General features: G+C 72.2%; 48 protein-coding genes, 2 pseudogenes and 1 riboswitch (1 of these 51 running past the window's edge). Of the genes and pseudogenes, 29 read left to right on the top strand and 21 right to left on the bottom strand.

All coding sequences use genetic code 11. The annotated features are described in order from the left end of the window. Together M1E25_RS12655 and M1E25_RS12660 are read left to right on the top strand one after the other, a co-directional pair. Positions 1 to 437, top strand: a 437-nt coding sequence (locus tag M1E25_RS12655) for an SGNH/GDSL hydrolase family protein (RefSeq protein WP_505016601.1), incomplete at its 5' end; no start/stop codon positions are given. A 244-nt stretch (positions 438 to 681) separates the two neighbouring features. Further along, positions 682 to 951 (top strand): hypothetical protein, encoded by a 270-nt coding sequence (locus M1E25_RS12660; RefSeq protein ID WP_251414339.1) that lies wholly within the window; start codon positions 682 to 684, stop codon positions 949 to 951. 48 nt (positions 952 to 999) lie between these two features. On the opposite strand, the gene M1E25_RS12665 is transcribed toward M1E25_RS12660, so the two are convergent. Both M1E25_RS12665 and M1E25_RS12670 read right to left on the bottom strand, forming a co-directional pair. Further along, positions 1000 to 2208: a CaiB/BaiF CoA transferase family protein gene (locus M1E25_RS12665; RefSeq protein WP_251414341.1), complete on the bottom strand. Its 1209-nt coding sequence runs from the start codon at positions 2206 to 2208 to the stop codon at positions 1000 to 1002. A gap of 145 nt (positions 2209 to 2353) precedes the next feature. Further along, positions 2354 to 2716 (bottom strand): annotated as a pseudogene (locus M1E25_RS12670) (TetR/AcrR family transcriptional regulator C-terminal domain-containing protein); the annotation flags it as partial. Between M1E25_RS12670 and M1E25_RS12675 the strand changes: the two are divergent. Then, positions 2707 to 3010 (top strand): annotated as a pseudogene (locus M1E25_RS12675) (zinc ribbon domain-containing protein); the annotation flags it as partial. The pseudogenes M1E25_RS12670 and M1E25_RS12675 sit on opposite strands and share 10 nt — an antisense overlap. A 176-nt stretch (positions 3011 to 3186) precedes the next feature. Here the strand turns inward: M1E25_RS12675 and M1E25_RS12680 are convergent. The 3 genes from M1E25_RS12680 to hmgA form a co-directional block, all read right to left on the bottom strand. Then, positions 3187 to 4467 (bottom strand): type ISP restriction/modification enzyme, encoded by a 1281-nt coding sequence (locus M1E25_RS12680; protein WP_308290421.1) that lies wholly within the window; start codon positions 4465 to 4467, stop codon positions 3187 to 3189. A 100-nt stretch (positions 4468 to 4567) separates the two neighbouring features. Beyond that, positions 4568 to 5317: a GntR family transcriptional regulator gene (locus M1E25_RS12685; protein WP_251414343.1), complete on the bottom strand. Its 750-nt coding sequence runs from the start codon at positions 5315 to 5317 to the stop codon at positions 4568 to 4570. A 58-nt stretch (positions 5318 to 5375) separates the two neighbouring features. Next, positions 5376 to 6719 carry a homogentisate 1,2-dioxygenase gene (gene hmgA / locus M1E25_RS12690; RefSeq protein WP_251414345.1) on the bottom strand — a complete coding sequence of 448 codons (1344 nt, stop codon included), beginning with the start codon at positions 6717 to 6719 and terminating at the stop codon, positions 5376 to 5378. A gap of 141 nt (positions 6720 to 6860) precedes the next feature. On the opposite strand from hmgA, the gene M1E25_RS12695 reads away from it, so the two are divergent. The 5 genes from M1E25_RS12695 (at position 6861) to M1E25_RS12715 (ending at position 14031) form a co-directional block, all read left to right on the top strand. Beyond that, positions 6861 to 7493 (top strand): TetR/AcrR family transcriptional regulator, encoded by a 633-nt coding sequence (locus tag M1E25_RS12695; protein WP_251414495.1) that lies wholly within the window; start codon positions 6861 to 6863, stop codon positions 7491 to 7493. Positions 7494 to 7631: 138 nt separating this feature from the next. Continuing rightward, positions 7632 to 9857, top strand: coding sequence for a molybdopterin oxidoreductase family protein (locus M1E25_RS12700; RefSeq protein WP_251414347.1), 2226 nt, complete (start codon positions 7632 to 7634; stop codon positions 9855 to 9857). Between the two features lie 113 nt (positions 9858 to 9970). Beyond that, positions 9971 to 11389, top strand: a complete 1419-nt coding sequence (locus tag M1E25_RS12705) for an aldehyde dehydrogenase family protein (protein WP_251414349.1) — start codon at positions 9971 to 9973, stop codon at positions 11387 to 11389. Between the two features lie 18 nt (positions 11390 to 11407). Next, the gene (locus M1E25_RS12710; protein ID WP_251414351.1) at positions 11408 to 12487 is read left to right on the top strand and encodes a Zn-dependent alcohol dehydrogenase; all 1080 of its coding nucleotides are present in this window, start codon (positions 11408 to 11410) and stop codon (positions 12485 to 12487) included. Positions 12488 to 12681: 194 nt separating this feature from the next. After that, positions 12682 to 14031, top strand: a complete 1350-nt coding sequence (locus M1E25_RS12715) for an MFS transporter (RefSeq protein WP_251414353.1) — start codon at positions 12682 to 12684, stop codon at positions 14029 to 14031. A 12-nt stretch (positions 14032 to 14043) separates the two neighbouring features. Here the strand turns inward: M1E25_RS12715 and M1E25_RS12720 are convergent, their stop codons facing one another. Further along, on the bottom strand, positions 14044 to 14691 hold the full coding sequence (locus M1E25_RS12720) for a TetR/AcrR family transcriptional regulator (protein ID WP_251414355.1): 648 nt from the start codon (positions 14689 to 14691) through the stop codon (positions 14044 to 14046). A gap of 61 nt (positions 14692 to 14752) precedes the next feature. Between M1E25_RS12720 and M1E25_RS12725 the strand changes: the two genes are divergently transcribed. The 3 genes from M1E25_RS12725 (at position 14753) to M1E25_RS12735 (ending at position 17148) form a co-directional block, all read left to right on the top strand. Further along, positions 14753 to 15904: an acyl-CoA dehydrogenase family protein gene (locus M1E25_RS12725; RefSeq protein WP_251414357.1), complete on the top strand. Its 1152-nt coding sequence runs from the start codon at positions 14753 to 14755 to the stop codon at positions 15902 to 15904. Positions 15905 to 16013: 109 nt separating this feature from the next. After that, positions 16014 to 16640, top strand: coding sequence for a TetR/AcrR family transcriptional regulator (locus M1E25_RS12730; protein ID WP_251414498.1), 627 nt, complete (start codon positions 16014 to 16016; stop codon positions 16638 to 16640). 97 nt (positions 16641 to 16737) lie between these two features. Then, complete coding sequence (locus M1E25_RS12735; RefSeq protein WP_251414359.1) at positions 16738 to 17148, top strand: RidA family protein; 411 nt, start codon at positions 16738 to 16740, stop codon at positions 17146 to 17148. Positions 17149 to 17207: 59 nt separating this feature from the next. Here M1E25_RS12735 and M1E25_RS12740 read toward each other — a convergent pair whose 3' ends face one another. The 4 genes from M1E25_RS12740 to M1E25_RS12755 form a co-directional block, all read right to left on the bottom strand. After that, positions 17208 to 17669, bottom strand: coding sequence for a MaoC family dehydratase (locus tag M1E25_RS12740; RefSeq protein WP_251414361.1), 462 nt, complete (start codon positions 17667 to 17669; stop codon positions 17208 to 17210). A 104-nt stretch (positions 17670 to 17773) separates the two neighbouring features. Further along, the gene (locus M1E25_RS12745) at positions 17774 to 17920 is read right to left on the bottom strand and encodes an MFS transporter small subunit (protein WP_251414511.1); all 147 of its coding nucleotides are present in this window, start codon (positions 17918 to 17920) and stop codon (positions 17774 to 17776) included. Next, on the bottom strand, positions 17917 to 19296 hold the full coding sequence (locus M1E25_RS12750) for an L-lactate MFS transporter (protein ID WP_251414363.1): 1380 nt from the start codon (positions 19294 to 19296) through the stop codon (positions 17917 to 17919). The genes M1E25_RS12745 and M1E25_RS12750 overlap by 4 nt, the downstream gene beginning before the upstream one ends. A gap of 168 nt (positions 19297 to 19464) precedes the next feature. Further along, the gene (locus tag M1E25_RS12755; protein WP_251414366.1) at positions 19465 to 20076 is read right to left on the bottom strand and encodes a hypothetical protein; all 612 of its coding nucleotides are present in this window, start codon (positions 20074 to 20076) and stop codon (positions 19465 to 19467) included. 256 nt (positions 20077 to 20332) lie between these two features. Between M1E25_RS12755 and M1E25_RS12760 the strand changes: the two genes are divergently transcribed. Next, positions 20333 to 23161 (top strand): penicillin acylase family protein, encoded by a 2829-nt coding sequence (locus M1E25_RS12760; protein WP_251414370.1) that lies wholly within the window; start codon positions 20333 to 20335, stop codon positions 23159 to 23161. Positions 23162 to 23278: 117 nt separating this feature from the next. Continuing rightward, positions 23279 to 23340: riboswitch (guanidine-III (ykkC-III) riboswitch) on the top strand. A 32-nt stretch (positions 23341 to 23372) separates the two neighbouring features. After that, entirely contained in the window at positions 23373 to 23687 is a 315-nt protein-coding gene (locus tag M1E25_RS12765; RefSeq protein ID WP_251414373.1) for a DMT family transporter, read from the top strand. Positions 23688 to 23789: 102 nt separating this feature from the next. On the opposite strand, the gene M1E25_RS12770 is transcribed toward M1E25_RS12765, so the two are convergent. Then, positions 23790 to 25064 (bottom strand): exo-beta-N-acetylmuramidase NamZ family protein, encoded by a 1275-nt coding sequence (locus tag M1E25_RS12770; RefSeq protein ID WP_251414382.1) that lies wholly within the window; start codon positions 25062 to 25064, stop codon positions 23790 to 23792. 259 nt (positions 25065 to 25323) lie between these two features. Between M1E25_RS12770 and M1E25_RS12775 the strand changes: the two genes are divergently transcribed. From M1E25_RS12775 to M1E25_RS12785, 3 genes are read left to right on the top strand one after another with little or no spacing between them, the layout of a single operon-like run. Further along, the gene (locus M1E25_RS12775) at positions 25324 to 26064 is read left to right on the top strand and encodes an SDR family oxidoreductase (RefSeq protein WP_251414500.1); all 741 of its coding nucleotides are present in this window, start codon (positions 25324 to 25326) and stop codon (positions 26062 to 26064) included. After that, positions 26061 to 27728 (top strand): AMP-binding protein, encoded by a 1668-nt coding sequence (locus M1E25_RS12780; RefSeq protein WP_251414385.1) that lies wholly within the window; start codon positions 26061 to 26063, stop codon positions 27726 to 27728. Before M1E25_RS12775 ends, M1E25_RS12780 begins: the two co-directional genes overlap by 4 nt. A 37-nt stretch (positions 27729 to 27765) precedes the next feature. Then, positions 27766 to 28359: a TetR/AcrR family transcriptional regulator gene (locus tag M1E25_RS12785; RefSeq protein WP_251414388.1), complete on the top strand. Its 594-nt coding sequence runs from the start codon at positions 27766 to 27768 to the stop codon at positions 28357 to 28359. A 39-nt stretch (positions 28360 to 28398) separates the two neighbouring features. Here M1E25_RS12785 and M1E25_RS12790 read toward each other — a convergent pair whose 3' ends face one another. The 6 genes from M1E25_RS12790 to M1E25_RS12815 form a co-directional block, all read right to left on the bottom strand. Continuing rightward, the gene (locus M1E25_RS12790; RefSeq protein ID WP_251414390.1) at positions 28399 to 29553 is read right to left on the bottom strand and encodes a P1 family peptidase; all 1155 of its coding nucleotides are present in this window, start codon (positions 29551 to 29553) and stop codon (positions 28399 to 28401) included. A 214-nt stretch (positions 29554 to 29767) separates the two neighbouring features. Beyond that, the gene (locus M1E25_RS12795; RefSeq protein WP_251414392.1) at positions 29768 to 30982 is read right to left on the bottom strand and encodes an acyl-CoA dehydrogenase family protein; all 1215 of its coding nucleotides are present in this window, start codon (positions 30980 to 30982) and stop codon (positions 29768 to 29770) included. Positions 30983 to 30988: 6 nt separating this feature from the next. Beyond that, positions 30989 to 32011 carry a phosphotransferase family protein gene (locus M1E25_RS12800; protein WP_251414394.1) on the bottom strand — a complete coding sequence of 341 codons (1023 nt, stop codon included), beginning with the start codon at positions 32009 to 32011 and terminating at the stop codon, positions 30989 to 30991. Between the two features lie 175 nt (positions 32012 to 32186). Then, complete coding sequence (locus M1E25_RS12805; protein ID WP_251414395.1) at positions 32187 to 32495, bottom strand: DUF202 domain-containing protein; 309 nt, start codon at positions 32493 to 32495, stop codon at positions 32187 to 32189. A 3-nt stretch (positions 32496 to 32498) separates the two neighbouring features. After that, on the bottom strand, positions 32499 to 32924 hold the full coding sequence (locus M1E25_RS12810; protein WP_251414396.1) for a YidH family protein: 426 nt from the start codon (positions 32922 to 32924) through the stop codon (positions 32499 to 32501). Between the two features lie 10 nt (positions 32925 to 32934). Continuing rightward, positions 32935 to 33423, bottom strand: coding sequence for an NUDIX hydrolase (locus M1E25_RS12815; RefSeq protein ID WP_251414397.1), 489 nt, complete (start codon positions 33421 to 33423; stop codon positions 32935 to 32937). 276 nt (positions 33424 to 33699) lie between these two features. Here M1E25_RS12815 and M1E25_RS12820 point away from each other — a divergent pair, with 276 nt between their 5' ends. The 3 genes from M1E25_RS12820 to M1E25_RS12830 are packed head-to-tail and all read left to right on the top strand — an operon-like array spanning position 33700 to position 38182. Next, entirely contained in the window at positions 33700 to 34650 is a 951-nt protein-coding gene (locus M1E25_RS12820; protein WP_251414399.1) for a hypothetical protein, read from the top strand. A 56-nt stretch (positions 34651 to 34706) separates the two neighbouring features. Next, complete coding sequence (locus tag M1E25_RS12825) at positions 34707 to 36245, top strand: APC family permease (RefSeq protein ID WP_251414400.1); 1539 nt, start codon at positions 34707 to 34709, stop codon at positions 36243 to 36245. After that, complete coding sequence (locus tag M1E25_RS12830) at positions 36242 to 38182, top strand: primary-amine oxidase (protein WP_251414402.1); 1941 nt, start codon at positions 36242 to 36244, stop codon at positions 38180 to 38182. The genes M1E25_RS12825 and M1E25_RS12830 overlap by 4 nt, the downstream gene beginning before the upstream one ends. A gap of 24 nt (positions 38183 to 38206) precedes the next feature. Here M1E25_RS12830 and M1E25_RS12835 read toward each other — a convergent pair whose 3' ends face one another. After that, the gene (locus M1E25_RS12835) at positions 38207 to 40600 is read right to left on the bottom strand and encodes a phosphoketolase family protein (RefSeq protein WP_251414404.1); all 2394 of its coding nucleotides are present in this window, start codon (positions 40598 to 40600) and stop codon (positions 38207 to 38209) included. Positions 40601 to 40841: 241 nt separating this feature from the next. On the opposite strand from M1E25_RS12835, the gene M1E25_RS12840 reads away from it, so the two are divergent. Continuing rightward, entirely contained in the window at positions 40842 to 41918 is a 1077-nt protein-coding gene (locus M1E25_RS12840; RefSeq protein WP_285830707.1) for a glycoside hydrolase family 6 protein, read from the top strand. A gap of 54 nt (positions 41919 to 41972) precedes the next feature. Here M1E25_RS12840 and glxA read toward each other — a convergent pair whose 3' ends face one another. Continuing rightward, positions 41973 to 43853, bottom strand: coding sequence for a radical copper oxidase GlxA (gene glxA, locus M1E25_RS12845; protein ID WP_251414505.1), 1881 nt, complete (start codon positions 43851 to 43853; stop codon positions 41973 to 41975). A 41-nt stretch (positions 43854 to 43894) separates the two neighbouring features. Next, entirely contained in the window at positions 43895 to 45724 is a 1830-nt protein-coding gene (locus M1E25_RS12850; RefSeq protein WP_251414407.1) for a glycosyltransferase family 2 protein, read from the bottom strand. A 260-nt stretch (positions 45725 to 45984) separates the two neighbouring features. On the opposite strand from M1E25_RS12850, the gene M1E25_RS12855 reads away from it, so the two are divergent. The 9 genes from M1E25_RS12855 to M1E25_RS12895 all read left to right on the top strand — a co-directional run bounded on the left by M1E25_RS12855 (position 45985) and on the right by M1E25_RS12895 (position 56906). After that, positions 45985 to 47163 (top strand): DUF3344 domain-containing protein, encoded by a 1179-nt coding sequence (locus M1E25_RS12855; protein WP_251414409.1) that lies wholly within the window; start codon positions 45985 to 45987, stop codon positions 47161 to 47163. 76 nt (positions 47164 to 47239) lie between these two features. Next, positions 47240 to 48490 carry a glycosyltransferase gene (locus M1E25_RS12860; protein ID WP_251414411.1) on the top strand — a complete coding sequence of 417 codons (1251 nt, stop codon included), beginning with the start codon at positions 47240 to 47242 and terminating at the stop codon, positions 48488 to 48490. After that, positions 48487 to 49965 carry a sugar transferase gene (locus tag M1E25_RS12865; protein WP_251414414.1) on the top strand — a complete coding sequence of 493 codons (1479 nt, stop codon included), beginning with the start codon at positions 48487 to 48489 and terminating at the stop codon, positions 49963 to 49965. Before M1E25_RS12860 ends, M1E25_RS12865 begins: the two co-directional genes overlap by 4 nt. A 2-nt stretch (positions 49966 to 49967) precedes the next feature. Beyond that, on the top strand, positions 49968 to 51365 hold the full coding sequence (locus M1E25_RS12870) for an O-antigen ligase family protein (RefSeq protein ID WP_251414417.1): 1398 nt from the start codon (positions 49968 to 49970) through the stop codon (positions 51363 to 51365). Then, a complete protein-coding gene (locus tag M1E25_RS12875; protein ID WP_251414420.1) occupies positions 51362 to 53059 on the top strand; it encodes a lipid II flippase MurJ in 1698 nt (565 codons plus the stop codon). Before M1E25_RS12870 ends, M1E25_RS12875 begins: the two co-directional genes overlap by 4 nt. Continuing rightward, on the top strand, positions 53049 to 53798 hold the full coding sequence (locus M1E25_RS12880) for a polysaccharide deacetylase family protein (protein ID WP_251414423.1): 750 nt from the start codon (positions 53049 to 53051) through the stop codon (positions 53796 to 53798). The genes M1E25_RS12875 and M1E25_RS12880 overlap by 11 nt, the downstream gene beginning before the upstream one ends. Next, positions 53795 to 54991, top strand: coding sequence for a glycosyltransferase (locus M1E25_RS12885; RefSeq protein WP_251414425.1), 1197 nt, complete (start codon positions 53795 to 53797; stop codon positions 54989 to 54991). The genes M1E25_RS12880 and M1E25_RS12885 overlap by 4 nt, the downstream gene beginning before the upstream one ends. Before the next feature lie 8 nt (positions 54992 to 54999). Continuing rightward, positions 55000 to 55764 (top strand): YveK family protein, encoded by a 765-nt coding sequence (locus M1E25_RS12890; protein WP_251414427.1) that lies wholly within the window; start codon positions 55000 to 55002, stop codon positions 55762 to 55764. Next, complete coding sequence (locus tag M1E25_RS12895) at positions 55761 to 56906, top strand: GNAT family N-acetyltransferase (RefSeq protein ID WP_251414429.1); 1146 nt, start codon at positions 55761 to 55763, stop codon at positions 56904 to 56906. Before M1E25_RS12890 ends, M1E25_RS12895 begins: the two co-directional genes overlap by 4 nt. Before the next feature lie 14 nt (positions 56907 to 56920). On the opposite strand, the gene M1E25_RS12900 is transcribed toward M1E25_RS12895, so the two are convergent. Beyond that, positions 56921 to 57410 carry the end of a glycoside hydrolase family 26 protein gene (locus tag M1E25_RS12900; protein WP_251414431.1) on the bottom strand. 641 nt of this gene lie beyond the right edge of the window, so the window shows 490 of its 1131 coding nt (coding positions 642-1131); the start codon falls outside the window, past its right edge; it ends in the stop codon at positions 56921 to 56923.

Below are 57410 nucleotides of genomic sequence, written 5' to 3' on the forward strand. Positions count from 1 at the left end.
TGACGACCTGTGTGCTGTACAGCGAGAGCACCTGCCTGGCCCGGGTGGAAGAGGCCAAGGCCTACATGCGGAACGTCCTTCCCGGGAAGCTCGACAACGTCTACAACGCCATCGACGGCAGGGCGCCCTCCGCCAAGGTCGTCATCCTCGGCTACCCGCGCCTGTACAAGCTGAACGGCTCCTGCATCGCCGGCCTGAGCGAGAACGAGCGCTCGGCGCTCAACGGCGCCTCGGACCTGCTCAACAGCGAGACCTCCAAGCGGGCGGCGGCCCACGGCTTCGTCTTCGGTGACGTCGCGCCCGCCTTCACCGGCCACGAGATCTGCTCCGGCGACTCCTGGCTCCACAGTGTCAGCTGGCCCATCGGCGAGTCCTACCACCCGACCGCGGCCGGACAGTCCGGCGGCTACCTGCCCGTCTTCGCCTCCCGGGCCTGACCGGACAGTGCGCACAGCCGAGGAGCCTTCGCCCCGTGGAGTCTTCTCGTCCTGGGCCGGTGCCGGGCCGCACGGCTCGTCACCGGCCGCTCCCGGTGTCCGTCCTGTCGGGTGTCCGGATTCGATCGCATCTTCAACCCCCTTGCCGGGAAGGTGAATCGGGGAATGCCGATGCACAGCCGAGGTGGCGGGGCGGTAGGGTTGGCGTGGCCGGGCCGGGGCCCTCGTACGGGTGGGGAGTGTCATGGAACAGATAGCAGTGCGCAGGGCGCGAGTCCCTGCCATCACGTGCGGATCCAGCGCCACCAGTGCACGTCTCGACCGACATCTCGCGGTGCTGTCCGGTCCTGCCCTCTCCCGGGACGAGACCGAGGAAGCGACCCTGCTCATGCGGGAGGTCGCCTCGCGCGGCGGGTGCCGCACCACCACGAGCCGTGGTGCCCGGGTCTCCCGCGTCTCCCTGTTCGCCCCGCTGCGACGACTGCGCCGCTCGCTCTTCGGCAACCGCGGCTGACCTCCCCCCGCTGCGCGCGGCGGTTCCTCCTCACTCCGCCGATCCGCCTCAGGCAACGACCCTGTCCCGGCGCAGCGCTGCGGCCTGCGCCTCCGTCATCCCCGCAGCCTCCAGGATGCTGTCCGTGTGCTCCCCGAGCGCCGGAACGGCCCCCATCCGCGGCTCCTCCCCGCCCGGCAGTGTGACGGGCGGCAGCAGCGAAGGCACCGGACCGGCCGGCGTACCGATCTCGCGCCAGCGGTCGCGGGCCTCCAGCTGGGGATGACCAGCCAGTTCGGCGACGCCGTTCAGGCGGGCGCAGGCAATCCCCGCACGCTCCAGCCGCTCGATCGCCTCGTCCGTGCCGAGGCCGGCGAGAGCCCCGGCCACGACGGCGTCCGTCTTCTCGCGGTTCCGGGTGCGCGCCACATTGGTGGCGAACCCGGGATCGTCCGCCAACTCCGGTTGCTCCAGGACCTGTTCCGCGAGCCGCCGCCACTCCCTGTCGTTCTGCACCGACAGCAGCACCTTCCGGCCGTCGGCCGTGGAGTAGGCGTCGTAAGGAGCGATCACACTGTGCCCCAGCGCAGTCCGGGCCGGGGGCGTTCCCGTGCACATCCCGACGTACAGCGGATGCCCCATCCACTCGGCCAAGGCGTCGAGCATCGAGACCTCCACCGGCCCGCCGCGCCCGGTCGTACCCCGGCGCAGCAGTGCGGCGAGCACCCCGGAGTACGCGTACATCCCGGCACCGATGTCGGCCGCCGGAATGCCGGCCTTGGCGGGCTGCTCGGGCGTTCCGGTCACCGAGGCGAGTCCCGCTTCGCACTGGACGAGCATGTCGTACGCCCGCTTGTGCGCGTACGGGCCCTCGGGTCCGTACCCGGAGACGTCGACGGCGATCAACTGCGGATACCTGGCGCACAGCGCAGCGGAGTCCAGGCCGAGGCGGGCGGCCGCGCCGTGTGCGAGGTTCTGGACGAACACGTCGGCGTTCCGGATCAGCCGGTGCAGTACGTCGAGTCCGCGCGGGTCCTTCAGGTCGAGGGCGATCGACTCCTTGCCCCGGTTCGTCCACACGAAGTGCGAGGCAAGCCCGTTCACGGCCGTGTCGTAGCCGCGGGCGAAGTCGCCGCCGTCCGGACGTTCGACCTTGATCACCCGCGCTCCCAGGTCGGCGAGTTGCCGGGTGGCGAAGGGCGCGGCAACGGCCTGTTCGACGGAGACGACGGTGATGCCGTCGAGGGGCAGCGGTTGCGGCGGTGCGGGGTGGTTCATGGGCACCGTCCTATCCCGCGCGGGGCCGGTCGCGCCAGCGGCGCCCGGCCGGCGGCGTCTGCAAGGGACGGACATCCCGGGGCCGGTGGCGGGACCCGGCCGCGACGGGTCCGGGGTTGCGGTGGCGGCGGCGGACGGCGCGGATTCAATCGGCGTCGAGTCCCTCGATCAGGCGGTTGAGGAAGCGGGTGAACGTGGCTTCGGGGGTCAGGGGACGTCCGGGGGCTGCGAGGGCTTCGGCGAGCTCCGGGTGACGGCCGTCCGCGGCCACGGCGGCGAGGTAGCGGGCTTCGGCTGTGGCGCGGGCGGCGGAGCTCCCGGTTTCGGTCTGCGTGATCTCGTGGGCGACGTGCCAGGCCACGAATCCGGTGAGCTGGGCGAAGACCTCCAGTCTTGCCCCGCCGTCCAGCCCGATGGGCCGCAAGGCGGCCAGTGCGCGTTCCAGGAAGGCCAGGGTGTTCGGGCCGGGCGTTCGGCGCGTGGCCAGGGCGGCGGGCAGCCAGGGGTGCGGCCGACGCGGCGATCGGTGCCACCAAGACGGCCCTGATCGAGATGGGCCGCAAGCACGCACGGGATATCCGTCTCGTGCACCCCGCACACCACCATGGACTGCGCGGCGTGCGGTGCGAGAACCAAGCACGCACTTCCTCTTTCGGAGCGTACCTACACCTGCACCGCGTGCGGAGTCGTATCCTCCAGGGACAAGAACTCCGCCCGCGTGATGCTGGTCCGGGCTGGTCTCAACCCGGCTGGTGCCGAGGGTGTAAGACCTGCGGGAGCGCTGCTCCCACAGGCAGCCTGAGCCAGGAATCCCCTCCCTTCAGGGAAGGGAGGATGTCAAGCTCCACACGGACTCGGCGCTGGTGCTCCCCGGGGGATCGCGGTCCGCGTAGCCCATCGGCGCGGAGAACCCGGCACCGGGCAACAGGATTCCGTGCACGGCCCTTCCTGCCTCGTGCACCGAAGGGCTCCTGGGGCTCAGAGCAGGGTGAACTGCCCGCCCGGGCCTTCCTCGGGGTGGTCCAGGACCGACGCGGGCAGCCGGGACGCGCGGGACACCGGCAGCACGCCGGCCTTCCGTAGCGCGGAGGCCGGCAGCGCCGGGCCCCGGGCGACCCGGTCGGCCAGTTCCCGCTGTTGGGGACGCAGCTCGTCCAACAGGGCCAGGACGGTGATGAGTTCGAGGAGTTCGGACGTCCACTCCCGCCGCCAGCCGTGTAGGCCCGTCGCATCCAGCGGGCCGGTCGCCTGCGGCGCGATGCGCCGGGCGATCCACTGCTCGACCACGGGAACGCCGCCCGTCCGGAACTCCCAGGCTCCTGCGGGCACGGGCGCGACCCGTCCGTCGCCGACGGCCAGTCCCGGCTCCTGCGGGTCGAACATCGCCGACCCCAGCGGGACGGCGCGCCCCTCGTGCAGGGGCGCGCGCACGTACGGGCGTCTGCCGCCCGGCAGCTTCGGCCGCTCGTCCGGCCCCGATCCGTACCGGCTTCCGAAGGTCTGAATCCACAGCAGACGCCGGCCGAGCGCGGTGCCCGTCTCCCAGATGTCCGGCTCCAGCGGCAGCGGAACGGCCACCGTCCCGTCGGTACGGCGGACCGCCGCGGCGGCCACCCAGGCGAGGAAGTCCGCGGAGCCGATGCCGAGTCCCAGCAGCCGGGACAGCTCGGCCGTCAGGCCGGGCGCCACATTGGGCTCCGCGCCACCGGGCCTGCGGTACAGCGGCCGGATCCGGCCGGGCCTCCGCCCGTCCGCGGACCGGCCGTCGGGCAGCAGCGCCGAGAAGACCACCGGAGGGCCGGCGTCGGGCGAACTCCCGGGAAGCCTGGCCTGTTCGACGGCGAACACCTGGTGATCGTCGTGGACGCGCCACAGTTCGGGCCGGGCTGCGTCGATGAGCCGGTGGTCCGGGATCAGCCACTGACGGTCGAAGGGGCCGCGCAGGATGCGGACGGGATCCGGGCAGTCGCCCGTCTCCGCCGCGAGTTCCACGGTGGCGCCGCCGTGCCCGGGGAGCTGTGCGACGGCGGTGTGCAGTCCGCGGGCCCGGGTGGGCTCCAGCAGGGTCTCCCGGGCAGGCCCCTCCGCCGCCGTGAACTGCCGCCACCGGGCCGTGAGCGCGGCCCGGTCCGGTGCCGTCACCCAGCCGCGTCCGATGCGCAGCGCCGGTGCCGACCAGGGCATGAGGTCTGCCAGTGCGGGTGCCTCGTCCGGTGCCGCGGCGGCTCCGGCCGTCGCGGAGGACTGCTTCGCCGTCACGCAGCGGCCCTCCCCAGCCCGATGTCCGTCGCCGGGCTCCCTCTCGGCCCTCTCTCGGTCCGCCCGCATGGTACCGATTCCGGGTCGGTGGGCTCGGCCCTCACGGTGCGTCCAGCGTCACGGAGAAGCTGAACCGGTCGCCCCGGTAGCGGATCCGCGCGACGTCTACGACCCGCCCCGTCTCGTCGTAGCTGATCCCCGTGTAGTGCAGGATTGGGCTGAGCAGGGGCACGTCCAGCAGCCGGGCGGTCTCGGGATCGGCGAGCCGGGCCTCGACGGTGTCGGTGATCCGGCTGATGCGCACGCCGACCGTGTCCCGCAGTACTTTGGTCATCGGCCGCCGTTCCAGTTCCGACGGGTCGAAGGCGTCCGCGAGTTCGGGCAGGACCAGGTTCTCGGCCCAGTTGGTGGGCTCGTCGCCGGCCTCGTCGCAGCGCAGCCGGCGGAACCGCGCGATCTCCTCCACGCGGGGGAAGTGCTCCGCCAGCTCCGGTGGCACCGGAGCGCGCTCGTGACCCAGCACGGTGGTCCGCTCGCCGGACTGCTGGGCCACGATCGCGTCCACCGAGCCGAGGAGCCGCATCGGGGCGCCGCGCAGCGCCGTCGGCTCGATGAACGTCCCGTGCCGGCGATGCCGGCTGATCAGTCCCTCGGCCTCCAGCTCCTTGAGCGCCTGCCGCATGGTCAGGACGCTCACCCCGTAGTGCCCGGCGAGCTGGTCCTCGGTCGGCAGCCGCAGCGGATCGTCGGGACGGCGCCCGAGTATGGAGGCACGCAGCGACTGCGAGACCTGGTACCACAGTGGCAGCTTGCGGTTCAGGACGAGTGAGTCAGGGGTGAAGGCGGTCACGGGAGGTGCTCCGGTCGGGGGAGGTGCTCCGGTCGGGGGTACCGGCCTCCCGGTCGGCTCACACCCCGGGAGACCAATGGCGCTCCAGACCCTGCCACACGTCGTCGTAGCGCTTCTGCAGCTGGGGGCCGGTCAGAGCCTGCGGGGTGGCGGTCACCGGCCACCGCGTCTCGAACATGAACGCCAGGCCGTCGTCCAGCTTCTGCGGCTTCAGCTCGGCGCTGCTGGCCTTCTCGAAGGTGTCACGGTCCGGGCCGTGCGCGGACATCATGTTGTGCAGGGACCCGCCGCCGGGCACGAAACCGCCGGGGCCGGAGGCCTTGGCGTCGTACGCGCCCTCGATCAGGCCCATGTACTCGCTCATCACATTGCGGTGGAAGTACGGCGGCCGGAAGGTGTCCTCCCCGACCAGCCACCGCGGTGCGAAGACGACGAAGTCGACACCGGCCAGCCCGGGGGTGTCGGACGGCGAGGTCAGGACGGTGAAGACCGACGGGTCCGGGTGGTCGTAGCTGATGCTGCCGATGACGTTGAAGCGGCGCAGGTCGTAGACGTACGGCAGGTGGTTGCCGTGCCACGCCACGACGTCGAGCGGCGAGTGGTCGTAGGTCGCGGACCAGAGGTTGCCACCGAACTTGTTGATCACTTCGACCGGACTCTCGCGGTGCTCGAACGCGGCCGTCGGAGCGAGGAAGTCCCTCGGGTTCGCCAGTCCGTTGGCGCCGATCGGCCCCAGTTCCGGGAGCTCGAACGGCTGCCCGTAGTTCTCGCAGACGTAGCCCCGCACGGACTCGTCGAGCAGTTCGACCCGGAAGCGGACTCCGCGCGGGATGAGCGCGACGTGGCCCGGCTCCGCGCGCAGCATCCCCATCTCGGTGCGCAGCAGCAGGCCGCCGCGCTCGGGGACGATCAGCAATTCGCCGTCGGAGTCGGAGAACACCCGGTCGGTCATGGAGGCGTTCGCGGTGTAGAGGTGGACGGCCATTCCGGTGCGTTGCAGGACGTCGCCGTTGCCGCCGAGCGTCCACAGGCCGTCGACGAAGTCCGTGCCGTCCGGCGGTTCCGGCAGCGGGTTCCATCGCAGCCGGTTGGGGTCCGGGACGCACTCGGCGAACGGCGCGCTGCGCAGGGAGCCGTTGTCGCGGCGGACGAACGCGGGATGAGCGGCGGAGGGGCGGATGCGGTACAGCCAGGTGCGCCGGTTGCGATGGCGGGGTTCGGTGAATGCGGTGCCGCTGAGCTGTTCCGCGTACAGGCCGAGCGGGGCGCGCTGGGGTGAGTTGCGGCCCTCCGGCAGGGCTCCGGGAACGGACTCCGAGCTGTGCTCGTTGCCGAATCCCGTCGCGTAGGAAAGTGCCTCAGCAGTCTTTCTCGACTGCTCGATGTCCGTGCCGCCGCCCATGTGCGCTCCCTGGCCCTCACTCGATTCCTATGCATGACCATAGAAATCACGTGGGGCGGCGTCAATGACGCAGGGCGACCGGGGGATGACCGACGGGGAGCCGGGCCGCTGCGGGGCCGGTGAGGCGCTCCGGACGGCATGATGGGACCCGTGAACACCTCCAGCGACGAACCGCATCCGCCGACGCTGCGGCGCGTCCCGGTCCAGCGGCGCAGCGCCGAGCGCCTCGGCCGGATCCTCGACGCCTGCGCCGAGGTCCTGGACGAGACCGGCTACGAGACCCTCTCCACGCGCGCCGTCGCGGCGCGCGCGGGAGTCCCCATCGGGTCGGTCTACCGCTTCTTCGGCAACAAGCGGGCGATGGCCGACGCGCTGGCACGCCGCAACCTCGACACGTACGTCGAGCGGGTCTCCGACGGCCTCGCGGACGCCGAGCCGCTCGCGTGGCACCGGGCCATCGACGTGGTCGTCGACGCCTACATCGCCATGAAGCGGGACACTCCGGGGTTCGCGCTGCTGGACTTCCAGGGCTCCGCTCCGGCCGACGCTCCGGAGTCGGCCAACCGGATGGTCGCCGACCGGCTCGGCCTGCTGCTCGCCGGACATCTGGGCCGGGAGGCGGATGCGACCTGGCACCGGACGGTCCTGGTCGGCGTGGAGGCGGCGGATGCCCTGCTCCAACTGGCTTTCCGCACGGACCCGTCGGGCGACCCCGAGATCGTCGCCGAGACCAAGGCGCTGCTGCGCGCCTATCTGGCTCGCGTGCTCGGCTGACGGCCGCCGCGGGGGTGCGCCTGACGCGGGCCCGGAAAAGGCGTGCGCGGGGGCAGCGCACGTGCGTACCGGTCGGTATGGTCGGTGGGGACCGCCGCCCCGGAGCCGGCCGGGGCCGCAGCAGCCCGGGAGTGACCGTTGAGCCGAACCGCCCTGCGTATCTGCCCGCTCTGCGAGGCCACCTGCGGCCTCACCCTCACCATCGAGGGCGACCGTGTCACCGGCGCGCGCGGCGACGGCGAGGATGTGTTCAGCGCCGGATTCATCTGTCCCAAGGGGGCCGCGTTTCCCGAACTCGACGGCGACCCGGACCGGTTGAGGCATCCGATGGTCCGGCGGAACGGTGAGCTCAGGGAGTGCGGCTGGGACGAGGCCTTCACCGCGGTCGCCGACGGTCTGCGCCCGCTGATCGGGGAGCACGGCCCGGACGCCGTCGCGGTCGTCCTCGGCAATCCCAACGTGCACACCGTCGCCGGAGCCCTCTACCCGCCGGTGCTGCTGCGTGCCCTCGGTACCCGAAACCTCTACACGGCCAGCACCGTCGACCAGATGCCCAAGCACGTCTCCAGCGGCCTGATGTTCGGCGACCCGTTCGCGATCCCCGTCCCCGACCTGGACCGCACGGACCATCTGCTGCTGATCGGCGCCAACCCACTGGACTCCAACGGCAGTCTGTGCACGGCGCCGGACTTCCCGGGCCGGCTGAAGGCGCTGCGCCGCCGGGGCGGCCGGCTCACCGTCGTCGATCCCCGGCGGACGAGGACTGCGAAACTCGCCGACCGGCACGTGGCGATCCGGCCCGGAACCGACGCGCTGATGCTCGCGGCCGTCGCCCAGGTCCTGTTCGAGGAGAAGCTGACGGATCCGGGCCGGCTGGACGGCCTGGTCGACGGGGTTCCCGACGTGCGCTCCCTGCTCGCCGAGTTCACCCCCGAGGCGGTGGCCGGACCGTGCGACGTTCCCGCCGCGGAGGTCCGGGAGATCGCCCGCGAGCTGGCGGCGGCCCCCACCGCCGCCGTCTACGGCCGGGTCGGCAGCTCCACCGTCGAGTTCGGAACGCTGGCCGGCTGGCTGGTGGACGTGCTCAACACGATCACGGGGAACCTCGACCGGCCCGGCGGCGCCATGTTCCCCCTCGCCGCCACCGCCCGCGCGCCGCGTGCGGCGCGGCCCGGCAAGGGTTTCGTGCTGGGCCGCTGGCGGAGCCGGGTGAGCGGACACCCCGAGATCAAGGGGGAGTTCCCGCTGGCGGCACTGGCCGAGGAGATCGACACCCCGGGCGAGGGCCGCGTCCGGGCCGTGATCTCGCTGGCCGCCAACCCGGTGCTCTCCGCCCCCGACGGAGAGCGACTCGACCGGGCCCTGGCCGGGGCGGACTTCGTGGTGAGCGTCGATCCCTACCTCAACGAGACGTCCCGCCACGCCGATGTCCTGCTGCCGCCGCCACCGCCCTCCCGGAGCCCCCACCACGACTTCGCCTTCAACAACTTCGCCGTCCGCAACCAGGTCCGCTACACCCGGGCGCCCCTCCCCCCGGAGGCGGGCCGGCCGGACGAGAGCGAGATCCTCGCCCGGCTGATCCTCGCGGTGGGCGGCGACCCGCTCGGTGACCCGGGGACGGTCGACCGCACGGTCGTCGACGTGACGCTGACCGCGGCTGTGGCGGACCCGGAGTCCCCGGTGCACGGCCGTGACGCGGCCGCGCTGGCGGCGGACCTGGCCGGCCGCGACGGGGCCGAACGCCGGCTCGACCTGATGCTGCGCCTCGGCCCGTACGGCGACGGCTTCGGTGCCGAGCCCGGCGGTCTCGCCCTGGAACGGCTGCTGGCGAACCCGCACGGCATCGATCTCGGCCCGCTCGTGCCGCGCATCCCGAAAGTCCTGCGCACCCGAAGCGGCCGGGTCGAGCTGTGCCCCGAGCCGGTGGCCGCGGACGTGCGCCGGCTGCGCCGGGCGCTCGGGACGCGTCCGGACGGGCTGGTCCTCGTCGGGCGCCGCCATCTGCGCTCCAACAACAGCTGGATGCACAACCTGCCCGCGCTGACCGGGGGATCGAACCGCTGCACCCTCCAGGTCCATCCGCAGGACGCCGACCGGCTGGGCCTGGCCGACGGCGCCACCGCGCGGGTCACCGGGGACGGCGGCGAGCTGCAGGTGGCCGTCGAGGTGACCGACGCGGTGCGGACCGGAGTGGTCAGCCTGCCGCACGGTTGGGGCCACGACCGGCCGGGCACCCGTCTGACCGTCGCCTCCGCCGAGCCCGGGGTGAACGTGAACCAGCTGCTGGACGGCAGCCGGCTCGATCCGCTCTCCGGCACCGCCGTCCTCAACGGCTTCCCGGTGCGGGTGGCGCCGCTGGACTGAGTGCACGGCGCCGGCGGGCAGCGGGAGAGCAGTCCGTCGAGGCCGCTCCTGGCGGATGAAAACTATCGCCGCTAGTTTAGATCGGGTACGAGCTTCGCTGCGGGAGGAACACGATGAAGGCCCACGACGCGCTGTACATCGACGGACAGTGGCGGCCCGCACTCGGCCGCGATGCCATCGAGGTCGTCAACCCGGCCGACGAGCAGGTCATCGCCGTGGTGCCGGCCGGCTCGGCGGAGGATGTGGACGCAGCGGTGCACGCCGCCCGCACCGCGTTCCCCGGCTGGGCCGCGACGCCTCCGGCACAGCGAGCCGAGCGGATCGCCGCCCTGCGCGACGAACTCGCCGCCCGGCGTGAGGAGATCGCCGAGACGGTCACCGCCGAACTGGGCGCGCCACTCGGCTTCTCCCGCAAGGTCCACGCCGACCTGCCGATCGCCGTCGCCGGCACCTACGCCGAACTCGCCGCGAGTCACCCCTTCGAGGAACGGATCGGCAACTCCACCGTTCTGCACGAACCGGTGGGGGTGGTCGGCGCCATCACCCCCTGGAACTATCCGCTCCACCAGATCGTCGCCAAGGCCGCGCCCGCGCTCGCCGCCGGCTGCACGGTCGTGCTGAAGCCCGCCGAGGACACCCCGCTGGTGGCCCAGCTGTTCGCCGAGGCGGTGCACGCGGCCGGATTCCCTGCCGGGGTCCTCAACCTCGTCACCGGAACCGGGCCGGTCGCCGGGCAGGCCCTCGCCGAGCACGAGGGCGTGGACCTCGTCTCCTTCACCGGCTCCACCGCCGTGGGGCGGCAGGTGGGGGCCGCCGCCGGAGCGGCCGTCAAGCGGGTCGCACTCGAACTCGGCGGGAAGTCGGCCAATGTGATTCTGCCCGGTGCGGACCTTGCCCGGGCCGTCAACGTGGGCGTCGCCAACGTGTTCGCCAATTCCGGCCAGACGTGCAGCGCGTGGACACGCATGCTGGTCGACTCCGCCCGCTACGAGGAGGCCGTGGAGCTCGCCGCCGCGGCCGCCGCCAAGTACGCACCCTCCGATCCGCAGGAGGACGGCGGCAGACTGGGTCCGGTCGTCAACGCCCGCCAGCGGGACCGTGTCCGCGGCTACATCGAGAGCGGCATCGCGGAGGGCGCGCGGCTGGTGGCGGGCGGCCCCCAGCCGCCCGAGGGACGGGAGACCGGCTACTACGTCCGCCCCACGGTGCTCGCCGACGTCACCCCCGGGATGACCGTTGCGCAGGAGGAAATCTTCGGTCCCGTCATCTGCCTGATGCCGTACGAGGACGAGGCGGACGCGCTGCGGATCGCCAACGGCACCGTCTACGGCCTCGCCGGAGCGGTCTGGGCGGCCGACGACGCCGAAGCCGTCGCCTTCGCCCGCGGACTGCTCACCGGGCAGGTCGACATCAACGGCGGACGCTTCAACCCGCTGGCGCCCTTCGGCGGTTACAAGCAGTCCGGTATCGGCCGCGAGCTGGGCCCGCACGGCCTCTCCGAGTACCTCCAGACCAAGTCGCTGCAGTTCTGACCCAGGAGAGAGAAACCCATGACCCGAGCCGCCGTACTGCCCGCCGTGGGTGCCCCGCTGGAGCTCACCGGCATCGAGCTTCCCGAACCCGGCCGCGGGCAGGTGCGCATCCGTCTCGCTGCCGCCGGGGTGTGCCACTCCGACCTGTCCCTGTCGAACGGAACGTTGCGGCAGCCGGTGCCCGCCGTGCTCGGGCACGAGGGGGCCGGCACCGTGACCGCGGTGGGGGAGGGCGTCACTGCCGTCGCGCCCGGTGACCCCATCGTCCTCAACTGGGCGCCGTCCTGCGGGAGCTGTCACTACTGTGGCCTCGGCGAGCCCTGGCTGTGCGCCGACGCCATGGCCGGCGCCGCCGCTCCGTACGCCCGGGCCCAGGACGGCCGGGATCTGTACCCGGGGTTGGGGACCGCGGCGTTCGCCGAGGAGACGGTGGTCGCCGCCCACGCGGTGCTGCCGCTCCCCGACGGGGTGCCGCTCGCGGACGCCGCGCTGCTGGGCTGCGCGGTGCTCACCGGGTACGGGGCCGTCCACCACTCGGCGAAGGTGCGCGCGGGCGAGTCCGTTGCCGTGTTCGGGGTCGGCGGGGTCGGGCTCTCCGTGATCCAGTCGGCACGGATCGCCGGGGCCGGGGAGATCATCGCGGTCGACGTCTCCGAGGAGAAGGAGGAGCTGGCGCGCAAGGCCGGCGCCACCGCGTACGTCGCCGCCGGTGACGACACCGCCAAGCGCATCCGCAAGCTCACCGGCGGGCACGGGGCCGATGTCGCCGTCGAGTGCGTCGGCCGCGCGGAGACCATCCGGACGGCCTGGGACTGCACCCGCCGCGGCGGACGCACCACGGTGGTGGGCATCGGCGGCAAGGAGCAGCAGGTCTCCTTCTCCGCCCTGGAGATCTTCCACTTCGGCCGCACCCTTCGCGGCTGTGTCTACGGCGACTGCGACCCGGTGCAGGACCTGCCGGTACTCGCCGGACACGTCAGGGCGGGCCGGCTTGACCTCGGCGCGATGGTCACCGAGCGGATCGGCCTGGACGGTATCCCGGACGCCTTCCACGCGATGGTCGCGGGCCGCGGCGGACGGGCGCTCGTGGTGTTCTGACCGGGCCGCGGGCCCGGCCGGGACGGGGGCCGGCGGCGTGCTGCGGCGTCGGCGGCGCAGGAACCCGACCGTCCGACGAGCCCGTGACATCGCCTCTGTGCGGGCTGTTGACGACATACCACCCGGTCGGTACGTTCCTCGGCAATCACGGCGCCGCCCACCCGTCCCCGCAACTCCACCGGAGCGTGCACACCATGGACACGGCCCCCGCTTCCGCCCCGTCCCCACCGCCCGTCGACCCCCGCCGGCGCAGGGTCGCCACGGCAGCCGCGCTCGCCTCGGCCGTCGAGTGGTACGACTACTTCGTCTTCGGGATCGCCGCCGCCCTCGTCCTCGGCGACAAGTTCTTCCCGGCGAGCAATCCCGTCGCGGGTGTCCTCGCCTCTTTCGCCACCTTCGCCGTCGGTTTCCTGGCCCGCCCCGTCGGCGGTGTCATCGCCGGCCATCTCGGCGACAGACGAGGCCGCAAGCCGATGCTGGTGCTGGCCCTGACCCTGATGGGCACCGCCACCACTTGTATCGGGCTGCTGCCCTCCTACGAGACGATCGGCGTCGCCGCGCCCGTGCTGCTGGTCGCCCTGCGCGTCGTCCAGGGACTGGCCGTCGGTGCGCAGTGGGGTGGCGCCATGCTCATGGCCACCGAGTACGCGCCCCCGGGGAAGCGCGGGCTGTACGGCAGCCTTGTCCAACTCGGCGTCCCCATAGGCGTGGTGACGGCCAACTCGGTCTTCCTGCTCGTCGAGGCAGGCACGGGGGATCACGCCTTCGCGGCCTGGGGCTGGCGCGTTCCGTTCGTCGTCGGGCTGCTGGTACTCGTCCTCGCCTGGTACATCCACACCCGCGTCGAGGAGACCCCGGAGTTCAAGGAGGCGGAACGCAAGCTCGCCGAGGGCGAGAAGAACCGGCCGCGTTCGCCCCTGGGCACGGTCCTGCGCAGCCACCTCGGAACCGTGCTGCTCGCCGGGGGTTCGTTCGCCGTCAACACCGCGGTGTTCTACATCATCATCACCGGCGTGCTCGACTACGCAACCCGCGACCTGCACATGGACCGCGGGGCAGTGCTCATGGTCTCGCTGCTGGTCAGCCTGACGCAGCTGGCGCTGATCCCTGCCGCGGCCTCGCTGTCGGACCGGGTGGGGCGGCTGCGCATCTACACCTTCGGGGCCGTCGGGCTGCTGGTGTGGGCGGTGCCGATGTTCCTGCTCATCGACACCCGCTCGCTGCTGCTGCTGGGTGTGGGCACCTTCGTCACCAGCTGCTTCCTGAGCATCATGTACGGACCGCAGGCGGCGCTCTTCGCCGAGCTGTTCACCGCGGAAATGCGCTACACCGGGGCCTCGCTCGGCTACCAGATCGCCGCGGTGTTCGGCGGCGGGCTCGCCCCGTTCGTCATGGTGCTGCTGCTGGAGGCCACCGGGACCTCCATGGCGGTCGCCGGCTACATCATGGCGCTGGCCGTGGTCGCTCTGGTCTCCATCGCCGTCCTCGCCCGGCGCAGTGCCAGGCGGACGACCGGCGAACCGGCTGAGCAGCCGGCGGGCTGAGCCCACCGCGGCTCAGCCCCGGTGGACGGACTCCTGTTGCCGGTACTGCAGCTCGAGTCCGTCCACCAGCGCCTGCAGCCCCGTCTCGAAAGCGCCCTCGTCGACCTGCTCCCGGTGTTCGGCCAGCAGATGGGCCTGGCCCAGGTGGGGGTAGTCGGCCGGGTCGTAGGCGCCGGCGTCGTCGACGAAGCCGCGGGCGAACGAGCCGAGCGCCGACCCTGCGACGAAGTACCGCATCATGGCACCGATCCGGGTGGCCTGCGCAGGCGGCCATCCCGCCGCGACCATGCCGCCGAAGACCGCGTCGGCCATGCGGAGGCCGGCCGGGCGGCGCCCGGGGCCCTGGGCGAGAAACGGCACGATGCTGGGGTGCGCGGTGAGCGCCGCGCGGTAGGAGCGGCCCCAGCGCAGCAGCGCCGTCCGCCAGTCGGTGCCGTCCTCGAACATCGAAAGGTCGACCTGGGCGACCACGGTGTCCGCCACCGCGTCGAGGATCTCGTCCTTGACCTTGAAGTGGTTGTACAGCGACGGTCCGCTGACGCCGAGTTCGGCCGCCAGTCGCCGCGTCGACACCGCGGAGAGCCCTTCCTCGTCCACGAGCGCGAGAGCCGTGGCGACGATGCGCTCCCGGCTCAGGAGGGGCTTGCGGGGACGGGCCATGCGGCACATAGTAGAGCGCGCACCAAAAACTAGCACTGCTAATTAAGGGGAGGTGGGAGCCGTGGATCTGGAGCTCTCGGAGGAGCAGGCCGCCGTCCGCCGGCTGGCCAGGGACTTCGTCGACCGCGAGATCACCCCGCACGTCGTCGACTGGGACCGGGCCGAGGCCGTCGACCGGGGCGTCGTCAAGCAACTGGGAGACCTCGGCTTCCTCGGCCTGACCATCCCCGAGGAGCACGGCGGCAGCGGCGGCGACCACCTCGCGTACTGCCTGGTCACCGAGGAACTGGGCCGGGGCGACTCCTCGGTGCGCGGCATCCTGTCCGTGTCCCTCGGGCTCGTCGGCAAGTCCCTCGCCGCGTGGGGCAGTGCCGAGCAGCAGGCCGAGTGGCTTCCCCGGCTCTGCTCCGGTGAGGCGATCGGCTGCTTCGGCCTCACCGAACCCGGCACCGGTTCCGACGCCGCCAACCTCACCACCCGTGCCGTCCGTGACGGCGGCGACTGGGTGATCAACGGCGCCAAGATGTTCATCACCAACGGCACGTGGGCCGACGTGGTCCTCCTCTTCGCCCGTACCGGTGACGAGCCCGGCCACCGCGGCATCAGCGCCTTCCTCGTTCCGGCCGGCACCCCCGGCCTGGAGCGCCGGCCCGTCCACGGCAAGCTCGGACTGCGCGGCCAGGCCACAGCGGAGTTGGTGTTCGACGACGTACGGGTCCCGGCGTCCGCCATGATCGCCCCCGAGGGCAAGGGGTTCTCCGTCGCCATGTCGGCCCTGGCCAAGGGCCGGATGTCCGTCGCCGCCGGCTGCGTCGGCATCGCCCAGGCAAGCCTGGAGGCCGCCCTCTCCCACGCCGCGCAGCGCGAGCAGTTCGGCAAGCCGATAGCCGGACACCAGCTCGTCCAGGAACTGATCGCCGACATCGCGGTGGACGTCGACACCGCACGGCTGCTGACCTGGCGCGTCGCCGACCACATCGACCGCGGGCTGCCCTTCGCCACCGAGGCATCGGTCGCCAAGCTGCATGCGAGCGAGGCCGCCGTGCGCTGCGCCAACAACGCCCTGCAGGTCTTCGGCGGCTACGGCTACATCGACGAGTACCCGGTGGGCAAGCTGCTGCGCGACGCCCGGGTGATGACCCTCTACGAGGGCACCAGCCAGATCCAGAAGCTGCTCATCGGACGGGCGCTGACCGGAGTGGCCGCGTTCTGAGCCGCCGCCGGGCCCACCCGCAGGCGACTAAGCGGTTGCTCATACCCGGAGGTAAGGTGAACGCCTCACCGGTGGAGGGCCCGCCGGGATGCGACGAGCGGGGCGTTCCATGGATGCGGAGGCGAAGCGGACCGAGGAGTGGGCCGAGGTCACCCCGGACGCGGCTCGGAGGCTCGTCACGGCCGCCGTGCACGCCTTCGCCGAGCGCGGCTATCACGCGACCACCACCCGGGACATCGCCGGCCGGGCGGGGATGAGCCCCGCCGCCCTCTACATCCACTACAAGACCAAGGAAGAGCTGCTCTTCCAGATCAGCAGCGTCGGCCACCGGCTGGCCCTCGGGATCCTCGAGGACGCGGTCGACGCGGACGGCACCCCCGCCGAACGCCTCGCGAACGCCGTGCGCTCGTTCGTCCGCTGGCACGCCGAGCACCACACCACGGCCCGTGTCGTGCAGTACGAACTGGGCGCGCTCAGCGAGGAGCACTACGCCGAGATCGTCGGACTGCGCCGGGACGTGGACGGCGCGGTCCGCTCCATCCTCCAGGACGGCGTCGACGCGGCTGACTTCGACGTGCCCGACCTGCCGGGGACGACCCTCGCCGTCCTGTCGCTGTGCATCGACGTGGCCCGCTGGTTCAGCGCCGACGGCCGCCGCTCGCCCGACGAGGTGGGTCTGCTCTACGCCGACCTGGTGCTGCGCATGGTCGGCGCTGCCCCGCGGCCGGCAGGCTGAACCGGCGCGCGGACGGGGCGTCGGGGTCGGCCCCAGGCCCGGACGCGCGCCGGGCAATCCGGGTGCGGCGCCCCGGCCGGGTTGCGAGACTCCGCGCATGACCCGTGAGATCAGCCGCGTCAATCCCCGGCAGCTCCATCCGACCCCGGGCTACCACCACATCACCGTGGTGGAGGCGGGCAGGACCGCGTACCTGGCCGGACAGTGTCCGCTCGATCGCTCCGGCGCGCTGGTCGGCCAGGGTGACCTCGATGCACAGATCGACCAGGTGGCCGTCAACGCCCTCACCGCGCTGGACGCCGTGGGCGCCCGACCGGAGGACGTCGTCCGTTCGGTGATCTACGTGGCCGACGGTGAAGTCGCCGACCTGGGAACCGCCTGGCACCGCCTGACCGGATCGGTCATCGGATCGGCGTTCACCACGGCGAGCACCCTGCTGGGAGTGACGCGACTCGGCTTCTCCGGGCAGCTGATCGAGGTCGACCTGACGGCTGCGCTGCCCGGCTGACCACCGACGGCGAACCCCACCGTCGGCCGAGGCCGCGACCGCCGACGGTGGGCGAGGACTTACAGGTGGAACCGGCTGACGCTCTCCGCCACGCACACCGGCTTCTCGCCGCCCTCGCGCTCGACGGTGACGGTCAGGGTCAGCTGGAAGCCGCCCGTGACCTCGGTGACGTCCGAGACGGTTCCCGTGGCCCGCAGCCGGGAGCCCACCGGCACGGGGGCGGGGAAACGGACCTTGTTGGTCCCGTAGTTGATGCCCATCCGGACACCTTCGACGATCATCAGCTGGGGCACCAGGACCGGGAGCAGCGAGAGCGTGAGGTACCCGTGGGCGATGGTCGTGCCGAACGGGCCCGCGGCGGCCTTCTCCGGGTCGACGTGGATCCACTGGTGGTCCCCGGTGGCCTCGGCGAAGAGGTCGATCCGCTTCTGGTCCACCTCGAGCCAGTCACTGGTGCCCAACTGCTCGCCGATGGCGCCCTTCAGCTCGTCGAGCGACGCGAAGACCCGTGGTTCCGCCATCTCCAAACCTCCCTGCTGCGACCATACTGAGCAGTTGCTCAGCATGGTTCCGGGCCGGGCCTCTGTCAACGCCCGGCCCGGTCTCCGGCGGTTCGGCGCGGCGGTCAGCCGGTGAGCAGCAGCTTCAGCTTGAGCGCGAGTTCGTAGAGGCCGTACGCGAACGGCGCCCCCACCCAGACCCAGCCGAGCAGCAGCAGGACGCGGCGGGAACCTCCCGCGGTGCCTGGCGTGTTCGATGCGGATTCGGTCACTTGGCGGCCTCCTCGGGTGCGGTTCCCGTCTCGTGGATCGCGGTTCCGCCGGCGGGTTCGTGGAACCTGGAGTGCACCGGGCGTATCAGTTCGTTGGCCAGGAAGCCGACGACGAGCAGGCTGATCATGACGTAGAAGGACGTGGTGTACAGGTCCGTGCCGCTGTGGCCGGAAGCCTCCTGGGAATCCGCCACGGCGTTGACGATGAGCGGGCCCAGGATCCCGGCGGTGGACCAGGCCGTCAGCAGCCTGCCGTGGATCGCACCGACCTGGTACGTGCCGAACAGGTCCTTGAGGTAGGCGGGGACGGTGGCGAACCCGCCGCCGTAGAAGGAGAGGATGACGGCCGCGCAGACGATGAACAGCGGCTTGGACGCGTCTCCGCCCGTCGCCAGCGCGAGGTACAGCAGGGCCCCGACACCCAGATAGACCCGGTAGATGTTCTTGCGGCCCACCAGGTCCGACACGGACGACCAGACGAACCGGCCGAGCATGTTGGCGAGGGACAGCGCCCCCACGAAGCCCGCCGCGGCGGCCGCGCTGACCGGAGTCGAGGTTCCCGAGAAGAAGTCCGTGATCATCGGTGCGGCCTTCTCCAGGATCCCGATGCCCGCCGTGACATTGAGGCACAGCACCACCCACAGGCACCAGAACTGGGGCGTGCGCACGGCGTTGCGGGCCGAGACCTGCCCGGATGCCGTCCGGTCGGCTGCGGCCCCGGGCTGCTCCGGGGCGGCATCCTGGGTCGGGACGCGGACAAGCAGCACGCCGAGCGTCATGAACACCGCGTAGACCAGGCCCATGACGAGGAACGTCTGCGCGATGCCCGAGGGGTCGCCGCCGAAGGACTCGAGCATCTGCGCCGACCAGGGAGAAGCGATGAGCGCACCACCACCGAACCCCATGATGGCGATACCGGTTGCCATGCCCGGCCGGTCCGGGAACCACTTGATGAGTGTGGAGACGGGCGAGATGTATCCGATGCCGAGCCCGATGCCTCCCACGAAGCCGTAACCGAGCACGATCAGCCAGTACTGCTCGGTTGCGGCCCCCAGGGCCGAGATGAGGAACCCGGTGGAGAAGCACACGGCGCTGACGAACATCGCCCACCGCGGCCCGTTGCGTTCCACCAGGGTTCCGCCGAACGCGGCGGAGAGCCCCAGCATCACGATGGCCACCTGGAACGGGAGGGCCGAGGCGGTCCCCGACAGACCCAGGGAGTCCTCCAGCGGGGGTTTGAACACACTCCACGCGTAGGCCTGACCGATGGCCAGGTGAATCGACAGGGCGGCCGGCGGGATCAGCCAGCGGCTCCAACCGGCCGGTGCGATCGTGCGGGAGCGGGCCAGGAAGCGGGGGACGAGCGGGACGGCCATGCGGTACCTCCGCGCGGCGGGAACGGGGCGCAGGACAAAGAAGCGAGTGAGCCGCGTGGCCGGGACCGTACAACGTTCACCGATCTCGTCGGAAGGGGTCCCGGAGCGCAACTCATTGTCGCAGCAACGGCGTTCGTACCGGCCGGGCGGGCCGGCTCGCCCCGGCGGTCAGCCGGCGGAGGCCAGCAGCATGCGGCGCCATCTCTTGGACTCCGCCAGCGCCTCCCGGGTGAGCACCGGCTCCGGGACGACGATGCCGCAGGTCAGGCACACCGGGCCGGCGCTGGGGCAGTGGGCCAGGCCGCCGCGCCAGAGCAGACGGTCGTCCGAGCAGACCGGGCAGGAGGTGCGGGGAGCCGTCCCGAGCGCGTCGATGAGCCGGTGCAGGACGGTCGCCAGCGGAGCGGAGGGGTGCAGCGCCGGGTCGTCGCACCAGGCGATCCCGAAGCCGCCCCAGGTCTGCCGGTGCCAGTCGTCGAGTGCGGTGGGGCGCCGGATGCCCTCGTGCTTCTCCTGCCGGCGCCGCTCCGCGAACTCCCGCTCGTAGTCGAGCCAGACGGCGCGGGCCTCCTCCAGTTCGTCCAGGGCGGTGACGAGCCGTGCGGGGTCCGGCCTGCGCTCCTGGGTGCCGAACCCGGCCCGGAGGCACAGATGGTGCCAGGTGGCTCGGTGCCCGTAGGGGGCGAACTTCTCCAGGCATTTGCGAAGCGCGGTGCGCCGTCGCTCGGTCGCACCAGCGGGATCGCGCACCTGTTCCGCGAGACTTCTGAATCCGGCCATCGCTTCCACCTCCGCCTTCGTCCATGGAGTGACGTTGTATGGACGGATGGCGCTGCCATTTGGCTCCCTGGATCGGGAAACAATTCCGAAATTGCTTCTTCGCGTTGGCGATTGACCGCTGAGCGCGTCCCGGTGTCCCCTCAGCGGACGGATCCGGCCTTCGGAGGGAAGACGGAAAAAGTTGACGCCTGTTCATCTTCCCGTGGCGGCCTACCCGCAGTAACCTCCGCTCACCGACAGCGGGAGGAGCAGAGGAATGCGACGTCGACGCACCCCGGATCCGCACCGGAGAAGGCCTGTGAGAGCACGGGCCTTCCCGGTGGTGGCGGCAGCCCTGGCACTGGGGGCCGGACTCCTTCCGCCGCTGCCACAGAGCGCCGCGGCCGAGGCCGGACCGGTCGACCACTGCGCTCAGCAGTGCGCCGACATCCTCCCGCCCGGCCAGAACGGCAACGCCACCCTCGCCGAGATCCTCGCCCACCGGACCCTCGGCACCCGCCCTGCCCACAGCGCCGACCAACTCGGCCGCTACGAGGACCTGGTGGCCGGAGCCCCCACGCTCGACGACGCCACGCTCACCCGGTTCTTCAACGACGCCTCCTTCGGCGTTCCGGAGGACCAGGTGGCCTCGGTCACCCGGCCGCGGGACGACGTCACGATCACCAGGGACAAGAAGACGGGCGTCCCCCACATCAAGGGAACGACGCGGTCCGGAACCGAGTTCGGCGCGGGCTACGCGGCCGCCCAGGACCGGCTCTGGCTGATCGACCTGTTCCGGCACATCGGCCGCGGCGAACTGTCGTCGTTCGCCGGCGGTGCGGAGGCCAACCAGCAGCTCGAGCAGGAGTTCTGGCGCGCCGCGCCGTACACCGAGGAGGACCTCGAGGAGCAGGTCGACCGGATCGCCGCCGACGGCGAACGCGGCCGGCAGGCCATGGCCGACGTGCAGGCGTACGTCGACGGGCTCAACGCCTACCGCGAGAAGGCGAAGAAGCAACGCACCTTCCCCGGCGAGTACGTCCTGACCGGACACGTCGAGCCCGTCACCAACATCGGTGAGATCAAGCCCTTCGAGCCCACCGACCTGATCGCCATCGCCTCCGTCATCGGCGGCCTCTTCGGCAACGGCGGCGGTGGTGAGGTGCAGGCTGCGCTCTCGCTGCTCGCGGCGCAGCAGAAGTACGGCGCGGAGAAGGGCACGGAGGTCTGGGAGGACTTCCGGATGCGCAACGACCCGGAGGCGGTGCTCACCGTCCACGACGGCAGCAGCTTCCCCTACGCGGGCAAGCCCGACGAGGTCCGCGGCCAGGCCCTGCCCGACCCCGGGTCGGTCGGCGAGGAACCGCTGGTGCACGACCGGAAGGGCTCGGCGGCCGAGCCCGCCGAGGCGCCGGTGAAGGCGCCGGCGAAGCTGAAGCCCCTGCAGAACGTGTACGACGACGGCGTGCTGCCCGGTGACCTGTTCAGCCGCAAGCACGGCATGTCCAACGCCCTGCTGGTCTCCGGCAAGCACACCGCGAGCGGCAACCCCGTCGCCGTCTTCGGGCCCCAGACCGGCTACTTCGCCCCCCAGTTGCTGATGCTCCAGGAGCTTCAGGGCCCGGGGATCAGCGCCCGCGGTGCCTCGTTCGCGGGCGTCGGGATGTACGTCCAGCTCGGCCGGGGACAGGACTACGCCTGGAGCGCGACCTCGGCCGGACAGGACCTGACCGACACCTACGCCGTCGAGCTGTGCGCCCCCGACGGCGGCACTCCGTCCGCCGACTCCCTCCACTACGTCGACGACGGCACCTGCCGCCCGATGGAGAAGCTGGAGCGCCGGAACGCCTGGAAGCCGAGCCTCGCCGACTCCACGGCTCCCGGCTCCTACCGGATGGAGATCCACCGGACGAAGTACGGCACGGTCACCCACCGGGGCACCGTGGACGGCAAGCCCGTCGCCTACACCCAGTTGCGCTCCACCTATCAGCACGAGGCCGACTCGATCATCGGCTTCCAGATGCTCAACGACCCCGGCTACGTGAAGGACGCCGCGTCGTTCCAGCGCGCCGCCCAGAACATCGACTATGCCTTCAACTGGTTCTACGCCGACTCCCGGGAGACCGCCTACTACAACAGCGGTGCCAACCCCGTCCGGGCCGACGGGGTCGACCCCTCGCTGCCGGTGCTGGCCGAAGAGGCCTTCCAGTGGCGGGACTTCGACCCCGCCGACAACACCGCCGCCTACACGCCGCCGGAGCAGCATCCGCAGTCGGTCGACCAGGACTACTACATCTCCTGGAACAACAAGCAGGCCGAGGACTACACCTCGGCGGGCTTCGGCAACGGGGGAGTGCACCGCGGGGACCTGCTCGACAGCCGGGTGGCGAAGTTGGTCGACGAGGGCGGCGTGACCCGGGCGAAGCTCACCCGCGCCATGGCCGACGCCGCCGTCACGGACCTGCGCGGCGAGGAGGTGCTGCCCGAGCTGCTCGCGGTGCTGCGCAGCGAGCCGGTGACGGACCCGCAGCAGGCGGCCGCCGTCCAGAAGCTCGATGCATGGCTGGACGGGGGAGCCGAGCGCCGGGAGACCGCGCCCGGTTCGCACGCCTACGGGCACGCCGACGCCGTCCGCATCATGGACGCCTGGTGGCCGCGCCTGGTCGAGGCGCAGTTCGCGCCCGGCCTGGGCGGCGAACTGTACGACTCGCTGCGCAGGAACGTCGCGGTCGACGAGGCACCGTCGGCCGGGCACGGACCCACCGGCGGGCATGCGGGATCGGCCTTCCTCTCCGGCTGGTGGAGCTATGTCGACAAGGATCTGCGCAGCGTCCTCGGTCGTCCGGTCGAGGACGAACCGGCGAAGACCTTCTGCGGTGACGGCGAGCTCTCCGCGTGCCGCGACGCGCTGCTCGCGAGCCTGGAGGAGGCGGCCGCCGTCCCGGCGGACGAGGTCTACCCGGGCGACGACCACTGCGACGCCGGCGACCAGTGGTGCGCGGACGCCATCGTGCACCGGGCCCTCGGCGGGATCACGCAGGAGCTGATCCACTGGCAGAACCGGCCCACGTACCAGCAGGTGGTGGAGTTTCCGCAGCACCGGTGACACCGGGTCCACGGCGGGTGCGGCGCCCCGGGGGAGGCCCGGGGCGCCGCACCCGGTTCCGCTCTCCGCCGGAGGAGTCCCGGGCCGGTTCGGCCCGGCAGGCGCGTGCTACGGTCGGAAACGGCGCCCCCGGTGCCCCGGACGAGCACGTCGTACCCGGCACGACAAGACGACGTAGTGCAGCAGCTGCCCACTACGGAAGGCCGTGACCGTGGCGTGGATCGTCCTCGTCGTCTCGGGAGTTCTGGAAACCGTCTGGGCCGCCGCCCTCTCCGCCTCGCACGGCTTCACCCGCCTGCGGCCGAGCGCGCTGTTCGCCGTCGCCCTGGCGCTCAGCATGGGCGGCCTTGCCCTCGCCCTGCGCAGCATCCCCGTCGGCACCGGCTATGCGGTCTGGGTGGGCGTGGGCGCCGTCGGCGCCGCCGCCTACGGCATGGCGGTGCTCGGCGACCCCGTCACCGCGGGCCGGATCATCTGCCTCTTCCTGATCGTCGCGGGCATCGTGGGTCTGAAGTTCCTGCACTGAGCCGCCTGCGACCCACCGCCACCGGGTGCACCTTGCGGGCGACCGGTCACGCGCGACGGCCGGTTCCGCAGGGGCACCGGCCGTCGCGTCACCGCCGGACGGCTAACGGCCGCGGTAGAGCAGGTGCTCCGCCCGCAGCCGCCGGAAGGCCGAGAGGTCCTCCTGCCAGGCGCCGACCACTTCGTCGGTCCCCGCCCCGGCGTCGATCATGGTGCGTACCTTCGACGAACCGGTCAGCTTGTCGATCCAGTTGTCCGACCGCCACGCCCAGCCGCTCCACACCCGCTTCGAGGTGATCAGCAGCGCGATGCCGGTGCGCACCGGGTCGAATGCCTCCCGGTCGTGGACGTGCAGTTGGACGCCGCCGACGGTCTTGCCCTGGAACTTGGAGAACGTGGGCGTGAAGTACGCCTCCCGGAACCGCACGCCGGGCAGTTCCTGGGCGTTGGCGGCCTCCGCCCATGCGGCGTCGATGCCCTCGGCACCCAGCAGCTCGAACGGCCGCGTGGTGCCCCGGCCCTCGGAGAGGTTGGTGCCCTCGAACAGACAGGTGCCGGGGTAGACGAGGGCCGTCTCCGGTGTCGGCATGTTGGGGCTCGGCGGCACCCAGGGCAGCCCGGTGGTGTCGAAGAAGTCCCCCCGTCGCCAGCCGGACATCCGCACGGTCTCCAGATCCACCGCCTTGCCCGCCGCCCGCGGCACGAACTCGGCGTTGAACAGGGACGCCAGCTCGGCCACCGTCATCCCGTGGGCCTGCGCGATGGGTTCGCGGCCGACAAAGGTGGCGTAGGCCTTGTCCAGCACCGGTCCGGAAGCGTCGCGCCCGGTGATCGGGTTCGGGCGGTCGAGCACCACGAATCGCTTGCCCGCCAGGGCCGCGGCGACCATGCAGTCGAACATGGTCCAGATGTAGGTGTAGAACCGCGCACCCGCGTCCTGGATGTCGAAGACGACGGTGTCCACGCCGGACTCGGTGAAGATGTCCGCGAGCGCCTGGCCGCTCTTGAGGTAGGTGTCGAAGACGGGGAGCCCGGTCGCCGGGTCGTCGTACTTGCCCTCGGAGCCCCCGGCCTGGGCCGTGCCGCGGAAACCGTGCTCGGGGCCGAACACGGCGACCAGGTTCACCCGGTCGTCGGCATGCATCACGTCCACGATGTGCCGCACATCGGCGGTGATCCCCGTCGGGTTGGTGACGACGCCCACCCGCCGGCCGTCCAGCAGCCGGTAGCCGTCGGCCGTCAGCCGGTCGAAACCGGTACGGACCCGGGGCCGCCCCCGTTCCGCGGCCTCGGCGGCCGGCGCGCCGGCGGCGGTGGTGGCCGCGGCGGCGCCGACGGCACCGGTGACGGCCAGCAGGCTTCTTCGGGACAGGCTCATGCGACGACCTCCGGGATCGGGAAGCGGCCCCGGAGGTGGCGGGCCTCCCCCGAGGACTGTGTGCCCGCACGCTAACGCCCGTTCGGGTCAGGGGGAATGACTGCGGTGCAGGAGCCTGGCGGACCTCTTCCACAACGACATACCGACTGGTTAGTCTGCCCGGAGGCCGTCGAGACGAAGGAGACCGGGCGTGGATGCGGAACGGGACACGGCGAACCGGCACCCGAGCGGGCCCGGTCCGGAGGAACGGGTCCGGACGGTGGTCGTCACCGGGGCGGGACGCGGCATCGGCGCGGCCCTGGCCCGCAGGTTCGCCGCCGTGGGCGACCGGGTCGTGGTCAACGACATCGACGCTGGCAAGGCGCAGGCCGTCGCCGCCGAGATCGGCGGCATCGCCCTGCCCGGGGACGCGTCCGGCGTCGTGCCCGCTGCCCGGGAGGCACTCGGCGGACGCATCGACGTCTACTGCGCCAACGCCGGCATCGCGCCCTACGGCGGCCCCGAGGCCGACGAGCAGGTCTGGGCGGATGCCTGGGACGTCAACGTCATGGCCCATGTGCGGGCGGCACGGGACCTGTTGCCGGAGTGGCTGGAACGCGGCAGCGGCCGCTTCGTCGCCACCGTCTCGGCTGCCGGCCTGCTGACGATGGTGGGCTCCGCGCCGTACAGCGTGACCAAGCACGGTGCGCTGGCGTTCGCCGAGTGGCTCTCGGCCACCTACCGGCACCGCGGGGTCGCCGTGCACGCCGTCTGCCCGCAGGGCGTGCGCACGGACATGCTCACCGCCGCGGGCCCCGCCGCGGACATCGTGCTCCGGGACACCTCCATCGAGCCCGAACAGGTCGCCGACGCCGTGATGGAGGCGATCGCCGAGGAGCGCTTCCTCGTGCTGCCGCACCCCGAGGTCGCCGGCTACTACGCGGCACGGGCCACCACTCCGGACCGGTGGCTCGACGGGATGAACCGCGTTCAGCAGAAGCTGGAGGAGACGGCCCGATGAGCTGCCCGCCCGACGACTCCCGCTATGCCGCCCGGCCCTGGCTCGCGCAGCTGAACGAGGTCCAGCGGGCTCCCATCACCCCGCCGCCGACGGTGCTCCACGCCTTCCGGGACGCGGTGCAGCGGGTGCCGGACCGCACTGCTCTCGCCTACTTCGACGGGCGGCTGTCCTACCGGGAGGCCGACCGGCTCTCCGACGGCGTGGCCGGCCACCTCGCGGTTCGCGGCTTCGCGCGCGGTGACCGGCTCGCCGTCGTGCTGCAGAACACCCCGCAGTTCGTCGTCGCCGTACTGGGGGCCTGGAAGGCCGGGGGCACCGTCGTCCCCGTGAACCCGATGTACAAGGAACGCGAGGTCGCACACGTCCTCGCGGACGCCGAGGTGACCGCGCTGGTCTGCGCCGACCACGCCTGGGAGACGTTCCTCCGCCCGACGGCGGCCGCCTCCCCGGTCGGGATCGTCGTGACCACGAGCGAGCACGACCTCCAGACCCGTGGCGACGAACGGGTCCTGCGCGGGCCCCGCCTGCCGCGGCCCGACGACACCGACGACCTCCTCGACGTCGCACGAAGGGGCACCGAGCCCCCGGCCGATCGTGAACTCGGCCCGGAGGACGTGGCCTTGATCAGCTACACCTCGGGCACCAGCGGCGCCCCCAAGGGCGCCGTGAACACCCACGGCAACATCGCCTACAACGCCGAACGCCAGCGCACCGGGCTCGCCCTGCCCGACGGCAGCACCCTCTTCGCGCTCGCCCCGCTGTTCCACATCACCGGAATGGTGTGCGAACTGTCCGCCTGCATCGCGGGCGGAGGCACCCTCGCCCTCGCGTACCGCTTCGACGCCGGAACGGTCCTGGACGCCTTCCGTGAGCACCGCCCCGCCTACACCGTCGGCCCCTCCACCGCCTTCATGGCGCTGATGGCCCACCCCGAGGTCACCCGGGACCACTTCACGTCGTTCCGGACCATCTCCTCCGGAGGAGCCCCGCTACCACCCGCGCTGGTAGAGAAGTTCCGCAGCCGGTTCGGCCCGTACATCCACAACGGCTACGGCCTCACCGAGTGCACCGCGCCCTGCGCGAGCGTGCCGCCGGGCCGGCAGGCGCCCGTCGACCCGGCCTCCGGCGCCCTGTCGGTCGGCCTGCCGGGAGCCGACACGATCGTGCGGATCGTCGACGCCGACGGCGCGGAAGTGCCCTTCGGCGAACACGGTGAGATAGCGGTGCGCGGCCCGATGGTGGTCCCCGGCTACTGGCGGCGCCCCGAGGACAGTGCCGCGGCCATTCCGGAGGGCGAACTGCGCACCGGTGACATCGGCTTCATGGACGAGGACGGCTGGCTCTACGTCGTCGACCGCAAGAAGGACATGATCAACGCGTCCGGTTTCAAGGTGTGGCCGCGAGAGGTCGAGGACGTGCTGTACGGCCACCCGGCGGTCCGGGAGGCGGCGGTGGTGGGCGTGCCGGACACCTACCGCGGCGAGTCGGTCAAGGCGTACGTCAGCCTCCGCCCCGATGCCGGAGCCACCCCCGCCGAACTGGTCGCCCACTGCAGGGAGCAACTCGCCGCATACAAGTATCCGCGCGAAGTGGAGATCCTCCCCGAACTGCCCAAGACCACGAGTGGGAAGATCCTCCGACGGGAGCTGCGCAGCCGCGCGTAGCATCGGCACCGGACAGAAGGGGCAGGTGGCGGGGAAGATGGCCAGAACGACGCAGGGCGGCGAACCGCCCGTGCCGCAGCGGCTGCTGGCCGCGGCCACCCGGCTGTTCGCCGAACGGGGCTTCGACCGGACGTCCGTCCAGGAAATCGTCGAGGCAGCGGGCGTCACCAAGGGCGCGCTCTACCACTACTTCGGTTCCAAGGACGACCTGCTGCACGAGGTGTACGGCCGGCTGCTGCGCCTCCAGCAGGAGCGGCTCGACACCTTTGCCTCCCAGGACGCGCCGGTGGACGAGCGCCTGCGTGCCGCCGCGGCCGACGTGGTGGTGACCACCATCGAGCACCTCGACGACGCGAAGATCTTCTTCCGTTCGATGCACCAGCTGAGCCCCGAGAAGAACAAGCAGGTCCGGGCCGAACGGCGCCGCTACCACGAGCAGTTCCGGTCGCTGATCGAGGAGGGGCAGCGCAGCGGGGTCTTCAGCTCCGCCACTCCGGCGGACCTGGTGGTGGACTACCACTTCGGATCGGTCCACCACCTGTCCAGCTGGTACAACCCGGAGGGCCCGCTGTCGCCGCAGCAGGTCGCCGACCACCTCGCCGACCTGCTGCTGCGCGCCCTGCGGCCGTAGGAGGGCGCGCACGCTGCGGTCCCGCCCCGATGCGCCTCGTCAGCCCTTGGTGTCGATGTCGTGGGCCTTTCCGGTCCCGGACCGGCCCAGATGACGGCAGGCGGAGGGGTAGGTGTCGCAGTAGCTCTTGAACTGCGGTGTGGAGGTCGCCGAGAGCATGGCGTGCACGACGGCCCGTGACAGGGCGTTCGCCGCAGCCGCGTCGATGTCGTTGAGCGCCGCCAGGTCGTCGAAGTTGTTGTTGCCCAGTTTCGGGCCTGTTCCGGTGGCCACGGCGAAGACCGTGTCGCCGTCCCCGTACGTGTTCGAGGGATTGATCGCCCTGGCCAGGCCGCCGGTGGCGACCTCGGCCATCCTGGTCGCCGCGCCGTTCTCCATGCTCGCGCTGGTGGCGACGATGGCGATCGTGGTACTGCGGCCCCTGTCGGGTCCGGGGCGGTCCTTGCACTCCGCACGCGAGGGCGTTCGCAGTCCGGCGAACTCCCCGCCGATGCCCAAGTGGGCTCCCAGCAGGGAGCAGTTCTTGGGATTCACCGGTGAACCGGCTGCATTGACCACGACCAGAGCGCCGACCACGGTGCCGTCGTCCAGCCGGACGCTGGCCGTGCCCACGCCGCCCTTCAGCTCCGCGTCGCCCCGCCCGGCCAGGGCTCCCGTGCCGGCGCCGACGGTGCCCTGGCGCACCGGCCCGTCCGTGGCCTCGGCGACCGCCCGGTAGCCCCACGAAGCCGTGGGGCGGGCCCGTTCGTCGCCTCCGTTGCCGAGATCGTAGATCCCCGCCCCGGGGACGATCGGCACCCCCTCCACCCCGTGGTCCTCCAGCCAGCGCATCACGCCGGTGGCGACGTCCATGCCCCAGGAACTGCCCCCGGTGAGGACCACGGCGTCGACCCCGGGGTTGTACCTCGTGGGGCTGAGGATGTCGGTCATCCAGGTGCCGGGTGCGCCACCGCTCACGTCGACCCCCGCGACCGGTGCGTCCGGGGTGCGGATCACGGTGGACCCGGTGAGGTAGGGAAAGCGGGTCGACTGGACCTGGCCCACCTGGATTCCGGGGACGTCGGTGATGGCGTTGTACGGCCCCGGCAACCCGGCACCCGATGTGGCCGCCACGGGAGGGGCTGCGGAGCCGAGCGCGAGTGAGCCGGCCACGGCGCAGGCCGCGGCGGCAGCGAGAAGGGAGTTGAGTGACATGAGGCCTCTTTCCGTACGACTGTGTGCCGCTCTGCGGAGCACCGTCGTCGGGCGCCGCCGAGTCCGGAAGGTACCGGCGGCCGAAGGCCGTCACACGGAACAGGGCAGGTGTCTCGGCCGATCGGAGCAGTGGGCCGGGGCCGGATGAGCCGGCCGGCGGCACCGCGCGTGACGGTGCCGCCGGCTCGGGGCTCGGCGCAGGAGAGACGGGAGCTCAGAGGTGGCGCTTCAACTCACGGCGGGCCAGCGATCGCAGGTGCACCTCGTCCGGCCCGTCGGCCAGTTTCAGGGTGCGCGCGGCGGCCCACAGTTCGGCGAGGGGGAAGTCCTGGCTGACGCCGCCGGCGCCGTGCAGTTGCACCGCCCGGTCCAGGATGTCCACGACCGTGCGCGGCGTCGCGATCTTGATGGCCTGGATCTCGGTGTGCGCCCCGCGGTTGCCGACGGTGTCCATCAGCCAGGCCGTCTTCAGCACGAGCAGCCGGAGCTGCTCGACCGCGACCCGCGCGTCCCCGATCCACTGCTGCACGACGCCCTGCTGGGCCAGCGGCTTGCCGAACGCGGTACGGGAGACGGCCCGGCGGCACATCAGCTCGATCGCCCGCTCCGCCATGCCGATCAGGCGCATGCAGTGGTGGATCCGGCCGGGGCCGAGCCGGGCCTGCGCGATGGCGAAGCCGCCGCCCTCCTCGCCGACCAGGTTCGCCGCAGGAACGCGCACGCCGTCGAACACGACCTCGGCGTGACCGCCGTGGTAGTGGTCCTCGTAGCCGTAGACGGTCATGGCCCGCCGGACCTCGAGGCCGGGCGTGTCCCGGGGGACCAGGACCATCGACTGCTGGCGACGCGGGTCCTGGCCGTCCGGGTCCGTCTTGCCCATCACGATGAGGATCCGGCACTGCGGGTTCATCGCCCCCGAGATGAACCACTTGCGTCCGGTGATGACGTAGTCGTCGCCGTCCCGCTCGATTCGCGTCTCGATGTTCGTGGCGTCCGAGGACGCGACGTCGGGCTCCGTCATCGCGAACGCGGAGCGGATCTCCCCGGCGAGCAGCGGCTCCAGCCACTGCCCCCGCTGCCGCTCGTCGCCGAACTGGGCCAGGAGCTCCATGTTCCCGGTGTCGGGGGCGGCGCAGTTGAGCGCGGTCGGGGCGAGCTGCGGGCTGCGTCCGGTGATCTCGGCGAGCGGCGCGTACTGCAGATTGGTCAGCCCGGCGCCGTACCCGGCGTCCGGGAGGAAGAGGTTCCACAGGCCCTGCCGGCGCGCCTCCGCCTTGAGCTCCTCCACCACCGGCGGCGTGTCCCAGGGCGAGTCGAGACGTGCGCGCTGCTCCGCGGCGGCCGCCTCGGCCGGGTACACGTGCTCGTCCATGAAGGCGAGGAGTTTGTCCTGCAGTTCCGCGGTGCGGGCGTCGAACGCGAAGTCCATGGAGGTTCAGCCTTCCTGAAGGGTGGTGAGGCCGTTGCGGATGAAGCCCGGCACGAGGCCCCCGATCCGGTCGAAGCCCGCGCCGACGGTCTGTCCCCGGGTGTAGCGGTAGTGGATGCCCTCGAGGATGACCGCGAGCTTGAAATAGGCGAAGGCGGTGTACCAGGCGATGCCCGAGACGTCCCGGCCGGAGCCGGCGGCGTAGCGTTCGATCAGCTCGGCCGGCCGGGGGTGTCCCGGCGCGCCGCTCGTGGTGCTGACGGGCGATCCGGGCGTGTCCTGCTGCTCGCTGTACATCACCAGGAGGCCGAGGTCGGTGAGCGGGTCGCCCAGCGTCGACATCTCCCAGTCCAGGACGGCGTTGATCCGGTCGTCGGCGCCGACCAGTACGTTGTCGAGCCGGTAGTCGCCGTGGACGACCGCCGGTGCGGGGGAGCCCGGCAGTGCCGCGCCCAGCGCCCGGTGCAGTTCGTCGATGCCGGGCAGGTCGCGATTGCGGGATGCCTCCAACTGCTTTCCCCAACGCCGCAGTTGGCGCTCGAGGAAACCCTCGGGGCGGCCGAAGTCGCCGAGGCCTGCCGACTCCGGGTCCACGGAGTGCAGTGAGACCAGGGTGTCCACGAGCGCCAGCACCACGCCGCGGGTGCGCTCCGGACCGAGGACGGCCAGTTCTCCGCTCCTGCGGTACGGCGTGCCCGCCACGAATTCCATGACGTAGAACGGGGACCCGAGCACCGCGTCGTCCTCGCACAGCAGCACGGTGCGCGGGACCGGGACGGCCGTCGGGTGCAGCGCGCTGATCACCCGGTGCTCCCGGGACATGTCGTGCGCCGTCGCCAGAACGTGGCCGAGCGGCGGTCTGCGCACCACCCAGCGGGAGGAACCGTCGCCGATCCGGTAGGTCAGGTTTGACCGGCCGCCCTCGATCAGTTCGCCGTCCAGCGGTCCGGCGACGAGGCCGGGGCGCTCCCGGTCCAGATGGGTCCGGAGCCGCTCGAGATCGAGGCCGGGGGGATGGGAGTTGGCCATGGGCGGGTGCTCCTCGGAGGGTGGGAACGACAGGGACGCGGATCACGTGAACTCATCATGCCGACCAGTCGGTATGGCGTCCAGTGCCCGAGGGCGAGCAGGATGCGGGGTCCGCCGGCCGGCCGGCCGGAGCGGAGCCCGGCCCGTGTCGCCGTGCCCCGGCGGACCGGTCGGTTCAGGGCAGCGTCACCGCGCCGAGCACGGCGAGCGCCACGGTGCAGGCGGTGACGAGCAGGGCGGTCGCCGGCACCAGATCCGCGGGACGGGCTGAACCGAGCTGGTGCATCCGCCGCTGAGCCGTCGCCAGGAACACCAGCAGCAGCCCGACCGAAAGGGCCACGCCCAGCAACGCCGCCGGGGCCGCCCCCCGGCGCGCCGCCTCCCGCGCCGCGAGCACGACGACCACCGCGGCGGACAGGGTGGTGCGCCGCCATGCCAGGCGGGTCCGCTCCGGCTGCAGCCCAGGGTCCTGCACCGGGGGCACGCTCTACCTCCCCCAGCCGAGCGCCACGGCGAGCACCATCACCGCGGCGACCGCGCCGAGCCCGAGGGCCAGCAGAGCCGGGAACCGGCTCGCCGGGAGGTCCTCGCCGCGTCGCATGGCGCGCTCGCACTGCTGCCAGTGGTTGACCGCCCGCACCGCGCACAGCGCGCCGCCGGTCAGCAGCGCCAGGGCGATCGAGGTGCGGAGCACGTAGTGCAGGTCGGGCAGGAACTGGGACACCGCGAAACCGCCGCCCACCAGGGCCAGCGCCGTGCGCAGCCAGGCCAGGAAGGTGCGCTCGTTGGCCAGCGAGAACCGGTAGTCCGGAGTCTCGCCCTCGTTGCGGATACGCTCGGGGAACAGCCAGCGGCGGAGGCTGTCGGCCGCCGTCCTGAACCCGCGTACGGCAGCCTGCGCGGGAGTGATCATGCCGGGCAGCCTACTGCGGCGGGTACGGGTGTCCGGCGGCCCGGTGGTGCGCTTCGAGACCTTCCGGCACCCACTCCCACTCGTCCAGCCGCCGCTCGAGTTCCTCGTCGGTCAGGAACGCGTGCCACGCCACCTCTTCGGGCTGCGGCGCGACCGGCTGATCGCAGCGCACCTCGTACACCCGCAGCCACCACAGGTGTTCCGGTGATTCGTACCGGAAGGTGAACAGCGGGGTGGGGGCGGGAACCGCGTCGTAGGACTCGCCTGCGCCCACCACGCCGCCGACGAACATGTCGTAGCGGGACGGGAACAGCAGCTTGGCGGCCGTCCGGCGGTGCACGAACTGTCGTCCCTGCCCGTCCCGGACCCGGACGGCCACCGCCCGGTGGCACAGTCTCCGGACGGTGGCCTCGCCGCGCGGCGCGTGCCCCACGACGCAGTCCTCGTCGTCGACGATGTCCAGGAGTTCGTCCGCATCGCGGTGTGCCGGGCCGTCCACGCGGCCACTCAACCAGTGCTGCCCGGGGTGCCGTCCCGCCCGCCGCGGACGTGCCCGTCCGGCGCAGAGCGCGGACGACTTGTGAACGGTCCGCAGGTGTGCTGGGTGCGCGCGGCTCCGACCTTGACGCGGGACCGTGACTGACGCTTTGCTGTGCGTGATCATCGCCGCCGGTTTTGTGGCCGGTGTGCGGGCGGGCCCGGCATGTCGGGATCCGTACGCGGGACACTCACGAGGGGGCCTGGAAGTGACGTGCACGGCCGGGGAAGCGCACGGATGAGTCCGCTGCCACGGGTGAGACGCCGTTCGGGAGCCAGGGGCGGCTTGGTCTGGGATCCGGCCATGGGCGACAGCGCTCTGGCGGCTGTCCGCACCGCACTCGGGCAGGGGCGCTGGATCGAGGCCCGCGCCCTGCTCACGGAGACGGGCGACGACTGGGATCTGCGCGGCCATCGGATGCTGGTACTGGCCGAGTGCTCCACGAGCGCCGCCTGGGCCCGGGAATGGCAGCTGGCGGAACCCGAGAGCGCGGATGCGGCGGGCCTGTTGGGCTGCGCGATGGTGTTCCGCGCGCTGTGCGGCCGGGAGCGGACCGAGGCGGCACGTGAGGCCTGCCACGCCGCGGCGCGCATGGCCCCGCCGGATCCGACGCCCTGGCTCGCGCTCCTGATCCTCGCCCGCCGGACCGGGACCGACGAGGAGCGCATGCGGATCTTCGACCAGGTCCGGGGCCGGCATCGCGACCACCACCACGCGCACCACCTGATGACGGCCTGTCTCGCGGAGCGAATGCGCGGACCGGACAATGATCCGTTCCACGAGGTGTACGAGTTCGCCACCTGGGTCGCCGGACAGGCCCCGGCGGGCTCGCCGTTGTGTGCCCTGCCCGTGATCGCCCACGCCGAGCGCTACCGGGTGCTCGCCGCCGCCGGTGTCGAACCGGGCGACCCGGCCGATTCCGGGCACTGGAAGGGCCGCCGGGCCCGGCAGGTCATGAAGTCGGCCTTCGACTGGTGGCCGGAGAGCAGTGCGAGACGGCATCCGCGGCGTCTCGTGGACCTCAACTTCCTTGCGCACGCCACGTTCTACGCGGGTAGCCGGATCGAGGCCACCGCGCTCTTCGACCGGATCGGCCCGCATGTGACCCGGGCGCCGTGGTCGTACCCCGACCGCGATCCGTACCAGGCCTTCCGGGCGGCACACCGCACCGCGCTCGGATCGGCGTGACCCATCGGCGTGACATCCCCATCGGCAGCACATTCCATCGGAAGGACTCGGCAGCGATGCTGACGGAGCGTACGAGCGACATCTCCACCTACAAGGGCCAGGAACGGGCGCTGCGCGCGGACCGCATCGGCACGGCCGGCCTGCTGCTGTCCGTCCTGGCGGCGAGCGCGCCGCTCATGGTGGTCGCGGGTGTCATGCCCACCACATACCAGGTCATGGACATCGTGGGCCAGCCCCTGCTCTTCGTCGTCCTCGGCGTCATCATGGCCCTGTTCAGCGTGGGATATGCCGAGATGAGCCGGCACGTCCACAACGCGGGCGCCTTCTACGCCTACATAGCCCGCGGACTCGGCGGGACGGCCGGTGCCGGCGCCTCGTTCGTGGCCCTCGTGGCCTACAGCGCCATGCAGACCGGCATCTACGGCATCTTCGGCTTCGAGGTCGCAGGGCTCCTGGCCCAGCACGCCGGACTGACGGTCGCCTGGTGGATCCCGGCACTGTTCGCCCTGCTGGTCACCGGAGTGCTCGGCGCCCTCAAGATCGATCTCAATGCCAAGGTGCTCGGCGCCGTCCTCCTCGTCGAATGCGCGCTGATCCTCGTCTTCGACTACTCCTTCGCCGCCGACCCCGGTGCCGAAGGGGTCTCCCTGCACGCCTTCGACCCCGCGACGCTCGCCGGCGCCGGGCTCGGCACCGCGCTCTGCTTCACCGCCGCCTCCTTCGTCGGCTTCGAGCAGGCCCCCGTCTACGCCGAGGAGACCAGCCGGCCGCAGACCGTCGTCGCCCGCGTCATGTACCTCGCAGTCGGCATCGTCGCCGTCTTCTTCGCCCTGAGCTCGTGGCTCATCGGCGTCGCCTCGGGGCCGTCCCAGGTCCTCGCCGAGGCCGACAAGCAAGGGCCCGGCCTGATCTTCTTCCTCAGCGAGGCCCGGCTCGGGTCCGTCTTCGCCGACCTGCTCCACCTCTTCTTCGTCACCGGCATGTTCGCGTCCATGCTCAGCTTCCACAACGTCGTCGCCCGCTACGCCTTCGCCATGGGCCGCGAGGGACTGCTGCCCTCCGCCGTCGGCAGGACCGCCAGGTCCAGCGGTGCCCCCGCCGTCGGCTCGCTGCTCCAGAGCGTGGTGGCGCTGGTCGTCGTCGCGGCCTTCGCCGTCACCGACGACAAGCCCGTCGGCGACCCGACCGCGCCCGTACTCCGCCTGTTCGCCTGGCTCGGGAACGTCGGGGCGCTCGGGATCATCCTCCTCATGGCGACCGCGTCCGCCGCCGTCATCGCCTTCTTCTCCCGCAGGGGCGCCGCCGCAGCCCAGGCACCCCGGTTGGCCTGCGCCGCGCTGGCCGGAGCCGCGCTCGTCGTGATCCTGGTCTACGCAGTGAAGGACTTCGACGTCCTCGTCGGTGCCTCCGAGGAATCGCTCCTCAGCCTGCTGCTGCCCGGCACCATCGCGCTCGCCGCCCTCGTGGGCCTCGTCCACGGTGCGGTGCTGCGCCGCCGCAGGCCGCAGACCCATGCCCGCATCGGACTGGGCAACGAGGCGTTCCGGCTCGAGCAGGCCGCGGCCTCCCGGAACGCCGAGGGGGACCGGACGTGACGCGCCCTCACCCGGACGGCACCGCACCCACGCCGCCCCATCCCCTCGACCCGCTGAGCGCCGACGAGATCGGCACTGCCAGAGAGGTCCTCGACCGGGCCGGCCGGATCAGCACGACCACGCGGTTCCCGCTGGTGCTGCTGGACGAGCCCGACCGGCACACCGTCGCCTCGCACCGGCCGGGCGACCCGGTGGCCCGCCGGCTCCGCGTGACCATGCTCGACACCGCCACCGGAACCGGATCGGAGGCCCTCGTCGACGTCACCGCCGGGCTGCTGCTCTCCCACCGCGAGTTGGACCCCGCGCACGACGGCCGGCCGCCCGTCCTGTTCGAGGAGTACGAGACCTGCGACGCGATCGTCAAGGCGGACCCGGGCTGGCGCAAGGCCATGGCCGAACGCGGCATCACGGACACCGCCCTGGCCGTCGCCGCCCCCCTCGCGGCCGGCAACTTCGGCATCGAGGACGAGAGCGGACGCCGCATGCTCCGCTCCCTGACCTTCCTGCGCTGCGACGAGAGCGACAACCCGTTCGCCCACCCCGTCGCCGGACTCGTCGCCGACGTCGACCTCACCGAACACCGCGTCGTCCGCCTCGTCGACACCGGTGCGGTACCCGTGCCGGCCGAATGCGGCCGCTACGAGGCGGAGTTCACCGGGCCGCCGCGCACCGGGCTGCGGCCCCTGGAGATCACCCAGCCCGAGGGCCCGTCGTTCCGGCTCGACGGCTCCCTGCTCACCTGGCAGAACTGGTCGTTCCGGATCGACTTCAACTCGCGCGAGGGGCTCGTCCTCCACAGCGTCACCCACCGCGACGGTGACCGCGAACGCCCCGTGCTCGACCGGGTGTCCCTGGCCGAGATGGCCGTCCCCTACGCCGAACCGGACCCGGCCCGCAACTGGGTCTGCTACCTGGACGTGGGGGAGTACGCCCTCGGCCGGAACGCCAACGCGCTGCGCCTGGGCTGCGACTGCCTCGGGGAGATCCGCTACCTCGACGCCGTCGTACCGGACGACCACGGCAGGCCCGTGACACTCCCCGACGCGATCTGCATCCACGAGGAGGACGACGGGCTGCTGTGGAAGCACAGCAACATGTTCGACGGATTCTCCGCGGAGAGCCGCCGCTCGCGCCGTCTCGTCGTCTCGTGGATTGCGACCCTCGGAAACTACGACTACGCCTTCTACTGGTATTTCCACCAGGACGGCGCCATCCGCTTCGAGGCCAAGGCGACCGGCCTGCTCCAGACCACAGCCGCAACACCTGGGGACGGCTCCGCGCACGCCACCGAGGTCGCCCCCGGTCTGCTCGCCCCGTTCCACCAGCATCTGTTCTGCGTCCGCCTCGACCCCGCCGTGGACGGCCCGGCCAACACTGTCGAGGAGATCGACGTGGTTCCTCTGCCGCCGGGCCCGGACAACCCCAACGGGAACGCCTTCACCACCCGCACCACCGCGCTGACCGACAGCGCCGACGGCGGACGGACCGCCGACACGCACCGCGGACGCCGCTGGCGCGTCACCAACCCCGGCTCCCGCAACCGCATGGGCGAGCCGGTCTCGTACACCCTCGTCCCCAGCCCCGGCCCGCTGCTCCAGGCCCGTGCGGGCTCGTCCGTCGCCCGGCGCGCCGGCTACGCCACGAAGCACCTGTGGGTGACCCGCCGCCGACCGGAACGCCGATACCCCGACGGCGACTATCCCAACCAGCACCCCGGGGGCGCCGGCGTGCCGGAATGGACCGCACCGGGGGAGTCACTGGAGCGGACCGAACTGACGCTCTGGCACACCTTCGGACCCACCCACCTGCCCCGGCTCGAGGAGTGGCCGGTGATGCCCGTGGACGTCAGCGGCTTCGCCCTCGTGCCCACCGGGTTCTTCGACCGCAACCCGGCGCTCGACCTGCCCCGGGAGTCCGGAGGCCACTGCCACGCCTGACCCCCGGGGCGGTGCCGGGAGCGCTCAGCCGGACCAGGACCAGCCGGAGACCTCCGGCAGGTCCTCGCCGTGCTCCCGGATCCACCGGTGGTGCCGGGTCCGCACGTCCGCCATGGCCTGGCGCAGCGACACGGCCCGCACCCCGAGCCCGGGCACCCGATCGATGACGTCCATCACCAGCCGGTAGCGGTCCAGGTCGTTGCGCACCACCATGTCGAACGGGGTCGTCGTCGTGCCCGACTCCTTGTAGCCGCGCACGTGAAGATTGCCGTGCCCCGCCCGCCGGTAGCACAGCCGGTGGATCAGCCACGGGTAGCCGTGGTAGGCGAAGACCACCGGCCGGTCCCGTGTGAACAACCCGTCGAACTCCGCGTCCGGCATCCCGTGAGGGTGCTCCTCGCGCGGCATCAGGCGGGTCAGGTCGACGACGTTGACCACCCGCACCGCGAGGTCCGGCAGATGGCGCCGGAGCAGGTCCGCCGCCGCCATGACCTCTTGCGTCGGCACGTCGCCCGCGCACGCGAGGACCACATCGGGCTCGCGGCCACGGCTCTCGGTGCCCGCCCAGTCCCAGGTACCCGCGCCGCGTGCGCAGTGCTCCCGTGCCTGTTCGAGACCCAGCCAGTCGAAGGTGGGCTGCTTGCCGGCCACCACGACGTTCACGTAGTCGCGGCTGCGCAGTACGTGATCGGCCACCGACAGCAGGGTGTTGGCATCCGGCGGCAGATAGACCCTGACGACCTCCGGGCTCTTGTTCAGGACGTGGTCGACGAATCCCGGGTCCTGGTGCGAGAAGCCGTTGTGGTCCTGTCGCCAGACGTGCGACGTCAGCAGGTAGTTGAGGGAGGCGATCGGCATCCGCCACGGCAGGGCCCGCGACGACCGCAGCCATTTGATGTGCTGGTTGACCATCGAGTCGACGATGTGGACGAACGCCTCGTAGCTCGAGAACAGCCCGTGCCGTCCGGTCAGCAGATAGCCCTCCAGCCAGCCCTGGCACAGGTGCTCGGACAGCACCTCCATGACCCGGCCGTCCCGGGCCAGATGCTCGTCCCCCGGCAGCTCTTCCGCCTCCCAGGTCTTGCCGGTCGCCTCGTACAGTGATTGGAGCCGGTTGGAGGCGGTCTCGTCCGGCCCCACCACCCGGAAGTTGCGCACCGGCGCGGTGTCCGTCATGACCCGGGAGAGCATGCCGCCGAGCACGGCCGTCGGCTCGTGGCTCGTGGTGCCGGGGGCGTCGACCGGCACGGCGAAGTCCTCCGGGCCCGGCAGCGGCAGGTCCCGCAGCAGCCGCCCGCCGTTGGCGTGCGGGTTGCTCCCCAGGCGCCGGTCGCCCTCCGGGACGCAGGCCAGGACCTGCGGCCGGGGGCGTCCCTCGTCGTCGAACAACTCCTCGGGCCGGTACGAGCGCAGCCACTCCTCGAGTTGCCGCAGCCGCTCCGGGTCCTCCCGCACGCCGGTCAGCGGCACCTGGTGCGAGCGCCAGGTGCCCTCCACCGCCAGTCCGCCGACCTCGTGCGGGCCGGTCCATCCCTTGGGCGTGCGCAACACGATCACCGGCCATCGCGGGCGGTCCGTCGCCCCTTCCGCGCGCGCCCGACGGTGGATCGCCGCGATCCGGTCCAGGGCGTCGTCCATGGCCCGCGCCAAGGCCCGGTGCACGGCGAGCGGCTCGTCGCCGGAGACGTGGACCGGCTCGTACCCGTACCCGCGCAGCAGTTCGTCCAGCTCGGACTCGGGGATCCGGGCGAGCACCGTCGGATTGGCGATCTTGTATCCGTTGAGGTGCAGGATAGGCAGCACGGCCCCGTCGTGGACCGGGTCGAGGAACTTGTCGGCGTGCCAGGACCCGGCCAGCGGCCCCGTCTCGGCCTCGCCGTCCCCGATGACGCACGCCACCAGCAGTCCGGGGTTGTCCAGCGCGGCACCGTAGGCGTGCGCGAGGGAGTACCCCAGCTCGCCGCCCTCGTGGATCGATCCCGGGGTCTCCGGGGCTACGTGGCTGGGTACGCCTCCCGGGAACGAGAACTGCCGGAACAGCCGGGCCATGCCCCGCGCGTCCCGGGTCACGTCCGGGTAGACCTCCGTATAGCTGCCGTCCAGCCACGAGCCGGCCAGTACGGCAGGTCCTCCGTGGCCGGGCCCCCAGACGCAGATCGCATCGAGGTCCCGGTTACGGATCACCCGGTTCAGGTGCGTGTACACCAGGTTGAGGCCCGGATCGGTGCCCCAGTGCCCGAGCAGGCGCGGCTTGATGTGCTCAGGTCGCAGCGACTCCGCCGGCAGCGGATTGTCCATCAGGTAGATCTGGCCCGCGGCGAGGTAGTTCGCCGCACGCCAGTGCGCGTCGAGTGCCGCGAGTTCGTTCTCGTCCGGTGCGCCCGCTCGTCCGGCCGCTGCGGCTGTCGGCTCCGTCATCGGGGTGCCTCCTCGGAAGTACGTCTTCCATGTCTCGTCTTGCACGACGGCGCGGTCGTCATGCGGGCCCGCCGCACGATCGCACCACATCCGCTGCGCCGAACCGGTCACGCATCCGCCCGAGGGTGGGGTGTGTTCATACGAACGGGGCGTCGGACGCAGCGGACCGGGCACCGCCCGGGACGAAACCGGGAAGGTGACAGGGCATCAGGCAGGCTTCGACGATCGGAGGAAGGCCCATATGGTCCCGCACCACGGCGGTACGCTCCGGCGGCGTACGGCATCGGCCCTCGTGTACACATCCCTCGCGGTCCTGCTCACCGGCTGCTTCTCGGCCGCCGACACGGCCCTGGCCCCCGACACGCGCAGAGAATCCTCCCCGGATGCGCCGGGCGATCCCTCCCCCGATGCGCCGGCGGACCCCTCCGGGCTCTGGGTGAACCCGGACACGCCCGCCGCGCGGCAGGTGCGCGACTGGCGCAGCACCGGGCGCATCGAGGACGCCGCCTCCCTGGAGCGGATCGCCGGCCGGCCGATGGCGGAGTGGATCGGCGACTCCCCGCGGGAGCGGGCCGAACGCATCACCCGGAACGCCGCCGAAGCCGGACGGACCCCCGTCCTGGTCGCCTATCACATCCCGCACCGGGACTGCGGCAACCACTCCGCCGGTGGTGCCGAAGGCGCCGCCGCCTACCGGGCGTGGGTGCGCGAACTGGCCTCGGGGATCGGCGACCGCCGGGCCGTCGTCGTCGTCGAACCGGACGCGGTGGCCCAGGTCGTGGACGGCTGTATCCCGGAGGGGCTGCGTGCGGAGCGGACGGAACTGCTCAGGGACGCGGTGTCCGTGCTGTCCGCGCTTCCGGCCGTGAAGGTCTACCTCGACGCGGGCCACTCCGGCTGGATCGACGACATCGGGCGGCTGGCGGCCGTACTCCGGAGCAGTGGTGTCGAGCAGGCCGACGGATTCGCCCTGAACGTGTCGAACTTCCAGCCCACGGAGGCGGTCGAGGAGTACGGGCTCCGCCTCTCCCGGGAACTCGGCGGTGCGCACTTCGTCATCGACACCAGCCGCAACGGCAACGGGCCGCTCGAGGAGTCCGGCGGGGAGGGCTGGTGCAATCCCCCGGGCAGGCGGCTGGGAACTCCGCCGACCACCCGTACCGGCAAGGCGAAGCTGGACGCCTATCTGTGGATCAAGCGCCCGGGCGAGTCGGACGGCCGGTGCAACGGCGGCCCCGCCGCCGGGCAGTGGTGGCCCCAGTACGCGCTGGGCCTGGTCCGCGGGGCCCCGGCCGGGCCCCGCGCCGGACAGGGCTGAACGCTCCCGGGTGCCGGCGCCGGACAGGGCGCCGGCACCGCCGGACCCGCTGTCTCAGCCGACGTGCACCCATCTGGCCTCGGACGGGGTGCCCGCCGAGTCCGTGACGAACAACATGTACCAGCCCGCGGGCACCAGCGTGGGGTCCTTGGGGACTGACAGTTCGACGGAGCCTGCGCTGCGCCGGAGTTCCAACTCGATCGACCGCTGCTCGACATCGGTCGTGTGCGTCACGGCGCTCGGCCGCATCAGCCGCGCGCCGGTGACCGGCTTGTCCGACCGCACCCGGAAGGCTGCCGTGTCCCCGCGGTGCACTTCGTCGGGGCCGTCGCTCAGGGCGGGACGCGACTTCCGGTACAGGTAGGGCGGGGTGTAGATCTCCACTCGCTGCTCGAACGTTCCGGTCTGGGTGTTGTCCGGGTCCGCGTACAGCGGGTCCGACCCGAACGTGGCCACTCGCCCGTCGGGCAGAAGCAGGGCGGACGAGTGGTAGTTGCGCCCCACGACGGGGGAGGCGGCGGGCCGGAAGGTGTTGCTGTCGGGGGAGTAGAACTGCGCCTTGTGGATGTCGCTGGCGCTCCGGCCGCGGTAGTCCGAGGAGCCGCCGGTGGTGAACACGGTGTCGTCGGGCAGCAGGACGCTGGAGAGGTAGCGGGTGCCCTGCGGGAGGTCCGGGCCGTCGGTGAAGCGTGGCGCCCTGCCCTCCCGTCGCGCGGCCTCGAGGTCGGCGATCGCGGTGCGCCGGGAGGACTTCCGCGACTCGCCGACCCCTCCGCCGCCCAGGATCATCACCTTCTGGTCCTGGGCCGGGGGGAGCAGGACGGAGGCGGAGGTCTCGGTCCGGTCGGCGTCCCGCAGGCCTTTCGCGGGCTGGAAGGTGTTCTTCTCCAGGTCCCACAGCCCGGGGCGGCGTCCCTTGTCGGAGGGTCCGTATCCGGCGTTGGAACCGGAGAAGAAGAGTTTTCCGCCCTTGGTCAGGAACAGCGCCGGGTAGGTCGGGAAGTACCGCTTGGGAGCCTTGGACCACTTGCGGGTGCGGGGGTCGAAGATCTCGTTGACGCCGTTGATGATCTGTCCCATGTCGTCCAGCCCGGAGACCGCCATGACCCGGCCGTCGGCGAGGGTGACCAGGGTCGGGTACCAGCGTCCCTTGGCCATCGGGTCGACGGCTACGTAGCGCTCGGCCGTCGGGTCGAACTCGTAGGCCACGTCGAGCCCTTGGTAGTCCTGCTTGTTCATGGTCATGTCGCCGGCCAGGCCGTACACGTTCCGGCGGGCCGCCCCGGTGAGGCCGACCACGGCGAACTGCGCCGGCGCGGAACGCGTCTGGCTGCGGCCCTTGCGGACCGCCTCGACGAAGATGCGTTTCTCACCTGCCGTGATGACGATCTTGCCCTTCTTCGTCCGCTTCTTCGCGGCGGGAACGGTGGTCGTCCGGGTGGTCCGGTACTCCTTGCCGTCGGGGGCGCGGAAGACCGTGCCGCGGGGCAGGGTGCGAGGGGCGCTCGGGGCCTCGTTCTTCACCAGCATCGGACCGGCGGCCCGTTCGACCTTGCCTTCGAGGATCTCGTAGCGCGCGGTCCCGCCCGCCACCAGCAGTTTGCCGCCCGGAAGTTGTGCGTGCCCGCCGCAGAAGAGATCGGTGGGGGTGGGGATGAGCTTGAAGGTGTCGTCCGCGGGATTCCACAGCAGCGTCTTGAAGCTGCCGGCGTCGAAGTTCGACTCCCGGTTTCCCGATCCCGCGATCAGCAGGACCTTCCCGGTGTGCAGCAGGGCCGCGTGGATGGCGTTGACGCGGAACTTCGCCGGCACCGGAAGCAGGTCCCAGTGGCCGAAGGAAGCTTTGTACCCGGGCTGTTCGATCTTGTAGGCGTGGTAGGTGCGCTGCGCGTAGCTGACGGCCGCCGGGGCATTGAGCCCGGCCAGTACGACCATCGCCGCAGCTCCGGCGAGCGTGGTCCGCACACGTGGGCTGATTACAGGGCGCACAGGGAGTCCTTGTCTGCGGGAGCGGTGCGGGAACGGTCGCTGCGGGCAGCGGGGACCGGTGCCGTGACGGGGGGCCGGGTGCTGCGGTCGCGGCGCGCGCCCGCGTACCAGACGACGACGGGCGACAGGCAGAGGATCAGGGCGAGCACGGCCCAGGTCCGCATGGCGGCGTGGGTGTGCCCGAGGAAGAAGGAGGCGATCAGAGCGCCTCCGAAGACGGCGGCCCACGCGAGGTGGATCCGGAAGGTGGCGAGCCGGTCGGGGCTCGCCGAGTCGCCCTTCGGCGTCACGACGAACGAACTCTTGCGGCGCAGGGCCGCGTCGAACAGCGAACGGGCGTAGACCGGGGCGGACAGGGCCGACATCAGCATCCCGGCGAGCCCGCTGGACCCCTCCGGCTCGTGGGGGGAGACGTTGTGGCGCCGGTTCCAGACGTAGAGACCGATCTGGAGGGCCGCGGCATCGCTGTAGAGCATCATCCAGACCTCGGACGAGATCTGGATGCCCGACGCCCCGAAGCCCAGGAAGAGCACACAACTGACCCCTGCGAGAATCCAGTTGAGCGCTGTCATCGGGTAATAGATGACCATGAAGGTGTAGTTGAGGAGCTTGCCGGGCGGAAGGTCGAACGGCGCCTTCCAGAATTGCTTGAGGAGGGTCTCGTAGGTACCCCGGGACCAGCGCAACTGCTGGGTGAAGAAATCCGTCCAGGCGGTTGGCCCCTCGCCCACGGCGAGAACGTCCGGCGTGTAGACGGAGCGCCATTTGTTTCCGGTCAGTGGATTGCGCGTCCGGTGGATCTCGAATCCGGTGGCCATGTCCTCGGTGATGGAGTCGTAGAGACCTCCGACCACTTTGACGGCGCTGATGCGGACGGCGTTGCTGGTGCCGACGAACATGGGTCCGCCATAACGGTTCCCGGCCCGCTGGATGAGGGCGTGGAAGAGGAACTGCTGGCTTTCGGCGGCCTTGGTGACGGCGGCCTCGTAGTTGCCGTATACCTGAGGGCCGACGACGAACGCAATGTCGGGATCGCGGAAGTAACCGAGCATCCGCTCCAGGTAGTTGGGGAGCGGCACGTGGTCGGTGTCCACCGAGGCGAAGTAGTCGTAGTCGTCGCCGTGCGCGTCCAGCCAGGCGTTGTAGTTGCCGTGCTTGGTCCGTGCCCGGTGCGGTCCCGTCGGCCGGTTCCACTCCGGCACGCCCTTGCGGGTGAAGTGGTGCACGCCGAGTCGCGCGCAGACCTTCTTGACCTCGGGGTCGTCGCCCTCGTCGAGGAGCCAGACATGCAGCAGGCCCCGGTGACGCAGCCGCACCGCCGCCTCCAGGGTCCGGGTGACCATCTCGATCGGTTCCTTCCCGGGAACGAACGAGGTCAGGAAGGCGACCTTGGTCCGCTTCTCGGGGACGACCGGAATGGGATCACGGGCGACCAGTGTGGCGTGGGCGTTGGAGACGACCGTGCAGAGCCGGAAGAACTCGATCAGACCGATGGAGACGAGCATCGTGGTGTCCGCCGCAGTCTCCCACCACGAGGCGTACTGCCGGTGAACCCAGTGCTGCGGTTGCAGCAGCCAGACGAGCAGGACCGCGGAGAACAGAGGAGCGGCGCAGAGCAGCAGCCCCGCACGGATGCGGTGCGGTTCGTGCGCCAGCAGACTGCGGTAGCGGACCCGGTAGGGGAGATCCGGGTCGGGGCGGGTGAGGGGGCCCGCCAGTCGGCTGTATGTGTCGTACGCGTAATCCGCACGAGTACGAGTGACACCAGGACGTGAGGATTCCTCAACCGTTTTCCGTACGGAGCTCGGCGAAGGCATCAGGGAACTCCCGAGGACTAGCGGGACCGGAACCGGATGCGCCGACGACCTGGACGGAGCATTGCGCCACGCCATCGACCGAGAGGGAAAGGTAACAATCACACTGAAGAACTCTGCGCACATCGGATGTGTGGCGCGCCCTGTTGATGGGGCGAAGAGCTGGTCACACTATCGGTCCATTGGTGCGCGCCTTGCGTGATTTTCATTCCGGTCCGTGTCACTGTCTGGGCGATTCAGCCGTAGAAAACGGAGGACGTCTCATGCGGGTTTCCCTGGGCCGGAAAAGCCGAGGAGCGCTGTGCGCGGTCTCGTCCCTGGTTGCGGTCCTCGCGCTGCCGCAGTACGTGGCGGTTCCCGACGAGCGGGAGGCGCTGCAGGCGGCCGCTCCTCCGGGCGAAGCGGCCGTGCGGGACGACAGCGCCCGCACCACCGGGGACGCCGGCAAGGGCGAGGCGAAGCGGATCCCGTTCACCCAGCGGTTCCGCGCCGTCCAGCACGGAGGCATCGCGCGCGCCGCCAACTCGGTGGCGACCTGCGAATCGGAGAAGCGGCAGGCGAAGGTCTCCTGCTCACAGGCACAGTCCGGCGGCACGGGTGCGAACGGCGACTACGAGATGACGTACGTCGACGTCGACGACGATCCGAACACCTACAACTCGAGCCGGGCCGATCTGCACCTGCCGGAGAACGCCACCGTCACCTACGCACGCCTCTACTGGGGCGGAAACCTCCGGGTCGGCGAGCAGAAGCCCGAGAAGGACAACGGGCGGGTGCTCTTCGCCGAGCCGGGAGGTTCCTACAAGGAGGTGCTCGCCGACACCACGGTGGGTCACCGGACGACCGGCAGCACCGACAGCTACGCGGCGTCGGCCGACGTCACCGGCATCGTCCGGGACAGCCGCAACGGCGCCTACACCGTCGGACAGCTCAACGTGGCCAAGGGGCACTCCCCGGCCGGCGCCTGGGGCGGCTGGACCCTGGTGGTCGCCTACGCCCACCGGGAGGCGCCACTGCGCGAACTCGCCATCTGGGACGGCTTCGACTCGGTCACCTCGCCCCGGTCCGGCCGCTCCGTCGGCATCGGCGGGCTCGACGTCCCGGCCGGGTCGAACGGCAGCCTCGGCGTCGTGGCCTACGACGGGGACCGGGGGCCCGGCGGGGAGTCGCTGAGCGCGGCGATGGGCAAGGCGTCCCCCGTTGCGCTCTCCGACGGCGCCAACCCGGCCGGAGACCCGATGAACTCGACGATCTCCGATCACGGGCGGATCGAGGAGCGGCGGGAGCCGGCCTTCCGCAACACCCTGGGCTTCGACTCCGACATCTTCGACCTCCGCCGGGCGCTGACCAAGGGCGGACGGAAGATGACGGTCCGGTTCAACGCCGAAGGCGACGGATACCACCTCGGGGCGCTGTTCCTGCAGACCGACGCCCGCCGCTGACGTCCGCCTCCATCGCCAACCCCGGCCGGGCGACGGCCGGTTCCGGGTCCATCCGAGTCCGTGTGGGGAGCAGCGCGTGCCGCAGAAGAAGCGTGGACAGAAAGGGCCTACGGTCCTGCACGTCTCCCAGCCGTCCGACGGCGGCGTGGCGAGAGTGGTCACCGACCTCGTACGCCATCAGACCGAGGCCGGCATGAGGGTGTACGTCGCCTGCCCGCCCGGCGGAGTCCTGAGCGAGACGGCGACCGAGGCCGGCGCCGATGTGCTCCTGTGGCACGCGGACCGGCATCCCGGTCTCCTGCTGCCCCAGGAGATCAGCGGCGTCCGGCGCCTCGTCCGCCGGTTCGGCCCCGATCTGGTCCACGCCCACAGCGCCAAGGCCGGGCTGGCGGTGCGGCTCGCCCTGCGGGGGCGCACACCCACCGTCTTCCAGCCCCACGCCTGGTCGTTCGACGCCGTCGACGGCCCGGCCGCGCGACTCGCGCTGCGCTGGGAACGCCACGCCACCCGCTGGGCCCACCGGGTGCTCTGCGTGAGCGAGGACGAACGGCAGCGCGGTCAGCTCGCCGGGGTCGACGGCCCCTGGACCGTGGTGCGCAACGGCATCGACACCGAGCACTTCCGTCCCGCCGACGAGGTGGCTCGCCACCGCGCCCGGGCCCGGCTGGCCGCCCTGTACGGCGTCCCGGTCGATGCCCCGCTGGCCGTGTGCGTCGGCAGACTGTGTCGCCAGAAGGGTCAGGACCTGCTGCTTCAGGCCTGGCCGGCCGTCACGGATGCGGTGCCCGACGCCCGTCTGGTGCTCGTCGGGGAGGGGCCGCAGCGGGACACGCTGCGAGACACGGCGGCCGAAAACGTCGTGTTCGCGGGCGAATCGCCCGACCCGGTGCTCTGGTACACGGCCGCCGACCTGGTGGTCCTCCCCTCGCGCTGGGAGGGCATGGCGCTGGTGCCGCTCGAGGCCATGGCGTCCGGCCGGCCGGTGGTCGTCACCGATGTCACCGGAGCCCGCGAAAGCCTGCCCGTGGACCACATCCCGGACTGCCTGGTGCCGCCGGAGGACCCCGGTGCGCTGGCCCGCGCGGTGAGCACGCTGCTGGACGACCCCGGTCTGCGCGGAGTCCTGGGATTCCAGGGCCGGCACCACATCCGGGCCCGGTACGACGTGCGCCGGACGGCCGACGAGGTCATCCGGCTGTACGACGAAGTGCTCACCGACGAGCCCGTCGAGGACACCGCCCCGCAGCACAGCCCCGTTCCCGGCACCGCGCGGGTGCCCGCCGACCGCTCCGCTCCGGACGACCGCAGGGAGCACGTCGGGCGATGACCACGGACAACGCGGGGGCGCCCGAGGCGCCGGCGAGCCCCCTTCCGGGGGCCCCCACGCGCCCGGAGGCCACGGTCCCCACGCACCGGAAACCGCGGACCGTCCGGCGGGCCGCGCCGGCGGCCCGCCCGCCGAAGCGGCGCCCCGGGCGGAACGTCCCGGCCCTCCTCACCGCCGACAGCATCGCCGTGCTGGCTGCCGCCGCCGTCCTCGACGGGGCCGGCCAGACGCTGGCCGCACTCGGGCCCGGCCTCCTGGCCCTCCCGCTGCTGCACGCGCACCGCGGGCTCTACGACGCCCGGATTCGCCCGTCGGCGCTGGACGAGGCGCCCCGGCTGGCGCGCCATTGTGTCGTCGCCTGGTGCGCCTCGGCGGCCCTGCTGGCCTCCGTTCGGCCCGCTTCTGCGCTGGGCTGGGCCACGTTGCTGACCGCGGTGGTGGTGCATGTCGTGCTCGCCTGCGCCGGGCGCGGCGCCGTCCACTTCGCCCGGAGGCGGCACAGACGCAGGAATCCGCACTCGACCCTCGTGGTGGCGGACGCGGCCCCAGCCGGTCTGCGGATCACCACCGCCCTGCTGGACCACCCCGAATACGGGATGCGCCCGGTCGGTCTGGTCCACCCGGACCGGGAGCCGGCCGACGCACCCGTGCCCGTCCTCCACTCGCCCGAGGACATCACCCGCGCGGTGATCCAGAACTCGGTCCGCGACGCCGTCTTCACCCACGCCCCCTGGGGAGACCCCGAATCCGCCCTGCTCGCCGACCTGTTCACGGCACAGGGCTGCACCGTCTGGCAGGCCGACACCGGCTCGTCGCCGGCCCGCGGCCGGGGATCGGATCCGGGACACGTCTGGGGGTTCGCCTGCCGCCGCGTCGGCGAGCCGGTTCCGCCCCGGGCGGCCGTCCTCGGCAAGCGGATCCTCGACGTCGCGCTCTCCGGGCTCGCCCTGGCCGTGCTCTGGCCCCTCCTGCTGGCCTGCGCGATCGCCGTGCGCCGCTCCGACGGACCTGGAGTGATCTTCCGTCAGGAACGCATCGGCATGGGCGGCAGACGGTTCACGGTCCTGAAGTTCCGGACCCTCCGGCCCGCCGACGAACACGAGTCGGCGACCCGCTGGAACGTGGCCCACGACAACCGGATGAGCGCCGCCGGCCGCTTCCTGCGGCGCTCGTCGCTCGACGAGCTCCCACAGCTGTGGAACGTGCTCCGCGGTGACATGAGCCTGGTCGGCCCCCGGCCCGAACGCCCCTTCTTCGTCGCCCGGTTCACCCTCGCGCACCCCGGGTACGCCGCACGCCACCGGATGCCCGTCGGCATCACCGGGCTGGCCCAGGTACACGGGCTGCGCGGCGACACGTCCATCGAGGACCGCGCACGGTTCGACAACCACTACATCGAGACCTGGTCGCTGTGGCAGGACGTGCGGATCCTGCTGCGCACCGCGGGCTCCTTCCTCCGGCCTGGGGGCAACTGACCATGACGCGGACGACCCTGCACCGCACCGCGGCACCCGGCGGCGCCCCGGCACGTTCCGCCCCGGCGGACTCTCCGGCGACCGCCGCCCGGGACCTGCTCGCCGCCTGGTGGCCCGTCCTGCCGGCCGTCGCCACGGTCCTCCTGCTGTGCGTTCCGGCCGGCCACGAGGACATCACCGAGGCGGTGCACATCACGCCCGCGGACGTCTCCTGCCTCGTTCTCGTGGTCTGCTGCGTCGTGGTCCTGATCCACGACCGGCACCGGCCGCTGACCCTGCGGGCGGCCCTGGTACTGGCTGCGCCCGCACTGGCGTTCGCGGCGTCGACCGCCGCCTCCCCCGATCCGGTCCAGAGCCTGCCCGGGTTCGTCCGGTACCTGCAGATCTTCGTCCTCGTCCCTGTCGCCCTGCTCCTGCTGCTGCGCACCCGCCGCGACTTCCGCACGGTCGCCGCCGCCGTGGTGCTGATCGCCGTCGTCCAGGGGGCGATCGGCGTGCACCAGTACCTCACCGGCACCGGCGCGTCCTACGCCGGCCAGGACGTCCGGGCCGTCGGCACCTTCGGCCCCCTGGACATCATGGGCCTGGCCGGCGTCGTCGCCCACGGGCTGATCACCGCGCTGGCCGTCGGACTCGCCGCGCCGCCGTCGGCGCCGCGCTGGCTCCGGCCGTCCGCCCTGCTGTGCGCCGCCCTGCTGACGGTGCCGCTGGTGATGTCGTTCAGCCGCGGCGTCTGGCTGTCGACGGCCCTGGCCGCCCTGGTGGTCCTGCTCCTCGCGGGGCTGCGCACCGCTCTGCGCACCCTGATCGCCGTGCTGCTCGCGGGCGCCGCGATCGCCGGGTTCGCCGGCGTGGGTACCGGGCTCATCGGTGAGCGGCTGACCAGCATCACCCGCATCGTCGACGCCCCCGACCGGTCGGTGACGGACCGTTACTCCATGTGGTCCGCCGCGACGGAGATGTGGCAGACGCAGCCGGTGACGGGCGTGGGCATCAAGCAGTTCCCCGAGAACCGCGACTCCCACGCCTCGATCGGGCTCTCCTCGGGCAGCGACATCGCAGGCGCCGGTGTGGAGTTCCGCCGCGAACCCCTGCTCTCACCGCACAACATGTACCTGCTGATCCTCAGCGAGCAGGGGCTGCTCGGCCTCGTGCTCGTCGTGGGCAGCTGGGGCCTGCTGCTGGTCGCGGTCCTCCGGCGGCTGCGGGGCCGGCTGCGGGGGCCGCGGACGGGCGACTGCGGGCTCGTCGCGGCCGGTCTGCTCGTCCTCCAGCTCGCCGACTTCCTGTCCGCGGACATCGGCGGCCCCTCCACCGTGCTCACCGCCGTCACCTTCGGCATGGCCGCGTGGTGGGCGTTCTCCCCGGCGGCCGCCGCGGAGGGGCCGGTCCCTCGATGAGCGAGGCAGCAGCGGTCCGGCCGCAGGCCCCGGGTCGGCCGCACGGCACCGGTGCTCCCCCCACGGGCACCCCCGGCGCCCCGGACCGCGGACCCGAGCGGTTCATCGCACGGGCCGCTGCCGTGACGGCGGGCCTGACCGTCGCGGGAGCCCTGTTCGGCCTCGTACGCGACCAGTTGGTGGCCGGCTGCTTCGGAGCGGGCGGCGACACGGACGCCTTCCTCGTCGCCTGGACCGTGCCCGAGTTCGCCTCGACGCTCCTCATCGAGGACGCGATGGCGCTGGTGATGGTCCCCGCGTTCAGCATGGCGCTCGCCCGCCGCGCCGACCTCGCCCGCCGGACCGGACCCGGAGGGGACGGCCCGCAGAACCGTCTCGGCCCCGACCCGGTCGGAGCGTTGCTCGCCCGTACCGCACCACGGCTCACCCTCGCCCTCGCGGGCTGCGCCGCCCTGCTCGCCGTTGCGGCGCCGGTCGTCGTCCGCACCCTCGCACCGGGCCTCGCGGACCCGGCACTGGCGGTGGACTGCACGCGGCTCACCTCCGTCACCGTCTTCACCTTCGGCATCGCCGGATACTGCAGCGCCGCCCTGCGCGCCCACCGACGGTTCGTACCGCCGGCCGCGATCTACGTCGCCTACAACGCCGGAATCCTCGCGATGACGGCGACCCTGCACGGCCGTTGGGGGGTACGGGCGGCCGCCGCGGGCGTCGCAGTGGGCAGCCTGTGCATGGTTCTGGTCCAACTTCCCACGCTGTGCAAGCAGTTGCCGAGGTGGCCCCGGAAGCCCCGGCGGCTCTCCGGCCCCCGGGCCCTGCTGCCCTCGGCGGTTCCCGGTGTGGCCCTGCCGGTGCTCGCGCCGGTCGCGCTGTTCGCAGTCGCCCGGCAGGCCCAGGTGCTGGCCGAGCGCAACATCGGCTCCTCCCTGCCGCCGGGCGCCATCTCGCACCTCAACTACGCTCAGAAGGTCGCCCAGGTCCCCATGGTGCTCTCCCTCATGGTCTGCACCGTGACCTTCCCCCTGGTCGCCCGTGCCATGGCCGACGGCGACACCGACGGTGCCCGCCGCCGCATCGAACGCGATCTCACCCTGGCGGGAACGGTCGTCCTCCTCGGAGCCGCCTACGTCGTGGCGCTCGCCCCGAGCATCACCGAACTCCTCTTCCGGCGCGGGGCGTTCACTGCCGGCGACACCGCCGCGACCGCCTCGGTGATGCGCGTCTACGCGCTCGGACTGCTCGGCCACAGCCTGGCGGGGGCGCTGGTACGTCCCTTCTTCTCCGCCGCCCGGCCCACCTGGTTCCCGGCCGCAGCCATGGGCGCCGGCCTGTGCCTGACCGTCGCCGCCGGAGTCCTGGCCGCCCCCCGCTGGGGCGTCCACGGCATCGCCGCAGCCAATGCCCTGGGCATCACCGTCACCGCTGCGATGCTGCTCCACGGGCTGAGGACCCGCCTGGTCGCCGTCGACGTACGGCGGATCACCGCGGGCCTCGCCCGGCTGGTGCTCGCTGCCGCGGCCGCCACAGCCGCCGGATGGGCAGTCTCCGGTCTTCCGGCGTCCGCGACCGCGGCAGCGGCGGCCGGCGCGGTCGTGGTTCCGGCGGCCTTCGCCGCGGCGGCACTCGCCGTCCGGGCCCCCGAGGTCCCGTCGCTGCTCGCCACCGTCAAACAAAGGCTCTGCCATGCGCGCTGACCCCTGGCTGCTGATGTACCACTCCGTCACCGACTTCACCGAGGACCCCTACCGCATCACCGTGCGGCCCGACCGGCTGCGCCGCCAGTTGCGATGGCTCCGCAGCCGCGGCCTGCGCGGCGTCGGTGTGGCCGAACTGCTGCGGGCCCGCGTCGCCGGACGGGCCTCCGGGCTCGTCGGCCTCACCTTCGACGACGGCTACGCGGACTTCGTGCGGAACGCGATCCCCCTGCTGCACGAACACGGCTGCACAGCGACGGTGTTCGTGCTGTCCGGCCGGCCCGGCGGAACCAACGACTGGGACCCTCTCGGCCCCCGCAAGACCCTGCTGACCGAGGACGGGATCCGGGCCGCGGCCGACGCCGGCATGGAGATCGGCTCGCACGGCCACCGGCACGTCTCCCTCCCGGAGGCCGACGAGGACACCCTGCGCCGGGAGACCGCCCGCAGCCGCGACCTGCTGCACGAGATCAGCGGCCGCCCCGTCGACGGCTACTGCTACGCGTACGGTGCGGTCGACCGGCGTGCCATCGGGGCCGTCCGTGCCGCCGGTTACGACTACGCCTGCGCCATCGACCCCGGACCGCTCACCGGCCCGTACGCACTGCCCCGCATCCACGTCGGAGACCGGGACACGGCCTGGAGACTGGCCGCCAAGCGACTGTTCCACCCCGCACGCCGCCGCCCCCTGCCCGTAAGGGACACAGGCGCCGCGCCTTTCGCCGGGGCGCCCTCATGAGGGTCCTGCACATCATCACCGGCCTCGGGGCCGGCGGTGCGGAGCAGCAACTCCGGCTGCTGCTGCGCCATCTGCCCGCCCGCTGCGACGTCGTCACGCTCACCAATCCGGGGGTCGTGGCGCACGGCATCCGGGCTGACGGAACCCGGGTCACGCATCTGGGCATGCGCAGCAACCGTGACGCGAGCGCCCTGCCCCGGCTGGTCCGCCTCATCCGGACCGGCGGCTACGACCTGGTGCACACGCACCTCTACCGGGCCTGCGTCTTCGGCCGCACCGCCGCCCGGCTGGCCGGAGTGCGCAGCGTGGTCGCCACCGAGCATTCCCTGGGCGCGTCCGTCATGGAGGGCCGGCCCCTCACCCGCTCGGTCCGCGCCCTCTACCTCGCCACCGAACGGCTGGGCTCGGCCACCGTCGCCGTCTCGGCCACGATCGCGGACCGGCTCCGCGCCTGGGGCGTGCCCGCAGCCCGGGTCCACCTGGTGCCGAACGGGATCGACGCCGACCGCTTCCGCTTCGACCCGGCCGCCCGGACGGCGGCCCGCACCCGGCTCGGCATCCCTGAACGCGACTTCGTGGTCGGCGGAGTCGGCCGGCTCGTCCCCGGCAAGCAGTTCGACGTCCTGGTGCGCGCCGTGGCCGGGCTCCCGCAGGCCCGGCTCGTACTGGTCGGTGAAGGGCCGGAGCGGGCGCCGCTGCGGGGACTCGCGGAACGGCTCGGTGCGGCCGACCGCGTCCATCTGCTCGGCGAGCGCGACGGCATCGTCGAAGCGACCGGGGACCGCCCCTCCGACATCCCACAACTCCTCGCCGCCATGGATGTGTTCGCATCCGCGTCGACCGAGGAGTCCTTCGGGCTGGCCGTCGTCGAAGCGCTCGCCTCCGGGCTGCCCGTCGTGCACGTCACCTGTCCCGCCGTGGACGAACTGCCGCTGTCCGCCGCGCCGGGCGCACGGCGCATCGGCCCCGGGACACCCGCCATGACGGCCGCCCTGCGCGAGCACGCCGTGGGATGGCGTCCCCGGCTGCCCGTCCCCCCGGCCGTGCACCGGTACGGCATCGCCCGCAGCGCCGACCGCCTGATGGCGCTCTACGAACGAACCGCCGCACCGGGCCCGGGCTGCTGCCTCCCCGGGGCCGGGCCCGCCCTCGACCTTCCTTCCACCCCCGCCGTGTCCGACCCGAAGAGGTGAGCGTCGCCATGACCGACACCGTCCGCACAGAGCCCGCCGTCCCCGTCGCCGCCCCGCCCCGGCGGCGGATCTCCGCCTCCCTGCCCGCCTGGTGGCCCCTCGCGGCCCTCGCCGTGATCGGAGCGCTCGGCGGCGCGGCGTACGGCCGGCTGGCCCCGCCCGAGTACACCGCCACCGGCTACGTCGTCGCGGTGCCCGTCGGATCCACCGACCCGGGGACCGCCCTCGGCTTCGCCCAGGCGTTCGGCCGCGTTGCGACCGGGAACGGGGTCCTGGGACAGGCCCGGGCGGTCACCAAGGATCCGGTGGCCGAACTGCGGGACACCGTCCGGGCCGTGACGTCCCCGGACGCTCCGATGGTCGAGATCACCGGCTCCGACCGCAGCCCCCGGCACGCCGCGGCGAAGGTCAACGCGATCGCCCGTGCGCTGACCGAGAACGCCAACGCGGCGACGACGAACAGCAGCGTACGGCTCACCGTCTTCGCCCGAGCCGTCACGCCCACTGCCCCGTCCTCCCCGTCCACCACCGTCGCAGCCGGCGTCGGCGCCTGCGCGGGCGGACTCCTGGGCGGCCTGGTCATGCTCGCCGGGCCGGGCTCGCGCCGTCGCACCCCGCTGTCCGGCGTCCCCGCTCCGGCCACCGAGCCCGGGGCGCGCCTCACGGCTCCCGCAGGCCCGGGAACGGCGACCGTGGTGATGAGCACCGTGCAGCCCGCCGACCTCGACCCGGCCGGTGGGGCGGCGAGATCCGACCGGGCAGGGGCCCGGTGACGCAGAAACCCGAATCGTCCGGCCTGCGGACCACGCTCTGCCGTGATCCGCAGGCCTTCGAGGCGCTGGGCCCCGAGTGGGAGAGCCTCCACCGGCGCTGTGCGACGGCCACCCCGTTCCAGACCCACGCATGGCTGCACTCCTGGTGGCTGTCCTACGGGAGCGCGGGCCGGCTGCGGCTCGTCCTCGTCCGGCGGGACGGCTGCCTGGTCGGCGCCGCGGCCCTGATGCTCGCCCACCGCCCCCTACCGGTCCTCGTGCCGCTGGGCGGCGGCATCTCGGACTTCTTCGACGTCCTCCTGGACGACGCCTGCTCCGGCCCCGCCGCGCACGCCCTGGCTCGCGGCCTCCACCGTGTCGCGCGCACGTCCCTGGTGGACCTGCGCGAGGTGCGGCCGGGGGCCGCGGCGGAACGGATCCTGGCCCACTGGCCCGGCCCGGTCCGGAGCCTCACCGACTCGGTCTGCCTGGAACTGCCCGCCCTGCCGATGGACCAGTTGCTGGCGCGGCTGCCGGCCTCCAGCGCCCGCAGGAGCCGTGGAAAGCTCCGGCGGCTCGACCGGCTCGGCATCGAGCACCGCAGCGTGCCCGAGCACGAAGTCCCCGCGGCCGTCGCCACCTTGCTGGAACTCCACGGCATGCAGTGGCTCGGCCGCAGGGTGACCCCCGAACATCTCCGGCCACGCTTCGCCGAGCATCTCGCACGCGCCACACGGCAGATGGTCGGAACCGGTGACGCCACGCTCACCCAGTACCGGATCGGCGAGCGGATCATGGCCGCCGACGTCACGCTGATGTCCCCGGACCTGGCCGGCGGCTACCTCTACGGCGTCCACCCGGACCTGCGGGCGAAGGCCGACGTCACCACCATGCTCCTGCGCCACGACACCGCCCTCGCCGCGAGCACCGGCCGCTCCGTGGTGAGCCTGCTGCGCGGAACCGAGCCGTCCAAGCGCCACTGGCGGCCCGTACAGGTCGCCAACCGCCGTCTGATCCTGGCGCAGCGTCCGCTGGGGCCGGTGCTGGACCTGTACGCGGCCCAGGTGACCGGCTGGTCACGGCTGGCCGAGCTGCTCCGGCAGCGGCTTCCGGCGCTGCGCACCGGAATCGACCAGCTGCGGGCCAGGGCGGGCCGGCGATGACACCGGCCCGGTGCTCAGCAGGGGCGGCGGGACTTCCTCGTGCACTGCCGCCGTTGCCCGAGCAGCGCGTCGAGCCAGCGCGCGGGGAACAGCCCGTGGTCCTCGGCCCGGTGCTCCGGCTCGGGCTCGGGCGCCGTGCCCTCCGGGCTGTACTGCACCGAGCGGAACACCTGCGACGCGCGGGAGTTCTCGTCGCACGACCACACGCCGTGCGGGCAGTAGTCCGTCAAGGTGTGGTATTCCGGTGGGTTCTCGGCGATCCAGGCGAGCATGCGGCGCATGTACTCGGCATTGTCGCCGTTGCGGAACAGACCCCACTCCGGGTACGAGAACGGCTTGCGGTGCGCGGTCGCGAACTCCACGTGCCTGCGCAGTCCGAACGGCTGGTCCACCTGGTCGTCGAAGTCGTCCCCGGGCGGCTGGTCGTAGGAGTCCATGCCCACGATGTCGACGACGTCGTCACCCGGGTAGCAGCGCGTCCAGGGGATCGCGTCCCGCCCCCGG

It is taken from the genome of Streptomyces meridianus (genome assembly GCF_023703325.1).
Classification (GTDB): Bacteria; Actinomycetota; Actinomycetes; order Streptomycetales; family Streptomycetaceae; genus Streptomyces; species Streptomyces meridianus.

Coding starts and splice junctions, on each gene's coding strand:
- M1E25_RS12660 (WP_251414339.1), top strand. CDS start 682: ATGGAACAGATAGCAGTGCGCAGGGCGCGAGTCCCTGCCATCACGTGC.
- M1E25_RS12665 (WP_251414341.1), bottom strand. CDS start 2,208: ATGAACCACCCCGCACCGCCGCAACCGCTGCCCCTCGACGGCATCACC.
- hmgA (WP_251414345.1), bottom strand. CDS start 6,719: ATGGGCGGCGGCACGGACATCGAGCAGTCGAGAAAGACTGCTGAGGCA.
- M1E25_RS12695 (WP_251414495.1), top strand. CDS start 6,861: ATGGGACCCGTGAACACCTCCAGCGACGAACCGCATCCGCCGACGCTG.
- M1E25_RS12705 (WP_251414349.1), top strand. CDS start 9,971: ATGAAGGCCCACGACGCGCTGTACATCGACGGACAGTGGCGGCCCGCA.
- M1E25_RS12710 (WP_251414351.1), top strand. CDS start 11,408: ATGACCCGAGCCGCCGTACTGCCCGCCGTGGGTGCCCCGCTGGAGCTC.
- M1E25_RS12715 (WP_251414353.1), top strand. CDS start 12,682: ATGGACACGGCCCCCGCTTCCGCCCCGTCCCCACCGCCCGTCGACCCC.
- M1E25_RS12720 (WP_251414355.1), bottom strand. CDS start 14,691: ATGGCCCGTCCCCGCAAGCCCCTCCTGAGCCGGGAGCGCATCGTCGCC.
- M1E25_RS12730 (WP_251414498.1), top strand. CDS start 16,014: ATGGATGCGGAGGCGAAGCGGACCGAGGAGTGGGCCGAGGTCACCCCG.
- M1E25_RS12735 (WP_251414359.1), top strand. CDS start 16,738: ATGACCCGTGAGATCAGCCGCGTCAATCCCCGGCAGCTCCATCCGACC.
- M1E25_RS12740 (WP_251414361.1), bottom strand. CDS start 17,669: ATGGCGGAACCACGGGTCTTCGCGTCGCTCGACGAGCTGAAGGGCGCC.
- M1E25_RS12750 (WP_251414363.1), bottom strand. CDS start 19,296: ATGGCCGTCCCGCTCGTCCCCCGCTTCCTGGCCCGCTCCCGCACGATC.
- M1E25_RS12755 (WP_251414366.1), bottom strand. CDS start 20,076: ATGGCCGGATTCAGAAGTCTCGCGGAACAGGTGCGCGATCCCGCTGGT.
- M1E25_RS12760 (WP_251414370.1), top strand. CDS start 20,333: ATGCGACGTCGACGCACCCCGGATCCGCACCGGAGAAGGCCTGTGAGA.
- M1E25_RS12770 (WP_251414382.1), bottom strand. CDS start 25,064: ATGAGCCTGTCCCGAAGAAGCCTGCTGGCCGTCACCGGTGCCGTCGGC.
- M1E25_RS12780 (WP_251414385.1), top strand. CDS start 26,061: ATGAGCTGCCCGCCCGACGACTCCCGCTATGCCGCCCGGCCCTGGCTC.
- M1E25_RS12785 (WP_251414388.1), top strand. CDS start 27,766: ATGGCCAGAACGACGCAGGGCGGCGAACCGCCCGTGCCGCAGCGGCTG.
- M1E25_RS12790 (WP_251414390.1), bottom strand. CDS start 29,553: ATGTCACTCAACTCCCTTCTCGCTGCCGCCGCGGCCTGCGCCGTGGCC.
- M1E25_RS12795 (WP_251414392.1), bottom strand. CDS start 30,982: ATGGACTTCGCGTTCGACGCCCGCACCGCGGAACTGCAGGACAAACTC.
- M1E25_RS12800 (WP_251414394.1), bottom strand. CDS start 32,011: ATGGCCAACTCCCATCCCCCCGGCCTCGATCTCGAGCGGCTCCGGACC.
- M1E25_RS12810 (WP_251414396.1), bottom strand. CDS start 32,924: ATGATCACTCCCGCGCAGGCTGCCGTACGCGGGTTCAGGACGGCGGCC.
- M1E25_RS12820 (WP_251414399.1), top strand. CDS start 33,700: ATGAGTCCGCTGCCACGGGTGAGACGCCGTTCGGGAGCCAGGGGCGGC.
- M1E25_RS12825 (WP_251414400.1), top strand. CDS start 34,707: ATGCTGACGGAGCGTACGAGCGACATCTCCACCTACAAGGGCCAGGAA.
- M1E25_RS12835 (WP_251414404.1), bottom strand. CDS start 40,600: ATGACGGAGCCGACAGCCGCAGCGGCCGGACGAGCGGGCGCACCGGAC.
- M1E25_RS12840 (WP_285830707.1), top strand. CDS start 40,842: ATGGTCCCGCACCACGGCGGTACGCTCCGGCGGCGTACGGCATCGGCC.
- glxA (WP_251414505.1), bottom strand. CDS start 43,853: ATGGTCGTACTGGCCGGGCTCAATGCCCCGGCGGCCGTCAGCTACGCG.
- M1E25_RS12850 (WP_251414407.1), bottom strand. CDS start 45,724: ATGCCTTCGCCGAGCTCCGTACGGAAAACGGTTGAGGAATCCTCACGT.
- M1E25_RS12855 (WP_251414409.1), top strand. CDS start 45,985: ATGCGGGTTTCCCTGGGCCGGAAAAGCCGAGGAGCGCTGTGCGCGGTC.
- M1E25_RS12865 (WP_251414414.1), top strand. CDS start 48,487: ATGACCACGGACAACGCGGGGGCGCCCGAGGCGCCGGCGAGCCCCCTT.
- M1E25_RS12870 (WP_251414417.1), top strand. CDS start 49,968: ATGACGCGGACGACCCTGCACCGCACCGCGGCACCCGGCGGCGCCCCG.
- M1E25_RS12875 (WP_251414420.1), top strand. CDS start 51,362: ATGAGCGAGGCAGCAGCGGTCCGGCCGCAGGCCCCGGGTCGGCCGCAC.
- M1E25_RS12880 (WP_251414423.1), top strand. CDS start 53,049: ATGCGCGCTGACCCCTGGCTGCTGATGTACCACTCCGTCACCGACTTC.
- M1E25_RS12885 (WP_251414425.1), top strand. CDS start 53,795: ATGAGGGTCCTGCACATCATCACCGGCCTCGGGGCCGGCGGTGCGGAG.
- M1E25_RS12890 (WP_251414427.1), top strand. CDS start 55,000: ATGACCGACACCGTCCGCACAGAGCCCGCCGTCCCCGTCGCCGCCCCG.